We start from the raw sequence: 40,575 nt of genomic DNA on the forward strand, positions 1-40,575 counted from the left end.
GTCTCCCGCATCCCACAAAGCATGGAACTATGGTGGCCCACCACCGACGGCGCCGTAGAAGCCGCCTACTGGTACGAGGAACTGCCGCCGCCCATCAACGTCGCGATCCGGTACCGGGGTCTGGTCTGTTTCGGCGAGACCGACTGGGATCAAGGCTCCAGCGAGGACGAACCGTATGTCATCATGACGACCGTATCGGCCACGGGCGCGACCAACACAGTCCGGAGCCGGATCTACGAGGACGTGGACGCCGGAGAATCTTGCCCAGACGAGGTGGAGATCTATCGAGGTCCGGCCCATGGCGTTAACCTCGGCGTCGTCTTGATGGAGCACGACGAAGGCGACCCCAACAAGTACCGCGACGTCGTCGAAAGTGGCGTACGAACAGCAGCCGGCGGCATCGCCGCAGGCGTCACCGCGGTCGGCGGGCCGCTGGCCGGAGCAGCCGTCACCGCGGTACTTCAGAAGTTCGCGCCGGACATCGCCAAGGCGGTCAACGACCTGCTCGACTTCGGCGACGACAAGATCGACGCCGACACGTTGGTCCTGGATACGGGGCGGCTGACAGATACGGCCAAGGCCGGTTGGCTGGACAGCCACGGCGTTTCCTACAAGATCGAGACCAAGCTCCTCAGCGGCGAAGGCGCCTCGTACAAGGCGCATTTCGACGTGGTCCAGGTCTGACCAGGCGCACGTGGCCTGCGGCCACCGCCAAGCCGCCGCGGAGTGCGACGGTCAGGCGGTGTTCGCCGAGAAGTCCCGGCGACAAGTCCAGGCCCGCAGCGCGGGCGCATGCGGGCCTGGACCGGCCGAGCGGTCAAGCAGGAGTTCGAACGCTGTGATCGGTCGCGGCTACACGCTCACTGCGACGAACGACCTCGACTGCTTCGGCGAAGTGACGGCCGACAAGCTCAGCGACCGCGGCTAGGACCCCGCCCTCTGCCGTCTCTCCGCCACGAAGGCACCACAGCCCAGCCGGAAAGTACGGCCTGACGTATGAAAGGAGGCCCAGGTGAGCAGGAATATCACCATGTGCCGACTGGAACTCGATCCCGCGGCGGACACCGAGCGTTTCGAGCACGCGGTGCTCGAAGAGGTGTTTCCAGTGGCGGGTGACCGTCCGAGGCACGCCGACTGGTTGTTCGCCCGCAGCCTGTACCGCACCTGGCCCAGGACGGGTGCGCCAGCCTACCTCTGCGCGGTCGACTCAATCATTTCGACAGGGGTCGAATTCCATGGCATGCGCGGCCCGCTGACCGCCCTGGGTGCCAGATTCGCCCGGCCCCCCCGCTCTTGGCCGCCTTACGTGAGCGTGCCCGACGACAAGACGGCGTCGGAGGAAGAACGCGGCGGGCACCATACCGGTCTGCTCACCGTACTGCTGCGGCTGCCATACGAGCGAGACCAGGAGGAGTTCGAGCGGGCCCTGACGGAGGCCATGACCGCCGCGGTCGAAACGGGAGCGACGCGGGTGAACACCATCAAGTCGGCTCGCTGGCTCCGCGACGACGACTCCTCGCTCGGGGCGGTCGAGTACCTCTGCAAAGCGACCGGCTTCATCATGGATGGCTTCTCGCCTGGTACGAGAGAGCCGCTGGAAAAGGCGGGTGGGGAGATCGTCGGCTCGGAGACCCACGAACGTATTGGGTGGCTGGACGGCGGCACCTTTCCACCGTGACCTTCGGGTACCCGTCTCCATTCGCAACCGCACGCGGATCAAAGGGAGTCCATATGGGGTTCGAACGAGCAGATCTTACGAGGGCCTCCTTCGATGGGGTCATCGGGGCGCGGCTTCTCGCCAATCGGCGCAATTGGCTCCTCGCCGTCCCCACAGCGAATCCGGCGATTGTGACGATGTTCGATCACACTATCGATCCACGACCCGGTGGACCGTACCTGCCCTGGTCGGGGGAGTTCGTCGGCAAGTACCTCATCTCTGCGGTTCAGGATCTACGCATGTCACGCGACCGGCAACTCGACCATACTGTCGAAGACGTCGTGCATGGCTTGATCGGACACCAGGGTGCCGACGGCTATCTGGGGCCGTTCGACGGAGATGCCCGGCTCTTCGGCGACAACTGGGATGTCTGGGGGCACTACCACTGTGTCCTCGGACTCTACGAGACATTCCGCTACAACCGCGACGCCCGTGCTCTCGAGGCGTGCCGAAAGGCCGCTGACCACCTGTCCTCAAGGCTCGGCGACCCCGGAGCGATCGCGAGAGTGCGCCATCCGACGATGAATCTCGCGTTCGCCCACGTCGCTGCGCTTTTGCACCAGGAGACCCGCGAGGCGCGCTATCTCGACCTCCTACGCCTGTTCGAGCAGGCATGGACGAGCGTGCCGGACGGGGGCGACTACGTGAGGAAGTTCCAGACACCGGGCAGCCTGTTCGCCGCGTTGGGGGCGGGGGCCCGCTGGGAGCGACTGCACAGCCTGCAAGCAGTGGGCGAGCTATATCGGATCACCGGTGAGGAGCGGTACCGCAGGGCCTTCATCAACGCCTGGGAGGGCATCCGTACGTTCGACCGGCACAGCACCGGTGGTTTCTCCGCGATAGAGCGGGCGACGGGAAACCCCTTCGATCCCCGTCCGATCGAGACGTGCGCCACCGTGGCCTGGATGGCGTTGACCGTCGACATGCTCCGTCTGACCGGCTCCTGCGATGCGGCCGACGAGTTGGAATTGTCGACCTGGAACGCGGCCCTGGGCGCGCAGAGCCCCGATGGGCGGTGGTGGACCTACAACACCCCGATGGGAGGCATCGATACCTCGGGCATGCCCGTGATGGCCTTGCCTCCTCCGCTCCGCAGGGCACCCGCGTTCGAGGGAGCACGCAGGCCTACCCCCTACGACCTGGGCTTCCAGGATCGGCCAGGTGCCTCGTTCCTGAGCTGCTGCTCCGCCAACGGTCCCCGAGGGCTGGGCATGCTCTCCGAGTGGGCCGTGATGGCTTCCCCGGACGGCATCGTGGTGAACTTCTACGGTCCGTCGCGCTTCTGGCTCACGACGCCGGCGGGGAACGAGATCACCATCGAGCAGCGCACCAGCTATCCCGTAGACGGCAGAGTCGAGCTGATCGTGACACTGTCCCGAGACGAAGCCTTCGCCATACGGCTGCGGGTCCCGTCCTGGTCGACCAGGACCACGATCTCCGTCAACGGAGCCTCCCGCGGCGAGATCGCCGCAGGCCGCCACCACACCATCGAGCGGACCTGGCACTCGGGTGACACGATCTCGTTGACGTTGGACCTGCACACCAGAGCCTTGATCGGCGCGGCCCCACCGCCCGGTTGCGACCCGGGCAGCGGCAACGGAGCCCGAGGGCGTGTCGCGCTGTATCGAGGACCGATCCTGCTCGCCTACGACGAACGCCACGACCGCTTCGACATCCACACACTCCCGCCGATGACCGCCTCGGCACAGATCACCCTCGACCAGTCCGTCCCTGCCCCACAGGACAGACGTGTAGTGCGCGTGCACGCCCGGACCGATGTCGGTGAGGTAAGCCTGGGCGACTTCGCGAGCGCCGGCATGCCGGTCACTCCTGCCGTAGGGGCAAGCGACGTCGAAGGCAAGGTGTTCCAGTTCAGCCGAGGTGACGGTTCGGTCATCGCCCAGCGGATCCGGCTGCTCGCCGACGGCACCATTCAGGGACACGCGCACCCGAACGAAGCGCGCTGGGGCCGAGAGGACGGCACACTGGCATTCTTCGCCGCTGATGGGCGAACCTCGACCCACTTCGCGTGGGACGCCCGGGAGAACGGGCGCATCGTGCTGCGGGGCGGCTTCAGGTTCGACGAGCGCATCGTCCACGAACTGCGCGAAGTCGATCTGAGCGTGGAAGGGAAGTGGTTTCAGTTGGCCCGAGCGAACGGGTCGATTGTCACCAGCCTCCTCCGGCTGCGTGCAGGAGGCACCCTTGAGGGGCATTCACACCCTAACGAGAGCTCGTGGGCACAAGAGGGCGGCACGCTCGTCTTCCGTGACGGGGACGGCCGGGTGACGACTCGTTTCACCGACACCCGTTCACAGTTCGGTCGAGTCGACCACTCGGGAGCGTTCCTGCCCGACCCCGGAATCACGCATCTGCTACGGCAACTCGACCGTGAAGTCACCGGCAAAGTGTGGCAGTTCCGTCGGCCGAACTCCTTCCCGATCAGCGTCCTGCTGCATCCCGACGGCAGCATCGAATCCGACCACCCGAACGAGACCTTCTGGGCTACGGAAGGGGACCAGCTCGTGTTCTTCGATCCGGCTCGCATGCCTACGACCAGATTCGCCCTGGGGAAGGATCCGGATGGGCGCATGACCTGGACCGGCAAGTTCCTGCCGAACCCGGACATCACTCATCAGCTGGTGGAGTGGAACATCGATCTGACCTGGGGCAATAGCAGCCGATACATCTCCTGGCTGCCAAGCGGGGCATGAGCAGGAAGATCGAGAGGCCGTATGTCCTCACGATCGTCGCCATGCCGGCGTCTGTCGCAGGGCTCAACATCGGATGCCGCCCCCAGATCGCCCAAGCCGGGCGACGAACAGTGGCGAAGGTCCCGGAGCGGAGAGGACTTTCCGCAGGGGCTTCGGCCCCATCTGCCGGGCTGTTCGGCCCTGCACTCCCGCGACGTCCGTGCGTAGCGTCCCAGGTAGAGACTGAAGGAAGGATGGGACGCCATGAAGACGACCGTTCGCGACGTGATGACCGGCGAGGTCGCCACGGTGACCCGCGACACCTCGTTCCACGACGCCGTGGCCAAGCTCGTCGAGACGGGCGTCAGCGGCCTGCCGGTGGTCGACGCCGACGGCCGGGTGTCCGGCGTGATCTCCGAGACCGACCTGCTGTGCAAGGAGGAGTACCGGGAGCGCTACTTCGGTGAGTACTACAGCCCGCCGATTCGTGCCCGGCTGCGCCACCGGCTGGGCAGCCAGCGCGACTCCGCGGGCAAGGCGGAGGCCGAGACGGTCAACGACCTGATGACCGCTCCGGCGATCGTCACCACCCCGGACTCCCCGGTCGTGCTCGCCGCCCGCCTGATGGACCGGCACGGCGTCAAACGGCTGCCGGTCGTGGACGCCGACGGCCTGCTGGTCGGAATCGTCACCCGCCACGACCTGATCAAGGTGTTCCTCCAGGACGACTCCGAGATCACCCTCCTGCTCGCCCAGGAGGCCACGCTCACCCAGGTCATGGACCGGAAGGTCACTGTGACCGATGGCGTCGTCACCATCGAGGGGCGGACGGAAGTGCGCAGCCAGGCCAACGCCGCGGTCCGCGCGGCCGAGCGCCTGGACGGGGTGGTCGCGGTCCACTCCAGGGTGACCTGGTCGCAGGACGACACCTTTCCGGTCACCGCCTGGGGCGGCGCCTGACCCCCTGGCCCAGCGCTCACAGACAGGGAGGCCGCCATGGAGCGCGCCGTGCTCGATTCGCTGGACCCGCTGATCGCCGGCCTGATGGAGCGCGGATACACCGTGGCCGGGCCGGTGGTCCGTGACGGAGTGATCCGCTTCGCGCCGATCTCCTCCGCGGAGGATCTGCCGCATGGCTGGGCCGACGCGCAGGAGCCCGGGCGGTACCGGGCGCACGGCGCCGGAAACGACCTGATGTTCGGCTACGCGGCGAGCCCCGACTCGGCCAAGTCATATACCCATCCCCCGCGCGCCACGTTGCTGCGGATGCGCGGGGAGAGCGTCGAGGAGGTCGAACCCGACGCGCGGCCCGTGGCCCTGCTCGGGATACGGCCGTGCGACCTGGCGGCGCTCGCCGTACAGGACCGGGTCTTCACCCACTCGGCCTACCGGGCGAGGCGCGAGGCGCTGTTCCTGGTCGCCGTGAACTGCGCCGTGCCGGGCGGCACCTGCTTCTGCGCCTCCATGGGCACCGGGCCGAAGGCCACCGGCGGGTTCGACCTGGCGCTGACCGAGCTGACCGGGCCGCACCGCTTCCTCGCCCAGGCGGGCGGCCCGCGCGGTGAGGAACTGCTGTCGTCGCTCCCGCACCGCCCGGCGACCGCCGGCGACCAGGACGCCGCTGACGATATCTCGCGCGTGGCCGCGGAGCACATGGGCCGCCGCGTCGAACTGGACGGCCTGCGTGAGCGCCTGGTGGAACAGCGCGAGTCGCCGATCTGGAACGAGATCGGATCTCGCTGCCTGACCTGCGCCAACTGCACAATGGTCTGCCCGACCTGCTTTTGCACCACGGTCGAGGACACCGTGAACCTCACCGACGGCACGGCCGAGCGCAGCGAACGCTGGGACTCCTGCTTCGCGCTGGAGTTCACCGAGCTGGGCGGTACGCCGGTGCGCGGTTCGGCCGGAAGCCGGTACCGGCAGTGGCTCACCCACAAGTTCTCCTCCTGGGTCGAACAGTTCGGCGGCTTCGGGTGTGTGGGCTGCGGCCGGTGCGTCACCTGGTGCCCGGCGGGAATCGACATCACCGAAGAGCTGGAGCGGCTGCGATGACCGCCATGACGATGCCTCCCCCCGGGCCTCAACCGGCACCTGCCACGATGCTCCCCGTTCCCTATCGGGTGCGTTCGCGCCGCCCGGAGCGGGCCGGCTCGGTGACGCTCATCCTGGAGCCTGCCGAAGGGCGGTGCCCGCCGTTCCTTCCCGGTCAGTTCACGATGATCTACGTGCCGGGCGTCGGTGAGATCCCGATCTCGATCAGCGGGCGCGCCCGCCACGGAGGATATGTGCAGACCATCCGCGCGGTGGGGGCGGTCAGCCGGGCTTTGTGCCGAGTCAGGCCGGGCGACGTGGTGGGCGTGCGCGGGCCGTACGGCACACACTGGGACCTGTCCCGCGCGCACGGCCTCGACGTCGTCGTGGCCGCGGGCGGCCTGGGCCTGGCCCCCCTGCGACCGGTGATCCGCGAGCTGGCCGCGCACGCCGCACGCTACGGCCGGATCAGCCTGATCGTCGGCGCCCGCACCCCGGACACCTTGATCTACCCGCGCGAGCTGGACCGCTGGGCCGCACGGGTCGATGTCCGGGTCACCGTGGACCATCCCGACCGGCTCTGGAACGGACACGTCGGCCTGATCACCGGTCTGATCGACCGGATCGAGTTCGACCCGGCCCGCACGTACGCGTTCGTCTGCGGCCCCGAGATCATGATGCGCGCGACCGCCGCCGAGCTGGTACAGCGCGGAGTCTCATCCGCCCGCGTGGCGCTGTCGCTGGAGCGGAACATGAAGTGCGGCATCGGCCGCTGCGGGCACTGCCAGCTCGGCCCGCTGTTCACCTGCCTGGACGGACCGGTCCTGACCTTCGACCGGGCGGCGCCCCTGCTGGAGGTGAAGGAACTGTGAAACGACGGCCCAAGATAGCGGTGTGGAAGTTCGCCTCCTGCGATGGCTGCCAGCTCACCCTGCTGGATTGTGAGGACGAGCTGCTGTCCGTCGCCGCCCGCGTGGACATCGCCTACTTCCTGGAAGCCTCCAGCGCACGCGGGCGCGGGCCCTATGACCTGTCCCTCGTGGAGGGTTCGATCACCACGCCGGACGATGTCGAACGGATCCGGCACGTCCGCCGCGTGTCCAAGCACCTGGTGGCGATCGGCGCCTGCGCCGCGGCCGGAGGCATCCAGGCCCTGCGCGACCTGGCCGACGTACGCGAGTTCGCCTCGGTCGTCTACGCCCGCCCCGACTACATCTCCACGTTGGAGCGCTCGACGCCGATCTCCGCGCACGTACCGGTGGACTTCGAACTGCGCGGCTGCCCGATCGACAAGAACCAATTACTGGAGGTGATCGGCTCCTTCATTGCCGGGCGACGCCCGGCGATCCCTGCCCACAGCGTATGTGTGGACTGCAAGGCCCGCGGCAACACCTGCGTCCTGGTCGCGCACGGCACACCGTGCCTGGGCCCGATCACGCAGGCCGGCTGCGGCGCGCTGTGCCCGCTGTGGAACCGCGGCTGCTTCGGCTGCTTCGGGCCGAAGGAGACGCCCAACCCGGCAGCGCTCACCCCGTGCCCTGAGCAGAAGATCCTCCGCCTCTTCGGGAGCCACCGTGACGCATAAGACCATCAGAGTGGGCGGCCTGACCCGCGTCGAAGGCGAAGGCGCGCTGCTGGTTCGTACCCGCTCAGGAAGGATCACCGACCTGCGGCTCAACATCTACGAGCCGCCGCGCTTCTTCGAGGCGCTGCTGCGCGGCCGGGACTTCACCGAGCCGCCGGACATCACCGCGCGGGTCTGCGGCATCTGCCCCGTGGCGTACCAGATGAGCGCCTGCCAGGCGTTGGAGGCGGCCTGCGGCGTGACCGTGGACGGGCCGCTGCGCGACCTGCGGCTGCTGCTCTACTACGGCGAGTGGATCGAGTCCCACGCCCTGCACGTCTACCTGCTGCACGCCCCCGACTTCCTCGGATACCCCAGCGGTGTCGCCATGGCCGCCGACCATCGCGCCGTCGTCGAGCGCGGCCTCGCGCTGAAGAAGGCCGGCAACGAACTGGTCGCCGCGATCGGCGGGCGGGCCATCCACCCGGTCAACGTACGGCTGGGCGGCTTTCATCGGGTGCCCACCCGCGCCGAACTGCGCCCGGTCGCCGAACGCCTGGAAGATGCCCTCGACGCCGCCGTGGCCACCGTGGAGTGGGTGGCCGGTTTCGACTTCCCCGACGTCGAGCACGACTACCGGTTCTTCGCGTTGCGCCATCCGGCCGAGTACGCGATTCTGTCCGGCGACCCGGCGAGCAGCGACGGCATCGCCTTCGGCGTCGCCGACTGGCCGCTGCACGTGGTCGAGGAGCAGGTGCCGTACTCCACCGCGCTGCACGCGCGCCTGGACGGCGAGGGCGGATACCTGACCGGGCCGATGGCCCGCTACGCGCTCAATTCGGCCCGGCTCTCGCCGCTCGCTCGTACCGCCGCCGCGGACGCGGGACTCGAAACGCCGTGCCGCAACCCGTTCCGCAGCATCGTGGTGCGGGCCGTGGAGATCGTCCACGCCTGTGAGGAGTCTCTGCGCATCCTGCGGAACTACACAGAACCGGACAGCCCTCGCGTTGCGGTGGAGCCTCGCGCCTCGGTCGGCCATGGGGCGTCGGAGGCTCCGCGCGGCACGCTCTATCACCGCTACCGGATCGACGGCGACGGCCTTATCGCCGAGACGGACATCGTCCCGCCCACCGCGCAGAACCAGGCCCGCATCGAGGCGGACCTGCGCGCTCTCATCGAGCCGCGGCTGAACATGCCCACCCGTGAGCTGACCGCTTTGTGCGAACGCGCCGTCCGCAACCACGACCCCTGCATCTCCTGCTCGGCCCACTTCCTGGACCTGGACATCCACCATGACTAGTCACGTGCTGATCGGCGTCGGCAACGAGTACCGGGGCGACGACGGGGCCGGGCTCGCGGTGGCGCGGCTGCTCGGCGGTGTCCAGAACGGCGGCGACCCGGCCGAGCTGATCGAGGTGTGGACCGGGATCGAACTGGCGATCGTGGTGGACGCCGCCCGTTCAGGGGCGGCACCCGGTACCGTGCTCCGTCATACCGGGCTGGAAGGCCTGCCCGCGACCACGGCCAGCACCCACAGCCTGAGCCTGCGCGACGCCGCTGACCTCGGCCGCGCCCTCGGGCGGCTGCCCGGCCGGCTGGTCCTCTACACCATCGAGGGCGCGGACTTCGGCTTCGGCAGCACGCTCAGCCCCGCCGTCGCCACCGCGGTCGTGACTCTGGCGACGGCACTGCACCCGTGGACATCCGGACGCACATCGCAACCGCCGGCCATCGGAGACGATCCGGCGACGCACACGGAGGTGAGCACGTCATGACGACACCGCAAGGCGGACGCGTGATCATGGCTTCCGGCCCGCTCGACGCGGAGATCGCCGTGCTGAGACGCCGGATCGCCGTGCTCGAGGAGCAGGTCCGCGCGCTCATCGAAGCCGATCGGGTGCTCCGTCAGCGCCCCGGAACCGTGGAGGCGGACAACGCGGCGACCCCCGTTGCCTGAGCGTCCCGAGAACCTGGATCCGGCGGGGCCTGACGTCCCTGGCCGCGCTCTCTGCCCGGCCATGGCGTCGGAGGCGACAAAGCGGGAAGACTACAGGAAGGGACGCGACATGCCTGCCATCGATCTGAGCGTGTTCACCGCCGTGGTCTTCGATACCGACGGCGTGGTCACCGACACCGCACGCGTGCACGCCGCGGCGTGGAAGCGCGTGTTCGACGACTTCTTGGACGGGCTGCCGCCGTCCGAGCGGACCCGGCCGTTCGACGAGCATGAGGACTACCTGCGCTATGTGGACGGGCGGCCCCGCATGGACGGGGTCCGGATCTTCCTGGCCTCGCGCGGTATCGTCCTTCCCGAAGGCGGCCCAGGCGACGAACCGGGAGCGTTTACGGTCCACACCCTGGGAACGGTCAAGGACCGCCTTTTCGCCGAGCGGCTGGAGACGCACGGCGTCGCGACCTTCCCGTCCACGGCAGCGCTGCTGGCGGAGTTACGCCACAGCGGTGGCCGTACCGCGGCGGTGTCGGCGAGCCGGCACTGCCGTGCGGTGATCGCCTCGGCGGGCTGGACCCACCTGTTCGACGTGATCGTGGACGGCAATGACGCCGCACGGCTCGGTCTCGCGGGCAAGCCCGACCCTGCGCTGTTCCGCGAGGCCGCTGCCCTGCTGGACGTGCCACCTCCTCGCTGCGCCCTGGTCGAGGATGCGCTGCCGGGTATCGAAGCGGGCAGGCGTGGCGGGTTCGGCTTGGTCGTGGGGGTCGACAGAGTGGGCCAGGCCGAGGCTCTGGCGGCAGCGGGCGCGGACGTGGTGGTCACCGATCTGGCGGAACTGCGCGTCCAAGGCGTGGCAGGCGCCCGATGAACTCGCCAGACCCATGGACACTCGTCTACGACGGGTTCGAAGCCGCGTCGGAAGGATCGCGCGAAGCGCTGTGCACGCTGGGCAACGGCGTGTTCGCCACCCGCGGGGCGACGCCCGAGGAAACCGGCGCACGTACGCCGGGAACGTACGCGGCGGGCTGTTACGACCGGCTGACCTCGATGGTCGCCGGGCGGGCGGTCACCAACGAGGACATCGTCAATCTGCCCGACTGGCTGCCGCTGACGTTCGCCACCCCCGGCGCGCCGTGGTTCCGTCCTCAAGATGTGGAACTGCTGGAGTACCGCCAGGAGCTGGACATGCGGCACGGCGTACTGCACCGCTTCCTGCGCTACCGCGACACGGCCGGCCGTACCACCTCGGTACGGCAGCGCCGCCTGGTGTCCATGGCCGATCCGCACCTGGCTGCGCTTTCGACCACGTTCACCGCCGAGGATTGGGCCGGGACGCTGCGGGTGCGCTCCGCGCTGGAGGGCCGGGTCGCCAACCGCGGTGTGGAGCGGTACCGCGCCCTGCGCGGCGACCACCTCATCGGCCACGCCGCGGATGGTACGCCCGGCACCACCTGGCTGAGCGCCCGGACACGCCAGTCAGGCATCCTGATCACCATCGCCGCCCGGCTGTACATCGATCAGGACACCGTGGGCCGGGTCGAGTCCGGCGATGGCTGGATCGCCGAAGAACATGACCTTGACCTGCGGACCGGCATGCCGGTGACCGTCACCAAGACGGTCGCGCTTACCACCTCACGCGATCCCCGTCCCACCTGCCCCCGAGAGCTACTGAGCGACGCCCCCGGCTTCTGTGAGCTGCAGGACCGGCACCGCGCCGCCTGGAACGGACTATGGGAACGCGCTCGCCTGGACGTGGACGGGCCGCAGGTGTCGCAGATCGTTCACCTGCATGTCTTCCACCTTCTGCAGACCCTCTCCCCGCACACCGCCGGCCTGGATGTGGGCGTCCCGGCGAGGGGGCTCCATGGCGAGGCATATCGGGGGCACGTCTTCTGGGACGAGCTTTTCGTGCTGCCCTGGCTGGACCTGCGGTTCCCCGAGATCTCCCAGGCCGTGATCCGCTACCGGTGGCGACGGCTCCCGCAGGCCAGAGCCGCCGCACGCGAGGCCGGGTACGCCGGGGCGATGTTCCCCTGGCAGAGCGGCAGCGACGGCCGCGAGGAGAGTCAAACCCTCCACCTCAATCCCGCCTCCGGACACTGGCTGCCCGACCACTCGTCTCTGCAGCGGCACGTCGGCCTGGCGATCACCCACAACGTCTGGCACCACTACACGGCCACCGGGGACACGGCGTTCCTGGCCGAGTGCGGCGCTGAGCTGCTCGTGGAGATCGCCCGATGCTTCGCGTCGCTGGCCGTTCTCGACCCCGCGTCGGGCCGGTACGAGATTCACGGGGTGATGGGTCCTGATGAGTATCACGACGCCTATCCCGGTGCGCCGGCTCCCGGCCTGTCGAACAACGCCTACACCAACGTCATGACGGCGTGGCTGATGCCCCGGGCGTGCGAGGCGGTGCGGGTAACGGCCTGGCCGGGGGTGAGCGAAGCGGAGCTGGCGCGCTGGGACGACATCTCGCGGCGTATCAGGGTCGACTTCCACCAGGGGGTGATCAGCCAGTTCTCCGGCTACGCCGACCTGGAGGAGCTGGACTGGCGGCGTTATGCCGGGATTCGCCGCCTGGATCGGGCGCTGGAGGCCGACGGTGATGACCCCAACCGCTACAAGGCGTCCAAGCAGGCCGACGTGCTGATGCTGTGCTACCTGCTCAGCGCCGAGGAGCTGACCGCCGTGCTGACCCGGCTGGGGTACCCGCCGAAGGCGGACCTCATCCCCCGCACCGTCGCCTACTACCTGGAGCGCACCTGCCACGGCTCAACGCTCAGCGCAGTGGTGCACGCGTGGGTCCTGGCACGCACCGACCGTGCCGCCTCCTGGCTGTTCTTCGCCGAGGCGCTCACCGCCGACGTGGAGGACGTGCAGGACGGTACGACGCGCGAAGGCATCCATCTCGGTGCGATGGCGGGCACGCTGGACCTCGTCCAGCGCTGCTTCCTCGGCCTGCGGGTCACGCATGAAGGCATCCTTCTGGACCCTCTGGTGCCAGAACGGCTCGGACAGATCTCGTTCCCCGTCCGGGTCAGAGGGGCGGCCCTGTCCATCGACGCCGATCCGGACAGGGTGACCGTCACCCGCAACCACGACGGACCCGATCTGATCGAGGTCACCCTCCGTACCGAGCGCATCCGCCTCATGCGCGGTGCATCCCACACCTTCGACACCGAACAGGAGAAGAGCTGATGAGAGCCACCCCCGCCTCCGGCGACCTCGGCCGCCGCACCCGCCCATCTACCAGTTCCGTTCAGCAGATGCGCGGAAGTTGCTCACCGACGAGCATGTCGACGATCCGAGCCGAGCCGAGCGGCGTCTTCATGAGAACGCGTCCGGGGTGCTCGGCGGTGACCGTGCCGATCCGGCGGGCCTGCTGTCCCTCCGGGAGGGTACGCATGGCGGCCAGCACGTCGCCGGCGACGTCAGGAGCGGCGAAGGCGACCAGGCAGCCTTCGTTGGCCACGTGCAACGGGTCCAGGCCCAGCATCTCGCAGGCGGCGGCGACCGGCCCCGGCACCGGGATCGCGATCTCGTCGATCTCCACTCCCACCTGAGCGGCAGCGGCGAGTTCGTTGAGGGCACCGGCCAGACCACCACGGGTCGGGTCGCGCAGCACGTGCACGCCGGAGCCACCCGCGAGAATCATGGCGGCCACCAGGCGGTGCAGTGACCTGCTGTCGGTGGCGATCTCCGTCTCGAAACCCAGGCCCTCACGCGTGCTCAGGATCGTGATTCCGTGCAGGCCGATGGGGCCGGACAGCAGCACGGCGTCGCCGGGCTCGCCGTTCGCGCCGCAACAGTCGGCCTGTGGCAGGCGCAGGCCGAACCCGGTCGTGGTGATGTAGAGCCCGTCCGCCGCGCCACGGCCGACCACCTTTGTGTCGCCCGTGACCACACGCACGCCGGCCTCAGCCGCCGCTTTGGCGACGGAGGCGGTCAATCGCCGCAGTTCGTCGATCGGCAGGCCCTCCTCGATGATGTAGGCCAGGCTCAGCGCCACCGGACGCGCGCCCATCATTGCGACGTCGTTGACCGTGCCGTGCACGGCCAGCGAGCCGATGTCGCCGCCGGGGAAGAAGCGCGGGGTCACCACGAACGAGTCCGTACTGACCACCACCTCCTCGCGGCCCATGGCGACCACCGCGGCGTCGTCGTCGGTCGCCGTGCCGAGGATGGGCCCGAGGTCGGCCAGCAGTTCCGCCATCAGCCGGCCGCCGGAACCGTGTCCCAGCAGTACATGGGTGGTCTCGGTGAGCGGGGCCGGACAGGTCGCGGCCAGCGGATCGACGACGGAGGTCATGACTGTCTCCCTGCGTTGTGGAAGGCCGCACAGGTGCCCTCGGCCGATACCATCGGAGCCCCGAGCGGATGACGTGGAGTGCAGAGCGTGCCGTAGGCGGCACAGTCGGTGGGCAGCCGCGTGCCGCAGAGGATCTCTCCCGCGATGCAGGCGGGAGGTTCGATCGCGGTCACGTTTTCGACCTGGAACCGCAAGGCGGCGTCGAAGAAGGTGTACTCGGGGGCGAGCACCAGCCCACTGCCCGGAATCGGGCCGATACCCCGCCAGGTGCGATCACCGACGCGGAAGGCCCGGCGAAGCGCCTGCTGCGCCGCGCTGTTGCCGGTTCGGCGGACGGCGCGGGCGTACTGGTTCTCCACCTCGAAACGGCCGTCCTCAAGCTGGCGGATCGCCATCAGGATGCCTTCCAGCAGGTCCAACGGCTCGAATCCGGTCACCACGATCGGCACCCGGTACTTGGCCGCCAGCGGCTCGTACTCGGTCCAGCCCATGATCGCGCAGACGTGCCCGGCGGCCAGGAACGCCTGTACCTCGTTGCGCTCGGACGAAAGGACGGCGGTCATCGCGGGTGGGACCAGGACGTGGCTGACCAGCATGCTGAAGTTGGCCAGGCCCAGTTCGGCGGCGTGCACCACGGCCATCGCGTTGGCGGGCGCCGTCGTCTCAAAGCCCACCGCGAAGAACACCACCTGCCGGTCGGGGTATCGCCGGGCCAGGCGCACGGCGTCCAGGGGCGAGTAGACGACCCGCACGTCCGCGCCACGCGCCTTGAGCGCGAGCAGGTCGGTGTCCGAGCCCGGCACGCGCAGCATGTCGCCGAAGGACGTGAAGATGACTTCGGGGCGGGCGGCGATGGCCAGCGCCTGGTCGATCGTCTCCAGCGGGGTCACGCAGACCGGGCAGCCAGGGCCGTGGATCATTCGTACGCCGTCCGGGAGCAACTCGTCGATGCCCTGCCGGACGATGGTGTGCGTCTGGCCGCCGCACACCTCCATGATCGTCCATGACCGGGAGGTGAGCGCGTGGATCTCCTTCAGCAGGGCCCTGGCCAGCGAAGGATCACGGTACTCATCCAGATATCTCATCAAGTCCTCCCGGTATGGCCTGAATCACGGCGAGCGTGCGCGCGGCCTCCCGTTCGTCCACCACGGAGATGGCGAACCCGACATGGACGATCACATAGTCACCCAGGCCCGCGTCAGGGGCGTAGGCCAGGCAGATCTCCCTGCGCACTCCGCCGAAGTCGGCCACGCCCATCGGCGGCGTGCCGCCGAGCAGTTCGACGAGCTTGCCTGGAATGCCGAGACACATGACGATCACCCTCTCGCCGTCAACAGCGCCGCGCCGATCGCCGCCTGCCCGTAACTGATGCCGCCGTCGTTCACCGGCACGCGTTCACCGATACGGGCGTCGAAACCGGCGGCTTCGAGCCGCGCGAGAGCACCGGTGGCCAGCAACCGGTTCTGGAACACCCCTCCGGACAGGCACACGGTGCTCACCCCGGTCTCTGTGGCGGCGCGCTCGCACAGCAGCACGGTGACGGCGACTATCGTCGCGTGGAACGCGGCGGCGATCCGGCCGGGCGGTTCTCCGTCGGCGCGGGCGGCCAGCAGGTCCCGCAAGGTCGCCATGCCGTCGTAGACCCACAGGCCGTCACGCTGATCGATGCGCCAGGCCAGCGGGGCGGTGCCGATGTGCGCGGCGGCGTTCGCCTCCAGCAGCATCGCGGCCTCACCCTCGAAGGTGTTCTCGCCGCACAGGCCGAGCAGCGCGGCGGCGGCGTCGAACAGCCGTCCCGCGCTGGAGGCGAACGGGCTGTTCACCCCTCTGGCGATCATGCGCCGGATCAGACCGGCCTCCGCGTCGGGGAGGAGTCCGGCGGCGAGGGGGCCAGGCGTAGATGAGTTCGATCCCTCTCCGCCGTAGAGGTACCCGAGCGCCATGCGAGCGGGCCGCCGTACGGCCGCCGCCCCACCGGGCATCGGAGCATGGGAGAAACGCGCGAGCCGCCGGTAGCCGGTGTAGGTCGCCAGCAGCAGTTCGCCGCCCCAGAAGGTGCCGTCGTCCCCGAGCCCCAGACCGTCGTAGGCGACGCCGAGGAAGGGTTCGGTGAGACCGTGCTCGGCGGCCACGGCGGCGACGTGCGCGTGGTGGTGCTGGACCGCGAGGCGGCGTTCGGCCGGCCACCGTCGCGCGTACGCGCTGGACAGGTACCCGGGGTGGAGATCACAGATCACATGGGCGGGCCGGATGCCGTGAACATCGCTCAGCCGAGTGCGGGCCGTCTCGAAGGACTCCATGGTCGCGGCGTCCTCCAGGTCGCCGGTGTGCGGGCCGATCACGGCCCGGTCGCCGACGCCGAGCGCGAAGGTGTGCTTGAGCTGCGCCCCCATCGCGAGCACGGGGACGGGAGCGGGTACCGGCAGGCGCAGTGCGGTGGGAGCGTACCCGCGCGCCCGGCGGACGACGACGGCCCGTGAGCCCAGGGAGCGCACGACCGAGTCGTCGTAGCGGTTCAGGATGGGCCGGTCGTGGCTCAGGACGCCATCGGCGGCGAGCAGCCGCTTCGCCGTCTCGTCATCTATGATCATCGGCTCGCCGGCCAGGTTCGCGCTGGTCACCACCAAGGGACGATCGAGCGTCTCCAGCAGCAGGTGGTGCAACGGCGTGTACGGCAGGAAGAGGCCGATGTCGGCCATGCCGTCGCAGACTCCGGGCAGCGTGTGGTCGCGGCGGGGCGCCAGCAGGATCGGGGCCGCACGCGAGGTGAGCACGTCCTCGTCGGCGGGGCTCAGCTCGGCGAGCGCGCGAGCGGCCGTGAGCTGCGGCACCATGATCGCGAGCGGCTTGCCGTACCTGCCCTTCATCCGGCGGACTCGCCGTACGGCCATCTCGTCGGCGGCGTCGCAGACGAGCTGGTAGCCGCCGATCCCCTTGACGGCGATCACGCCACCACCGGCGATGATCGCAGCGGCGGCGCGCAGGGCGATGTCCCCCTCGCTCTCCTCGAGACGCAGCCGGGGGCCGCAGTCCGGGCACGCGATCGGTTCGGCGTGGAACCGCCGGTCAGCCGGGTCGGCGTACTCCGCGGCGCACGCGTCGCACATCGCGAACCGGCGCATGGTGGTGCGGATCCGGTCATAGGGCAGGGCACGCACGATGGTCGCGCGCGGCCCGCACGCGGAGCAGTTGGTGAAGGCGTACCGATAGCGGCGGTTCGTCGCGTCGAACAGCTCGCCCAGACAATCATCACAGGTGGCCAGGTCGGGCGGGATCTCGCGGGAACCGGTGGCGGACGGCACGCTGGCATTGACCACGAAGTCCTCGAAATCGGCCCCCGGGCGACGAGAGGTCACCTCCACCGCCTCCACGGCGGCGGGTTCCGGGACACGGGTGCCGAGCGCGTCCACGAAACGGGACAACACATCGGCCGCGCCACATGCGGTGATCAGCACGTGCCCGCCGGCGTTGCGGACCTCGCCGCGCATGCCCAGCCCCGTCGCCAGCCGGTGGACGAAGGGCCGGAAACCGACGCCCTGCACGACTCCTCGTACCTCGATCCGCCAGGTCTCGGCGTTCGCCGTGAGGATCTCCGTCATGACTCCACCTTTCCGCCGCGCCCCCCACGGGGTCAGTGCCGGAGGTCTGCGTGCGCGAGGACCAAGGTCCTTGTCAGGCCCATCGAGGGTCTGCACGCTGCGGTCAGCGCGTACGGCGGCGGCGCTCGCGCCGTTGCCCAGGTACGACACGATCAAATCGACCTGTTCCTGATCGTGGTCAAGAAGCACCGCCCGCGCCCGGCGCTCGCGGGTGGAGGCGTTGATCAGTGCGTACTTGGTGGAGGAGGAGCCGGTGTTCAGCACCAGGGCGGCGCCTTGCTCCGTCACTTCGCCGCTGCGACGCGGGCCGCGATCTCCGCACCCCAGCGGCGCGCCCGCTCCGGCTCCCCCTCGGCGAGCGGCCCGGCGGTCCCGGTCACGTAGAAGCTCACCGATGGCGTGGTGGTCATGAGGCCGAGCTTGCGAAGACGCCGGTGGGCGCCGTTGGCGGCCGAGCCGGGCAGGCCGGGCACGTGTACCCGGGTGTCGAACGCCGCTGCGGGCGTACCGGCGGGCACATGAACGGCGGCGAGCCATTCGCGCAGCCCGATGCCATGAGACACCAGCGGTAACCGCTCCTTGGCCGCCTGTTCAGCGGCCGATCTGCGGGTGGAGGCCCGGGTGAGGCCGAAGGCGTGGGTGGGGCCACCGACCACCAGCAGATCGACCGCCTCGTCGACCACGGCGGGCGCTGAGCCGACCTCCACGATCTCCACCTGTCCCGCCGTCGCCAGCCCTTGGGCGACGGCGCGGGCGATCCGCTGGGTGTTGCCGAACATCGATTCGTAGACGACCAGTGCGTACATGGTCGCTCTCCCATCATGCGGGACGACGCCCATCCCGGCCGGGATGGGCGTCGCCGTGGCCGGTCTGCTACTTGAGGTAGGTGTTGGCCTTGACCAGTGCGGTCTGTCCCCACCACTTGCCGAGGCCGAGAGTGTCGCCGGCGTTGGCCAGCGCGAGCCCGGCCAGGACGACGGTGTAGATGATGTGATCGTCGATGACGGGGTTGTTGGCCAGCGGGAGTTCCGCGGCCCACATCAGGACCAGCATGAGCCCGCCCGCCACCGCGGCGATCCGGATACCCGCGCCGAGGGTGAGCGCCGCGCCGATGCCGAGCAGGCCGAGCATGAAGATCCAGTCGACCCACGCCTGGCCGGCCAGGCTGGAGAAGAACCCGCCGAGCGCGTTCTCACCGGTGCCCTTCAGGAAGCCGGTGGTGGGGCTACCGCCGTTGATCCATGCCTTGGCGGCGGGGGTGGCGAAGCCGAAGCCGAAGAGCTTGTCCACGAACGCCCAGAGGAAGATCCAGCCGAGGCCGATACGGGTGATGGCCCAGATGTAGTCCACCGCGTGGGAAGCGGCGGGGGCGACGTCATTGACCGGCTGCTTGGGGGGGTGGGTGGTGGCCATGACGGGCCCCTTTCCGCGTGACGCGACCCTGTCGTCGCAGTGGCTATTTCGCTTGCTTCTCGCATCCCAATGTCGTCGCTTCCGGAAAAGACGGGCAGAGGCGTACGGCTTGCCGTGCGGGCTCCGAAGTCCCCCACTGCCCGGGACCTTTGGCATTTGACGCGAAGCGGCCGACGAGATCGGTCTACCGACGGTCACCACGGGACGCATCCCTCTGCTTCCTACATCCGCAGGTGGAATGGCGTGCGCTGCCCGGCCGGTGCGTACGAAGGTCCCACCGCACGCGTCCGAAGGTCCCGTACAGAAAGGTGCCTAGGGCACGCCGGTTGATGACGTTTCGCACTGCCTCGCGGGGCCGTCCCGGCCGAGACTGATGGTCGGAGAGCGTCCAGGGGCTCACCGAGAGGCGGTGATCATCAGTCCCCGGCCCGCTGGACGGCACGGTGAATCCCACGGTCCCGCTCAGTAGCGGAAAGGGATGATCATGGTGTCCGCACCCCGTTCCCTCCTCGCCCTGGCGGTGGTCGGCGTGACCGCACTGCAGGTCGTACCTACCGCGGCGCTGGCCAAGCAGACGCCGCCCACCCCGCCGACAGCCGTTTCGCAGCAGACCCACCCCTGGCGGCCGACGCGCCTGGTCGACGTCCGCGCCGCGCACCGGCCCGGACTCGACCGGATCGTCTTCGAATTCCGCGGCCCCCTGCCGACCGAGCTCAGCGCCCGCTACGTCGGGAAACTGATCGCCGACGGCTCGGGGCGGCCGGTTTCGCTGGTCGGCAACGCATTCCTTCAGGTCCGCCTCTCGCCCGCCCAGGGCATCCGCACCCACCAGGACGCCAAGCAGACCTACGCCCTTCCCGGTGTCATCCAGCTCGCCAGGATCGGCGACTTCGAAGGCGTCGTCACCTACGGCGTCGGGCTGGCCCGGCGGACGCCGTACCGGATGTACACGCTCACTCATCCCAACCGGGTGGTGATCGACATCGGCACGCAGTATCGGACTGTGAACGTCCGCGACTACTTCCTCAACATGCCCCGCTACCGGATGGGGCAACGGCCTTACACCACGGCCGTTCAGCGGCCCGCCATCCCGCCCGCCACAGCCTACGGAGCACTGCAGCGACTGTTCGCGGGCCCCACCAAGGCCGAACGCACCGCCGGCCTACGGCTGGTCACCTCACAGGCCACCGGTTTCAGCAAGCTGACCGTGCGCCACGGCGTGGCACGGGTCTACCTCACCGGTGACTGCGACAGCCGCGGGTCCACTTACACCGTCGCCGACCAGATCTTCCCCACGCTCAAGCAGTTCCGCTCCATCCGCTGGGTGAAGATCTACGATGCCGACGGACGCACCGAACGTCCCACCGGCCGAACCGACTCCATCCCGCCGAGCCTGGAGCCATGAGGAACTCACCACCACGGCAGCCTGACAGGCTGCCATGAGAGTCGATGACGACCGTCACAGCCTCCGGCCCGACGGGTCTTCGGTCCTAACGGCCCGGTGACAACGCCCTCCCGCCGGAGGCTGCAACGACTGCCGCATCAGGCGGTCCGCTCGGCGAAAATAGACCAGCGCAGGCCAAGGCCGTGGCACAGGCATGGCGGGACTAAGGTCCCCTCAGGGGTGGTCTCAGGACCAGAACTGACAGGACCTACGCATCTACTCCCGCCGGTCGTGGCGAAGGACACTGAATGCACGACTGAGCATGGACGTCCCGCGAGTCCGGGCGAGCGCGTGCCGTGCTGACCGTCGCAGGAGGGTAACCATGAAAGCAGCGGTCGGAGACCGGCTGATCGTCGAGCACCCCACGCTGGGCGGCTCGCGCAGAGTCGGCGTGATCACCGAGGTGCGGAACGACGACGGTTCACCGCCGTACACCGTCCATTGGCTGGACCAGGAACACACGACCTTGGTCTTCCCCGGCCCGGACGCCCACGTCGAACACGCCGAGCAGACAGCAACCCACGGTTGACAGGATCCGCTGCGCCAGGTCAGCAGCTGATCACCGTGGGTAAGGAAGGGCGCCCGGGCGATCCAGCAGCTGCCGGCGTCCCCCGATGCGTTCGTGTGGCTGAGGCTCCATCAGGCTCAGCTCCACGGCCTGGTGCCCACCGGCCGTGACGATCCCTTGTGCTGGACCCTGCGCCGACCGTTCCGGCAGCTCTGGTCGGGGTGCTAAGCTGCTGTTCGTTCGGTGTTGGATTGATGTGAGAGGGAGGTGAGGTTTGATGACCGCGGTGAAGACCGCTGCCATGCGCAGCGCCCGGACCAACCTCACGTCCCGGGTCCCGGTCTGACCAACTTCCGCCCCCAGCCTTGAGCCATCGGGCTCGCCAGGTGGGGGTGATGCCCACGTCTCGTCGGGGCCCCTTCTCCGCAAGGGTCTCTCACGTTGCCACACACGTACACCGATCCATCCGGCCTGTCCCGGTATGGGTGGACCGGCGCACTCGACCAAACCTTCACTGAACATTACGAAGCGGGCCTAGTACCGGCCCGGATCTCCCGGGTCGATCGCGGCCTGTGCACGGCGATCACCACGTCGGGCCCGATGCGGGCCACGTTCGCCGCGCCGCATGCGCCCGACCCGCTCCTGACGCCCTGCACCGGCGACTGGGGCGCGCTGCGGCCGGGCGCCGAGCCTCACCTGGTGGCGCTGCTGCCGCGGCACAGCGCGATCGTGCGCTCGTCGGCGTCCAGGTCCTCCCGCGGACAGGTGCTCGCCGCCAACCTCGACACGGTCGTCATCGCCCTGTCCCTGGCCACGGTGTGGACGGCGGCGGGATCGTGGCTGCGCGAAGAGCGCGACAACCAGAAGAAGGCCATCACCAGTCACCTGCGCGCCACCTACAGGTTCCGGGACCGGCAGCCATGACCGGCCGCGTCCCACCGACCTCCCCGACCGCTCATCGTCCTCCACAAGCCCGCACCACCATGCCCGAAAGCCCGCACGACCCGATCAGCGACCCCACACTGGCGGCGCTCTTCACGCGGCACGACGACCTGGCACGTCAAGGCCCGCGCGTGCTGGACATCGGCTGCGGCCCGGGCCGCTCCTCGCTGGTGCTGGCCCAGGCCGGCGCCGAGGTCACCGCGGTCGACCTGCATCAGCCGTACCTCGACGAACTGGCACGAACCGCCGCCGACCGCGGCCTCGCCGTCCACACCATACGAGCGTCGATGGCGGATCTGCCCTTCCCGGACGAGAGCTTCGACCTGATCTGGGCCGAAGGATCCGCGTACTTCATCGGCTTCGACACCGCGCTGCGCTCCTGGCGGCGCCTGCTCGCCCCAGGCGGCCGGCTGGTCGTCACCGAATGCGAATGGAGCACCGGCTCCCCATCCGCCGAAGCCCGCGCGTTCTGGGATCAGACGTATCCGCTGCGCACACGAGAGCACAACATCGCCACGGCGCACGCCGTAGGGTACGCCGTCGCCGCGCTGCACACACTCCCCGACCGCGACTGGTTCGAGGAGTACTACACGCCGCTGTCGCAGCGCGCCCACGCGGCCGACCTGGCCTTACCCGGGATGCGCGAGGCGGTCGCGGCCACTCTGCAAGAGATCACCATGCGCCGCGAGCACGGCGCGGACTACCAGTACACCGGCTATGTCCTGCATCCGCAGAAGGACAAGGAGACGAACCCGATCATGACCTCTGCCCTCACCACCCGTCCCGAGAGCGCCGACGACGTCGCCATCATCCGCGACATCAACCTCGCCGCCTTCCCCACCCCGCACGAGGCCGACCTCATCGAGGCGCTACGGGCCGACCCGCAGGCATGGCTGCCCGGCCTGTCCTGGCTGGCCGAGGCCCCCGGCGGCGAGCTCGCCGGATACGCGCTGATCACCCGCTGCCACGTCGGCGACTCACCCGCCCTCACCTTGGGTCCGTGCGCCGTCAAGCCCGAACATCAGCGGCAGGGCTCCGGTTCCGCCGCCATCCGCGCCGCTCTGCAAGCCGCCCGCGAGCAGGGCGAGAACCTGGTGCTCGTGCTCGGCCACGCCGAGTACTACCCGCGATTCGGCTTCACCCCGGCCTCCGGGTACGGCATCCGCCCGCCCTTCGACGTCGAGGACAAGTACATGATGGCGCTTGCCTTCAACCCTGAGCGGCCCGTCCCGAGTGGCGTCATCCGCTACCCGGCGGCGTTCGGCGTCTGATCTCCCGCTTTTGAATGTGGCGAACGGCTCTCAGCGTGGCTGGGGGCCGTTCGACCGTCACGAAGGTTGGCGGTCTTGCGGCCGAGCATCCGTGGTGCGAGACGTGTGACCGGCCTACTTCTGGCGAGCAGCGACACGATCAGGATCCGGGTGGCGTCGGACAGGGACTTGAGCCAGGTCCCAAGCTCGCGCCGCGTGGGACGATCTCACCCTGGGAGAACAGCGCGCGATCTGCCGCCGTCTGATCACCGTCAAGGTGCAGCCGGTAGTACGCGGGCGACCGTGAGGCCATCGCCGCCCTGGTCATGGAACGATGGGGCTTGGCCTGCGTCCCCCAGCTCAACGAAGCCCCCATCGGCCCGGACCCGAGCCACCGCGTGTTCTGCACCGCCGCCGACCGCGAGACCGCGACGCTGCTCGGCATTCGCTCCGGACACCGCGTCCTGCGCCGACACAGCCTGTGGGCACACACCAGCGCCGGTCTGGCGATCAAGGTCAACTCCTACATCAACGCCGGCCTCATCCCCGAATGGGCCGACCAGGCATGGCGCTACACCAGCCGGCCCGAAGCGCTCATCACCGCCATCGGCACCGGCCGCGACGCCGTCGCCACCGAAACCCTCACCAGCCCGTACTCCCGCCTAGACCGCCTAGACCGCCTAGACCGCCTCAAGAACCTGCCACTCCGTCGCCGAGGCCACATCGCGCCCAGCCGGAACCGTCTTGAACACCTTCACATACGCCTGAGCCCCGTTGTAGAAGGTCACGATCACGCTGCGTTCCTTCACCTCAACCCGCTCAACCTCATCTGACCCGGCATTCACGATCACCGCACCCACATGCGCCAGCACATCAGCGACGCGCACGCCGCCACCGCCCACCGGCACCCCGGCCAGCGGAACCGGCTCCAGAAGAGCCCCCCGCTGAACCTCAGCCGCCTCACTGTCCTTGTTCCCGCCCCGGGGAGCACCACCGATGGTGCGCAACAACACGCTGCCACCCGTCACCAGATCGAGGCGCACACCCGCCTCCGGGAGCGAAGGCACACCGAAGACCGATACGTCTTTGACGGCCTCGCCACCCGTGTTGCTCAGCCACTCCATCAGCAATCCCCGAAACCGTGCGATCCGCACCGCGTGACCCCTCTCCACCTCGCCCGATGACCGGCCCGAACACCCTACTGTCCACCCCCGCACACCGCCCCCGCTTCGCCAAGGCAAAAAGCCCCCAGCAACCGCCGGGGGCTCAGCCGCTTTCTACCAGCCCGGCGTGTCCTCCTCGATCGGCCGACCCGACCCCGCACAGCGCGCACGAGACCCCGGCGGCTGATGCGGCGGCGCAGGCGTCCCCGGCGCACCCGTCACCCGTAACCCACACTCAGGACACTTCCCGTAATCGGCCATGAACTCTCCCATCTACTCGATTCCCGAGCCAGGCCCGACGCCCAGCTCAAGCACCAACCAGCCCCGCGCGCCCACCAAGTCAAGGCCCTCCCGCACGCGCCGAGGGGGACGGCAGAGCGCCCTTTGGGTGCCTCCGGCAGCTCCGCCGGCCCCGCTCCCCTCGATCACATGGACGCGGGACCATTCATCTCCTGAGGTGATCGACCTCGTTGCCTGAGCACGCCCGACCGTCATCGCCTGCTCACCTCACCGAAGGACATCGCTACATCGGCCCACACCACCCGCCGACCACCCGGCAGCAGTTCGGCATCCCAGGCCGGCGACATCTGTTTCACCAGCCCACCAGCTCACTGGCCACCGGCAGCACGTCATCCACGCTGGCACCCGAGCCCCCGAACGCCTCCAAGACCTGGGCGATCCAATGTCGCGCCACCGGCACCGACTTCCGCGTCCCGGGCATCGACAACATCAGCGGCACCACCGCCGCCACCGCGCGGCCCTACGGATCGAAGCCGACGATCTGCACGCCCAGATCGCCGAGCCGGCACGGCGGCTGAGCGCCGCCGAGCAGATGCCGTCCCGGCTGCGCGTCACCCGCGAGACGATCTTGGAGATGACCGGCGAGCCGGGCGAGACCACCTCTGCCGCGCCCACGCTCTCGCCCGTCTACCAGCGGCTCCTGGCGATCGTGGAGCAAGCGCCGGATGGGCTGCGGGTCAAGGACATCTGCCGGATGCTGAACACCGGCGGCGTTCGCCTCCAGCAGCATCGCGGCCTCACCCTCGAAGGTGTTCTCGCCGCACAGGCCGAGCAGCGCGGCGGCGGCGTCGAACAGCCGTCCCGCGCTGGAGGCGAACGGGCTGTTCACCCCTCTGGCGATCATGCGCCGGATCAGGCCGGCCGTGGCTTGCGACGAGTTACCGTCGAGCGACCGATGGCCACCATGACTGTAAAACGTCGAAAAATGGCCGAAAAAGAGGTGAATGCAGGTGCGACGCACTGGCATCCTTGAAAGCTGTATGCGTACCGCCGCCATAGGGGCGCGCATTTTGCCGGTTGAGGTGTACGGATTCAAGAGCGAATCGCGAGGACCTGCCTAATCGTTGCATCCTTTCGCGTTCAGATTCATGCGGGTTGATTCCTATTCAAAAAGGAGACAGGGGGAGTCATTGCTTCATGCTGGTGGGCCTCGCATATCTTCGGAGCTGGGCCAATATCTGCGGAGGCTTCGACTGCACGCCGGTTTGACACAGGAGGAATTGTCGGAACGATCTGGTGTAAGCGTGCGGACCATCGGCAACATCGAGTGTGACCGCATCGCCCAGCCCCGGACAACGTCGATAAGGGCACTCGCCGAAGCACTCGGTCTCTCCTCGGGGCGACTGATCCAGGGCGGCGCCGTCGTGACGCGCACCGCATCGCCACCTATTCCCGATCCATGGAGAGTGACGCCGCCGTTTCACATACCTTACGACGCCCTCGATTTCACCGGCCGCCAGGCGGCCATCGCCGATGTCCGATCGATCTATCGAGATCGTGCCTCTGCGAACAGGGGCGATGCATCGCCTCTCGTGGTCACCGGGGCGGCCGGCTCGGGCAAGACCTCATTCGCCACCCATGTAGCGCATCGAATGCGTTCCGATCACCCCGATGGCTCCGTCCTTCTCCCACTCCGAGGGCCGGGCGAGGGGCCGCTGGACTCCACCGAAGCGCTCGCACGCCTTGTTCTGCTGCTTGGCGGCCCACGTCTCCCCGACAGATTCGAGGCGCAGTTGGACTGGTACCGGAGCACGACGGTCAACCGGCGGATGATGATCATCTTTGATGACGCCCAGGATGAGAACCAAATACTTCCGCTGCTGCCGGACCTGCGCAGCTGCACGGTGATTGTCACCGGTCGCCGGAGATTGGCAGGGTTGGCCGGTTCGAAGCGCCTGGAGTTGGAGCCGTTCAGCGGTGAGGAGTCGCTCGAGCTCCTGCGGCGCATCCTCGGCGCCGATCGGGTCGGCGCCGAGCCCGTTCCGGCCTACGAGCTCACCACGTTGTGTCATGGGCTGCCGTTGGCGCTGCGGCTCGTCGGCACCAAACTGGCCTCCCGGCCGCACTGGAAACTCGCCGATATGGTCGCGCGTCTGTCGGATGAGGCCAGGGTGCTCGATGAGATCAGCTATAAGAACAGGGAGCTCCGTCGCCTGCTGGCCGGTGCGATCCGAAGAGTGGATCCGATCGCTCAGCGGATTCTCCGGCGGCTCGGCCGTTCGCGAGAATCACGATGGACCGCCGGGCGTGCCGCAGCCATACTCGGCATGACCTTGGACGAGACGATGGAGCTCCTGGAATGCCTGGTCGAGGAACGGCTGCTGGTCGCGGCACCCCCCTCGCACAGAGGGGAGATCGTCTACGAATTTCCGAATCTCCTGGGGGTGTACGCACGCGAACTCGCCGAGACCCCCTTTCTTTAGGGTAGCGGCATCGCCTGCGATTCTAATTGCGTCTCCGCCTCGCAATGGCATAACCAGCCATGATCGATCCGGTCAGCACCGACATCGCGAGGTTGAAGAGCAGCGTGAGTGAGAAGCTCTGCCGAGCGGCTCCCGCAATGGTGCGTCGTACCACTTTTTCCACCTCCGCCCCGCCCGCACAGTCCACATGCGTACCATTCATCAGGGCGTCCTGGTTCTTGCGGACGCATGATTCGAGATCGGCGGTCAGTTCCTGGATCTCGGACGCCGGAATACCGCTGACGACGAGTCTTTGCCTGAGGTCGGCGACGTCGCTCCTGTGCGTTGCCTCAATCTGTTGGTGCACGATCCCCGTGAATATGATGATCGCTATTGCCACGCCCACCTGCTGGGCGATCAGCTGAAGCGTAGTGAAAACGCCGGAGGCGGTCGCGGAAATGTCATTGCGGACATTACGCAGCAACATTTCATAGAGCGGCGTGGTGACCAGTGCCTGCCCGATTCCGAGCAGCGCGGTTGCCGGAACCAGAGCGAGCACCGTGACGTCCTGGCCGGTGGCGGCGATCGTCAAAGCCACGCCAATGATGCCCACGATCATGATCGCCGCCCCCAAGACGATCACCCATTCCCCCATGCGCTCTTTGAGGGGCTTGACGAAGTAGGAAGTGATCAGGAACAGCGAGCTGAACGGCAACAGGGAAAGGCCGGATTCAAATGGCGAGAAACCGCACACCGATTGCAGATAGAGCGTGATGAGAAGAAAGTAGCCGGGCGGTCCGAGGAAGAAGACCATGATGACGATGACACCGGTGACGAAGTTGCGGTCCCGGAACAGTTCGGGAGGAAGCACTGGGGCATGGCCTCTTCTGGTGGCCTGGCGTTCGACCTTGACCAGAAGGATTCCGAGGAGGGCAGCGAGCCCGAGCATCGCGAGCACCCAGGGAGGCCAGTTGAGCTGCCTTCCGTACGTGAGCGGGAACAACACTGTCGCCACGAGCATCGCCAGCGTGAAGACGCCGGCGATGTCCAGCCGCCGACCGGAAGGGGCATGCGATTCGACCAGCCAGCGGCGACCCAGCAGGAAGGCGGCGGCCGCGAGGGGGATGCTGATGAGAAAGATGGATCGCCATCCCATACCCGCGACGTCGGCCGCGAGCAGCAGGCCGCCGAAGACCATGCCGCTGCCCCATGACAGGCCCATCACCACGCCGAAGACCGAGAATGCACGTTCGCGACCGGGACCGGTGAACATCGCGTGCAGGGAGCCGATGCCCTGGGGCATGATGAGCCCGGCGGCCAGGCCTTGGAGAACGCGTGCGGCCACAAGCACCTGGGCCGACCACGCCAGACCGCACAGCAGCGACGCCACCGAGATGCCGACGATCCCGATGAGGAACAGTCGTCGGCGGCCGAAACTATCGCCCAACCGGCCCCCGGTGATGACCGTGAGGCCGACCGCGCCGCCATAGCTGATCGCCACGAGCTGGATCTCGGACAGCGTCGCCGAGAGGTCGCGCTGGATGTGCGGCAACGCCACGTTCACGATGAAGAAGTCCACTTGAACGATGAACATGCCGAGTAGCAGCGCGACGAACCCGAGCCACTGCGGCTTGCCTGGCCGTTCCTCGGAATCAGTTGCTCCGGCTACGTCGGCGGAGGCGTTACGAGCCACTGTCGATCCCTGGAGTCGTGGGGAGTTCGGGCAGGGTGGCGATCGCCTGCCGCAGCGCCGGCCTGCTCACGACGTCCATGTGATCTCCCGTGATCTCGACCACCGCGAAATCCCCAGTCGTCAATCCCCGCCAGGCGTTTTCCTGTGCCTTGCGACGGTCGTTGGCGCGTTCGGACACGGTGAAGAGCGTGATCGCAGCGGTGATCGGCTCGGGGACGTAGCGCCAACCCAGCGCGAGGTGGTCTCTGAAGGTCTCGTAAGCGGTGCGAAGTTCGTGCGCGTGCCGTCCTTCGATCCAGCCTGCGTCGACGGCGTGCGCGATCAGGGCGCTCCAGCGGGACTCATGAGGAGCGGCCGGCGAATCGGCCTCGACCTCAGGCGTCCGCTCGAATCCGCGCCTGAGTTGCCAGGCGAATTCGCGCAGTGCCCTTGCCTCGTTCTCCGGCCCCTCCGGCCGGGTCAGCACCTCGGAGTCCAGAAGGATGAGTGGCATGACCGTCCGTCCTCGTGCCTCGAGCTGCCTCGCCATCTCGAAGGCGATGAGGCCGCCGAACGACCAGCCGAGCAGCTGGACCGGACCCGAAGGCCACGCTGCCTGGACGAGTTCGACGTACTTCTCCGCTGTCGACTCGACGGAGGCGTCCGCGGACTGCGGTCCTGTCTCTCCTTGCAGACCCAGCACGGGCTGGTCCGGCCCGCAGATCTCGCGAAGCGGTGCGTAGGCGAGCACACTGCCATCCGAGGGATGAACACAGAACAGCGGAGGCAGATGGCCGTCTGGCTGAATCCTGACCAGGTTCGCGGACTGACGGTCGGTTCGCAGGAGCGCCGCCATCTCCCGGACGCTCGGAGCGCGGAACAATGCCGGCAGCCCGATGACATGTCCCGTCTTCTCGCGGACCAGCGAGGCCAGCCGGATCGCGCTCAACGAGTGCCCCCCGTACTCGAAGAACGAGCCGGTTACGGGCACGTCCGTCTGGAGGATCCGGCGCCAAAGTTCGAGCAGCGCCACTTCCAGTTCGTCCAATGGCTCCGCCGCCACGGATGGGAGCGTGCCGGCCAAGGTCTCCAGCGCACGGCGGTCCACCTTGCCATTGGACGTGTACGGCACCGCTTTCAGGTGGGTGAATCCGGCCGGCAGCATGTAGGAAGGAAGGTCACGGGCCAGTTCGCGCTGTAGTTCCTTCCGGCCGAGCGAGGAGTCGCCGGTGAAGAACGCGTGCAGTCTCCGGTCGTGCTCGGCGCCGAGGGCGAGCACCACCGCGTCATTGACCTCATCGATCCGTTGCAGCGCCGCCTCGATCTCGCCGAGCTCGATGCGGAATCCTCTGATCTTCACTTGGTGGTCGTTGCGCCCCAAGAACTCGATCGCGCCGTCGGCGCGGTGCCGTACCCGGTCTCCCGTCCGGAACATTCGGGCCGTGGTGGTGCCGGCGAAGGGGTCCGGGACGAATCGCTCCGCAGTCAGCTCCGGCCTGTTGAGATAGCCACGCGCGACCTGCTGGCCCCCCAGGTAGAGCTCGCCCTCGACGCCGATCGGCGCGGGTCGCCGGTGCGCGTCCAAGATGTACGCGGTGGTGCCGGCAATCGGGCGGCCGATCGCCGGTGGACGGAGCCCGTCGCCGGACGGGCGGACCGTCTCCACCGTGGACAGGACCGTGTTCTCGGTCGGTCCGTACCCGTTGACGAGTTGAAAAGGCAGACGAAGGGGCGATGGGTGCAGCCGGTCACCGGCGACGACCACCGTGCGTAGTGCAAGATCGTCGAGCCGGGGCTCGACGAGCATCGCCTCCCAGAGAGGCGTCACCACGAAACTGACCGTGACCCGGCTGGTGGCGAGCCACCGCCACATCTTCGCGGGGTCGACGATCGCCCCTGCGGGGGCGATCACCAGCGTGGCGCCGACGGCCAGAGTGGGCCAGACATCCATGACGCACACGTCGAACGCGGCGTTGGCCGTATGGCCGCAGCGGTCCGCAGCGGTCAACCTGTATTCCTCGGCATACCAAGCGACGAAGTTCTCCAGGCTGTGATGTTCGATCATCACCCCCTTGGGGTGGCCGGTCGACCCTGAGGTGTAGATGACGTAGGCAAGCTCGTCGCCGGTGGGCTCCCGCAGGCGAATGGGCTCACTGTCCTCAGATGGTGTACCGATGTCCAGCGGCGTGACAGTCTCGGGGATCAGCAGCAGGAGATCCGCCGTGGTCAGCACCCAGCGGGCACCGGAGTCCGTCAGCATGTAGTCGATCCGTGACTGCGGTGTCTCAGGATCGATCGGCAGGTACGCTCCTCCGGCCTTCATGATTCCCAGCGCCGCCACGACGAAGGCAGGCTCCCGGCCGCACAGGACAGCCACGATCTCGCCGCGACGCAGTCCTTCGGCCGTCAGCCTGGCGGCCACGTTGTCGGAGGCGGAGTTCAGCTCGGCGTAGGTGAGGGCCGCTCTATCGCCTTCCACGGCGACAGCGTCCGGTTGCCGCTTCGCATGATTCCGGATCGCCGTGATCGGTGACTCGCTCGCGATCCGATGGATGTCCGTAGTGTTCCACTGCCTGACCACCTGGTCGTGCTCGGTCGTGCTGAGCAGTTCGATGCGGTCGATGGGCACGTCCGGATCGTCGGCGATCTGGTGGAGGAGCTTGGTGTAGTGCCCAACCATTCGCGTCACCTGTTCGGCATCGAACAGGTGGGTGTCGTACTCCCACCAACCGTCCAGGCCGTTCTCGCCGGGTACGCAGGTCACGGTCAGGTCGAACTTGGCGGTGCCGCCATCGATCAGCAGTCCCGAGGCCTGGACACCGCGCAGGTCGAGCTCGCTTGCGAGGGGCGGCTCGAAGGTGAACATGATTTGCACCAGCGGTGTGTAACTCGCGTCGCGCCCGGCTCCGGAAATCCGTACCAGATCTTCGAACGGCACGTCATGATGCTCGAACGCTCCCACGCACGTGTCCCGAACTCGGCCGGTCAACTGGCGGAACGTGAGGGGTTCGGCCGGGACTTCGGTGACCAGAGGCAATGTCCCGGTGAGCATGCCGACCACGTCCTTGTTCGCCGGATTCTGCCGGTTGGCGAAGGCCGTGCCCACCACGAGCTTGTCCACCTTCGCGGCCTCCGTGTAGCGCATGAGGAGGGCTTTGAACGCCGCCAGCAGAGTGATGTAGAGCGTGGATCCCTGGCTCTGGGCGACTTCTTTGATTCGGGCCAGAACCGGCGGGGGCAAGGTCATGCGGACGCGCCGGCCGTGGTGCCCCTTGACCGACGGCCGGTTCTTGTCACTGGGCAGAGCGAGGAGGGCGGGCACGTCGGAGAGCGTTCGGCGCCAGTATTCCTCGTCGCGTACCTGGACATGTTCGTCGATGGTGTCGATGTACTGCACGCCGTTAGGGAGCGGCATTTCCCGCCCCTCAAGGGCGGCGCCGTACAACTGAGATAGATCACGCAGAATGACGGTGAGCGAAGCTCCGTCGATGACGGCGTGGTGTGCCAGCACCGCCAGCACGTGGCGCCCCGGGCCCAGATCGACCAGCAGCATGCGGAACAGCGGGCCGTTCTCAAGATCCAGCGGGCCGGCCGCATACGACTCGACCACCGCCTGGATCTCGGCCTCGCTCGAGTCCGGCGAAAGCGTCATCCGCTCCAGGGGAGCGTGACCCACCTCGCCGACCATCTGGCGCACCTCGCCATGGGCCTCGTGGAAGGTCGTCCGCAACGCTTCGTGACCTGCGACCAGATGCCATAGCGCGCTGCGCAACGCGAGTTCGTCCACATCCCCGGTCAGATGCCACGCCTTGCAGATGTTGTACAGCGGGCTGGAGCCGGCGAGCCGTTGATGCAGATAGACATTGCGCTGATGAGAGCCCAGTTCCGCCGAGCGGACCGACTGCCGGATCGCGGGGAGGTCGGCGTAACCGTAATCGCGTGCCAGCACCGTGGTCAGCGGGGAGAGTGTCGCCGTGTCGAAATGGGTGCGCCATGAGTTCGCGGTGCTCGGCTCCATCTTGTCGAAGCGGGCGAACTTGAAGTCACCCGCCATCCGGGACTCCGGATGAAGGCCATCGGCCATACGCGCGGTCACATCGGCGTACGGATCCAGCATCGCCTCGTGGAACGGCACATCAAGGAAGTCCGCGATTGCGCGCAGCACCGTCACCGGCTCTTCTAGCAGGTCCTCGAAACGCACGGTCATCTGCCGGTCGCCTGGTACGCCGTGCAGAAACTCCCGCACGTTCTGGTTGCTGACCAGCCAGATGAGCTCAGCCAGTTCCCTGACCGAGTACGAGTGTTCGTGCCGGAAGACCTGATCCAGCCTGGCCTCGACATACGACAGCGCCATCGCGCCTGGATGGCGGATCAGATGGACGTAACGTGGTGCTTCGAACATCTCCTCCATGCGCGTCAGAGCCGCGTAGTCCATGGCGTACGTACTGGTCTTGTCGACCAGAAGACGCGGACCGATCTGCTCTTGCAGCACTCGGTAGGTGTCGGCGACGAGATGTTCCTGGCTGAGCCGTTCCACAAGTGTCTCGGCCTCGTCGAGCCCACCGGCGGAGACCTGGCGCAGCGCCCGCAGCAGCCCCTCCCGCGCATAGCCGTTCCTGCCGCTCAGCGCCAGGTCGCGGGCTCGCATGGTGTCGAATCCGAGCAGTTCCAGCTCCGGTGGCACGAAGAGCTCTGGATGGCCCGCCAACATCACCCGCAGCAGCGTGGAGCCTGATCGCGGAGCGGACAGGACGAAGGCGGCCTTTGACAGCTTGTCCGGTGGGGCGGCGGGCGGCCGACCTGTGACGAGTCGGCGAAAGGCCCGGAGCATGGACACGTCAACCGAGCGGTTCTCCTGGGTCGTCACCGGCCGGCCGGGGCCGTCGTGGGCGAGGGCAGCAGCCAGTCGCGGATATTCGGCGGTGAGGTAAGAGGAGAAGCCCGACAAGGTCGGGTGGTCGAATATGGCTGCCACGTAGACGATGTCTCCGGTCAACCGCTCCAACGCGTTCATCAGTGAGCCGGCTTGGAGTGACGTGCCGCCGAGCGCGAAGAAATCGTCGTCTGCGCCGATGTGAGCAACACCGAGCGTCTCCCTCCACAGCCTCTCCAGGCCGGGCGGTGTCTGTTCCGTGGTCGTGGTGGGTGCCGTTGGTTTGTCCGGGTCCAGAGCCGTCTGGCCGGCCTCATCACCGGGGGCCATGGGCTCCGCCGCGGCCAGGGCCGCCCGATCGACCTTGCCGTTGGGGAGAAGCGGCAGTTCGTCCAGAAAGACGAACTGCGTCGGCACCATATAGGGAGGCAGTCGCTCACCGAGGAACCGGCGCAGCTCACCGAGAGAGCCGCCTACGACGTAGGCCACCAGGCGGTGCAGCCCGTGGTCGGTCGCGTGGGTCGCCACGACGGCGCGGCTTACCTCCGGATGCTCCGCCAGTGTCCTCTCGACCTCGTGAAGCTCCACCCGGTATCCGTTGATCTTGACTTGATGGTCTCGCCGCCCGAGGATGTCAAGTGCGCCGTCATCCCGGAACCTGGCCAGGTCCCCGGTACGGTAGACGCGCCCGCCCTCCTGGAATGGGTCGAGACGGAAGCGCTCGTCGGTGAGATCCAGGCGGCCCAGATATCCACGCGCGACTCCGGCGCCGCCGAGCCACAACTCTCCTGGGGAGCCCACCGGAACCGGCTCCATTCGGTCGTCCAGAACGTAGGCGCGAGTATTGGCGATCGGCCTGCCCACGCTGGGGGCCTGCCAGTCGGTTCCCGTCAGCCGCGCGGCCGTGGACCAGACGGTCGTCTCGGTGGGACCGTACACATTCCACAATTGCCGGACCTGGCCGACGAGGCGCCGAGCCAGCGTGGGGGGCATTGCCTCGCCGCCGCACAGCGCCGTGATGGGCGGTAACCAGCGGCCGGTGTCGAGCAGCATGATCCAACTGGCGGGCGTGGCCTGCATCACGGTCGCGCCAGACCGCTCCAGCGCCTCCAACAGCCGGTGACCATCATTGGTCTCGCCGACATCGGCGATGGCGACCTTGCCTCCGATAACGAGCGGGCCCAGGAGTTCCAGCATCGCGATGTCGAAGGAGACGGATGTCACCGCGAGCACGCTGTCCTCGGCGGTCAACTCCAGTAGATCTCGCATGCCCAGCAAGAGGTTGGTGAGATTGCGGTGCTCGATCTGCACGCCTTTCGGCCGGCCGGTGGAGCCGGAGGTGTAGATCACATAAGCGAGGTCGTCGGCGTTGGCGCCGGTGACGACCTCGTCCGCCTTCTCCCGTTCCACCAGGAGCCGGACGGCCTCCAGGACCACGACGCGACGGTCCTGGAAGGCCGCCGACTCGGCGCCCGTCTGGTCGGACAGCACCAAACCGGCCCGGCTGTCATCGAGCATCTGGCCGATTCTGGCCTCGGGATAGCGTGGGTCCAGCGGAACATAGGCCGCACCCGCCTTGAGCACCGCGAGCATCGACACGATCAGGTCCGCCGTCCGTCCCAGGTGCAGGCCGACCAGGTCACCTGGGCCGATCTCCAAGCGCCGCAGAAACCGGGCCAGCCGGTTGGCACGCTGATCGAGTTCCAGGTAGGACAGCACCTCGGTCCGATCCACAACGGCCACGGAATACGGAGTACGCGCGGCTTGTGCCGCCACCAGGTCGGAGACCAGTTGGTGGCTGGGATAGGGCCGGGCGGTCTGATTCCAGTCGTGAAGCACCTTCGCGCGCTGCTCGTCAGCGAGGAGACAGAGCCGGTCGATCCCGATGTCAGGGCTCCGTAGGGCATCGTGAACCAGCGTCGGCAGTACCTCGTCGAGCATGCGACCATCAACAGCGTCAGTGATCAGCCGGACGCCATCCGCCTCGTCGACCGTCTCGAATCTGATCGGGCTGTCACTCCGCGCGTCGCCGCCCCGCGAACGCTGGCCGAGCAGTCCTCGCATGGAAACCCTGTGGTCGAGGTCGTAGCCATGTCTGTGCTCGATTCCCTCGTTGACCAGCAGAAGTTCGACCTGGGCCGCCCCCGTCAACCGATATGACAAGACCGCGAGCGCGGCGCCCAAGGCACATGCCGGAGGGCAGCCGGTATGACGGCTGAGCTCGTTCAGGGTGGCCACCGCAGGCCCTGGAATGTGGATATCCGTCGACGAAGGGCTGGTAGTCATCAAAGCCCCGTCCGTTATCGGCTCTTGGGCGCCGCCGGCAGCCGCCCGGCGCTCAGGACGTTGGAAGCCCGCCATGCCTCGTCCGTGTGAATGACGACCGAGTCGTCGGCCGCAACCGAAAGGGATTCTCTGAGAGGGCTGTACGTCTCCGTGGTCCAGAGCGGTTTGCCATCGAAGATCAGTTCCTGGGTCCAGAGCACGCCCGTGAGCCGGCCAGGAACCGTCATGGACAAGGTGGTCTCGGCCGGGAAGCCGACGAACGCGGGCGCGGAGTAGTCGATCTCGGTGTAGTGCGTCGGCTCGGTCAGCAGCCGTAGGTCCTTACGCGGGAAGCGCACGGAGCCCATGCGCGTAGGTGGCCGCCAGTCGCGTGAGGCCGTGTCGATCGGCCGGCTGCGCTTCACGGCCAGTTCCTGGATCGTACGGTCGATCAACGGCTGGAAGTCCAGGTCATAGCATTCCTTGAGCAGCTTGGCGCTCTGCCGAAGGTCTGAGAATTCGGTCTGCATGTCCCAGTCGGTTCGCTCACAACCGGTTACACTGTACCGGATGAATCCGGGAACGATCACGCTATTATCGAAGCAGAACCGGTCGCGCAAGGAGAACACCATCCGGGAACGCGCCTCGTCTTCGAGTGGATGGTTTGTATAAATAAAGGCGAGTAGGACATCGAAGGGACGTCCTCCTGTCAGTTCCGGCAATTCAGGCTCCATGAGATCCGCCTCGATGAACCTGACCCGGTCGTCCATACCATTGTGCTTGGCCAGTATGCGCGCCGTGTCGAGATGCTGGCGGTCCACCCCCACGACCTGCTCGGCACCCGCGTTGAGCGCCAGGAAGGACAGCACGCCGCTACCGGTACCCGCGTCCAGCACGTGAGCGCCCCGCCCTACCGCCTTTTCGATGGCCCTGCGCAAATTGTGCCCGCGATCGAGGCTGAGAAGGAGTCGGAGGTGCAGGTCCGTGGTGAAGGAAAAGTCGGCGAGTCCAGCCATAATTGCCCCCGGCGATGAATAGAGAAACGGTTCAACGATGCAGTCCTGAATCTCAGGCGGCTTTCATTCAAGCACGGAGTGAAGGGGACCTACAGGAAATCCATCGGCAACTCACCGGCAAGTTGCGCTACCACCGGCAGCAGCGGCAATGTGATCACACATCGCCATTAACAGTGAACCTTTTCAACATCAAGTTCCCTGGTCAGAGGCGATGTCCTGGCCACCGCTCACGCGTGACCAGGCGCTCCGCGCATACGCCGGCCCTGGTCCGAGATCGGTGATGCACTGAACCTCTTCATCCTGCTCTGTGGGGAGTGTGAGGTGCCCCTGATCTTCCGGACACGGTGCCAAGTAGGGTGCTGACTGGTTCGGAAGGAAGGGTTCGTGGCGGGAAAGAATTCTTCAGAGGAGTTCGAGGACGAGGTCGTCAAGGCCGTCTTGGACGAGCGGTCGCAGGCGGCCAAGGATTTCGGCGTGTCGCGGGAGACCGCGCGGAACTGGGTGACCAAGGAGAAGCGCCGCCGGTCGGGGAACACCGAGCCGGGCCGGGATGCCGCGGAGCGTGCGAGGGTACGCGAGATGGAACGTCGGATCGCGGAACTTGAGCAGGAGAACGCCTTCCTGAAAAAATGCGCGGCCTTCTTTGCGAGGGAGCGGTAGCGGGCGAGAAGTTCTCGCTGATCCACGCGGAGGAGGCCAACTTCGGCCTGCCCATGATGTGCCGTCTTCTCGGGGTTTCGAGATCGGGATATTACGAATGGCGGGATCGGCCGATGTCGGCCGGAAAGCGGCGTCGTGAGGACCTCAAACCGTTGGTCGAGGAAGTGTTCGCCGACTCGGGGCGGACGTACGGTTACCGGCGGGTACATGCGGCGCTGGGGCGGATGGGGATCGAGGTCGATGACGAGCCGGTGCGGGCGTTGATGCGGGACCTGGGCCTGACGCCGGTGCAGGTCAAGCGGCGACGTGGGCTGACCGTCGCGGACCAGGCGGCCGGTCCCCTCCCGGACCTGGTGGGCCGCGACTTCACCCCTGAGGTGCCAGCGGCCAAGCTGGTCGGCGACATCACCGAGATCAAGACGGAAACAGGGCCGCCCTATCTGGCCACTGTCATTGATTGCTTTTCGAAGGCGCTGATCGGGTGGGCATTGGATGTGCGATACCCGGCCGCTTTGGTGTGCGCAGCCCTCGACATGGCCGCGATGAGGGTCGATATTCCCGTTGGAGCGATTTTTCACTCGGACAGGGGTGGTCAACACACGTCTCACGATTACGCCGCCACGCTGAACCGGCATGGCTTGAGACAGTCGGTCGGACGAACGGGGATATGTTTCGACAACGCCATGGCGGAGTCGTTCTTCGGCAAGCTGAAGACGGAGTTAGTTCATCATCGTAGGTTCACGAGCGTGACGGAAGCACGTACCTGCTGTGATCAAATATAATCGTCGGCGCCTGCGTTCCATGTTGGGATATCGGCCACCGCTGGAAGTTCTAGAGGAATGGTTCTGCAGGCGAGTCGCCGCATGATATAGTTCATTTACTTCGGTGTCCGGAAAACACGGGGCATTTCATCATGCGGCTGGTCAAAAGGTCGCATCCGGGGCCGGGCGTCGGTGAAGCGTGCGATCAGCGGCCCGACGATGGCTAGCGCGAACACGTAGGCCGTCACCAGTGGCGCCATGACGGGAAGCTGCGCGCCGGCCAGGCCGACGATGACGATGGAGAACTCTCCGCGGGCGATCAGCGCGGCGCCCGCCCGCGCCCGGCCGCGGCGGCCCACCCCGTCGCGAGGCCGCGTATCGGCCGGTGAACATCTTGGTCAGCGCGGTCACCGTGGCCAGCGCCAGCGCGGCCGGCAACACCGGCAGCAGTGTGGCGGGAGCCACCGACAGGCCGATCGCGATGAAGAAGACCGCGGCGAACAGATCACGCAGCGGCGCGATGACCGCACGCGCGCGATCGGCGGTCTGGCCGGTCAAAGTGAGGCCGACCAGGAAGGCGCCCACCGCCGCCGAGGCGTGGACGTACTCGGCCAGCGCCGCCACGATCATCGTCAGCCCGAGCATGCGCAACATGAGCTGCTCGTTGTCCGGGTGCGCCACGATCCGGCCCAGGTGATGCCCCCAGCGGGCGGCGACGGCGAAGGCGGTCAGCACCGCGCCGACCGCGACCAGCGCCCCCACGATGGCCTGCCACCAGGCGCCGCCGGAGGCCAGCACGGCCAGCACCGGCAGGTAGGCCGCCATCGCGAAGTCCTCCAGCACCAGCACCGACAGCACCGACGGCGTCTCCCGGTTGCCCAGCCGCCGCAGGTCGCTCAGCAGCCGGGCGATGATCCCCGAGGAGGAGATGTAGGTGACACCGGCCAGCGCCAGCACGCCGACGCCGTCGAGGCCGAGCAGCCAGCCCGCCGCAGCGCCGGGAACGGCGTTGACCAGCAGATCGACACCTGCCGATGGCAGATGATGACGCATGCTCGCGGTGAACTCGGCAAGGGAGAACTCCAGGCCCAGCGCCAGGAGCAGCAGCACGATCCCGATGGAGGCCCCGATCTGCACGAACTGACCGGCAGCCGGGATCGGCAGCACGCCGCCCTCGCCGAGCGCCAGGCCAGCCAGTAGGTAGAGCGGGATCGGGGACAGGGCCACCCGCCGCGCCAGGGACCCCACGACGCTGAGGACGGCCAGGATGAGCCCCAGCTCCAGCAGCAACGCGACCGAGACGTGCACGCTTTCAGCCCCGCAGGATCCGCCTGACGCCGTCGATGCCCTCCCGGGTGCCCACCACCACCAGCACGTCGGCGTCACGCAACACCTGCTCGGGACCGGGGGAGGCGACCACGTCGGCGCCGCGCACGATCGCCACCACCGAGGCGCCGGTACGGGTGCGCGCCCGCGTGTGCCCCAGCGGGCGATCCGCATACGGCGAGCCCGGAGCCACCTTCACCGGCTCAGAACTCAGCCCAGGAACCTCCCGGGTCAGGTCGGCGAAGCGTTCGGCGATCCGCGGCGCGCCCAGGATCTGGGCCAGCGCCTCGGCCTCCTCCTCATTCAGCCGGAACAGCGGCCTGCCCTCGTCCCGATCGTCGGCGAGATAGCCGACCACCTCGAACTCGCCCGTACGCCGCGCCACCACCCCGATCCGCTCTCCCGCCTGCGTGGTGAACTCATACCGCAGGCCGACCCCCGGCAACAGCACCTCGTTCACATCCATGCGCCCATCATCCCGGCAGATGGGAACTCTCCATGGAACGACATCGTCCGGCAACCGTGTCATGAGAACGAGCACACCCGCGCCCGACCGGACCCGCCGCATGTACGGCGAAAGATCAACAGCGGGCGCAAGCATGACCTTCGTCTCCGTTTGCGGCCAGCCGGCGCGAGCTTGTCACCTCAAGTGTGTAAAGATCCTTCCCGGGTGATGAAGAACCTCTTTACCTGATCCGGCCTGGATAGGC

32 protein-coding genes and 2 pseudogenes are annotated in these 40,575 nt (G+C 67.8%); 20 read left to right on the plus strand and 14 right to left on the minus strand.

What is annotated here, in order from left to right; genetic code table 11:
* From P3X83_RS21695 to P3X83_RS21750, 12 genes and pseudogenes are all read left to right on the plus strand, one after another.
* Window positions 1–684 (plus strand): annotated as a pseudogene (locus P3X83_RS21695) (hypothetical protein); the annotation flags it as partial.
* Between the two features lie 328 nt (window positions 685–1,012).
* Window positions 1,013–1,678, plus strand: a complete 666-nt coding sequence (locus P3X83_RS21700) for a hypothetical protein (protein ID WP_277306990.1) — start codon at window positions 1,013–1,015, stop codon at window positions 1,676–1,678.
* 53 nt (window positions 1,679–1,731) lie between these two features.
* A complete protein-coding gene (locus tag P3X83_RS21705; RefSeq protein WP_277306991.1) occupies window positions 1,732–4,431 on the plus strand; it encodes a beta-L-arabinofuranosidase domain-containing protein in 2,700 nt (899 codons plus the stop codon).
* Window positions 4,432–4,674: 243 nt separating this feature from the next.
* The gene (locus P3X83_RS21710; RefSeq protein WP_277306992.1) at window positions 4,675–5,370 is read left to right on the plus strand and encodes a CBS domain-containing protein; all 696 of its coding nucleotides are present in this window, start codon (window positions 4,675–4,677) and stop codon (window positions 5,368–5,370) included.
* Window positions 5,371–5,406: 36 nt separating this feature from the next.
* On the plus strand, window positions 5,407–6,465 hold the full coding sequence (locus tag P3X83_RS21715; RefSeq protein WP_277306993.1) for a 4Fe-4S dicluster domain-containing protein: 1,059 nt from the start codon (window positions 5,407–5,409) through the stop codon (window positions 6,463–6,465).
* Between the two features lie 47 nt (window positions 6,466–6,512).
* Entirely contained in the window at window positions 6,513–7,316 is an 804-nt protein-coding gene (locus P3X83_RS21720) for an FAD/NAD(P)-binding protein (RefSeq protein WP_277306994.1), read from the plus strand.
* Complete coding sequence (locus P3X83_RS21725; RefSeq protein WP_277306995.1) at window positions 7,313–8,029, plus strand: oxidoreductase; 717 nt, start codon at window positions 7,313–7,315, stop codon at window positions 8,027–8,029. Before P3X83_RS21720 ends, P3X83_RS21725 begins: the two co-directional genes overlap by 4 nt.
* Entirely contained in the window at window positions 8,019–9,308 is a 1,290-nt protein-coding gene (locus P3X83_RS21730; RefSeq protein WP_277306996.1) for a nickel-dependent hydrogenase large subunit, read from the plus strand. Before P3X83_RS21725 ends, P3X83_RS21730 begins: the two co-directional genes overlap by 11 nt.
* Complete coding sequence (locus P3X83_RS21735) at window positions 9,301–9,783, plus strand: hydrogenase maturation protease (protein WP_277306997.1); 483 nt, start codon at window positions 9,301–9,303, stop codon at window positions 9,781–9,783. The genes P3X83_RS21730 and P3X83_RS21735 overlap by 8 nt, the downstream gene beginning before the upstream one ends.
* Entirely contained in the window at window positions 9,780–9,965 is a 186-nt protein-coding gene (locus tag P3X83_RS21740) for a hypothetical protein (RefSeq protein WP_277306998.1), read from the plus strand. The genes P3X83_RS21735 and P3X83_RS21740 overlap by 4 nt, the downstream gene beginning before the upstream one ends.
* 109 nt (window positions 9,966–10,074) lie before the next feature.
* The gene (locus tag P3X83_RS21745) at window positions 10,075–10,830 is read left to right on the plus strand and encodes an HAD-IA family hydrolase (RefSeq protein ID WP_277306999.1); all 756 of its coding nucleotides are present in this window, start codon (window positions 10,075–10,077) and stop codon (window positions 10,828–10,830) included.
* Window positions 10,827–13,160, plus strand: a complete 2,334-nt coding sequence (locus P3X83_RS21750) for a glycosyl hydrolase family 65 protein (RefSeq protein WP_277307000.1) — start codon at window positions 10,827–10,829, stop codon at window positions 13,158–13,160. Before P3X83_RS21745 ends, P3X83_RS21750 begins: the two co-directional genes overlap by 4 nt.
* 61 nt (window positions 13,161–13,221) lie before the next feature.
* Here P3X83_RS21750 and hypE read toward each other — a convergent pair whose 3' ends face one another.
* The 6 genes from hypE to P3X83_RS21780 form a co-directional block, all read right to left on the minus strand.
* Complete coding sequence (hypE, locus tag P3X83_RS21755) at window positions 13,222–14,271, minus strand: hydrogenase expression/formation protein HypE (RefSeq protein ID WP_277307001.1); 1,050 nt, start codon at window positions 14,269–14,271, stop codon at window positions 13,222–13,224.
* A complete protein-coding gene (gene hypD / locus P3X83_RS21760) occupies window positions 14,268–15,356 on the minus strand; it encodes a hydrogenase formation protein HypD (protein ID WP_277307002.1) in 1,089 nt (362 codons plus the stop codon). The genes hypE and hypD overlap by 4 nt, the downstream gene beginning before the upstream one ends.
* Window positions 15,340–15,582, minus strand: a complete 243-nt coding sequence (locus P3X83_RS21765) for a HypC/HybG/HupF family hydrogenase formation chaperone (protein ID WP_277307020.1) — start codon at window positions 15,580–15,582, stop codon at window positions 15,340–15,342. The genes hypD and P3X83_RS21765 overlap by 17 nt, the downstream gene beginning before the upstream one ends.
* A gap of 5 nt (window positions 15,583–15,587) precedes the next feature.
* Complete coding sequence (gene hypF / locus P3X83_RS21770; protein ID WP_277307003.1) at window positions 15,588–18,158, minus strand: carbamoyltransferase HypF; 2,571 nt, start codon at window positions 18,156–18,158, stop codon at window positions 15,588–15,590.
* A complete protein-coding gene (locus tag P3X83_RS21775; protein ID WP_277307004.1) occupies window positions 18,155–18,676 on the minus strand; it encodes a flavodoxin domain-containing protein in 522 nt (173 codons plus the stop codon). The genes hypF and P3X83_RS21775 overlap by 4 nt, the downstream gene beginning before the upstream one ends.
* Window positions 18,677–18,743: 67 nt before the next feature.
* Window positions 18,744–19,283 (minus strand): hypothetical protein, encoded by a 540-nt coding sequence (locus tag P3X83_RS21780; protein ID WP_277307005.1) that lies wholly within the window; start codon window positions 19,281–19,283, stop codon window positions 18,744–18,746.
* A 487-nt stretch (window positions 19,284–19,770) separates the two neighbouring features.
* On the opposite strand from P3X83_RS21780, the gene P3X83_RS21785 reads away from it, so the two are divergent.
* The 5 genes and pseudogenes from P3X83_RS21785 (at window position 19,771) to P3X83_RS21805 (ending at window position 23,448) form a co-directional block, all read left to right on the plus strand.
* Entirely contained in the window at window positions 19,771–20,688 is a 918-nt protein-coding gene (locus tag P3X83_RS21785; protein WP_277307006.1) for a GerMN domain-containing protein, read from the plus strand.
* 361 nt (window positions 20,689–21,049) lie between these two features.
* Entirely contained in the window at window positions 21,050–21,256 is a 207-nt protein-coding gene (locus P3X83_RS21790; RefSeq protein ID WP_277307007.1) for a DUF1918 domain-containing protein, read from the plus strand.
* 579 nt (window positions 21,257–21,835) lie between these two features.
* The gene (locus P3X83_RS21795; RefSeq protein WP_277307008.1) at window positions 21,836–22,159 is read left to right on the plus strand and encodes a hypothetical protein; all 324 of its coding nucleotides are present in this window, start codon (window positions 21,836–21,838) and stop codon (window positions 22,157–22,159) included.
* Between the two features lie 59 nt (window positions 22,160–22,218).
* Window positions 22,219–22,626, plus strand: a pseudogene (locus tag P3X83_RS21800) (class I SAM-dependent methyltransferase); the annotation flags it as partial.
* A 309-nt stretch (window positions 22,627–22,935) separates the two neighbouring features.
* Complete coding sequence (locus tag P3X83_RS21805) at window positions 22,936–23,448, plus strand: N-acetyltransferase (RefSeq protein ID WP_277307021.1); 513 nt, start codon at window positions 22,936–22,938, stop codon at window positions 23,446–23,448.
* 659 nt (window positions 23,449–24,107) lie between these two features.
* Here P3X83_RS21805 and P3X83_RS21810 read toward each other — a convergent pair.
* From P3X83_RS21810 to P3X83_RS21820, 3 genes are all read right to left on the minus strand, one after another.
* Complete coding sequence (locus tag P3X83_RS21810) at window positions 24,108–24,581, minus strand: hypothetical protein (protein ID WP_277307009.1); 474 nt, start codon at window positions 24,579–24,581, stop codon at window positions 24,108–24,110.
* 601 nt (window positions 24,582–25,182) lie between these two features.
* Window positions 25,183–25,311, minus strand: a complete 129-nt coding sequence (locus P3X83_RS21815) for a hypothetical protein (protein WP_277307010.1) — start codon at window positions 25,309–25,311, stop codon at window positions 25,183–25,185.
* A gap of 39 nt (window positions 25,312–25,350) precedes the next feature.
* Window positions 25,351–25,851, minus strand: a complete 501-nt coding sequence (locus P3X83_RS21820) for a hypothetical protein (protein ID WP_277307011.1) — start codon at window positions 25,849–25,851, stop codon at window positions 25,351–25,353.
* 127 nt (window positions 25,852–25,978) lie between these two features.
* Between P3X83_RS21820 and P3X83_RS21825 the strand changes: the two genes are divergently transcribed.
* On the plus strand, window positions 25,979–27,313 hold the full coding sequence (locus tag P3X83_RS21825; protein ID WP_277307012.1) for a helix-turn-helix domain-containing protein: 1,335 nt from the start codon (window positions 25,979–25,981) through the stop codon (window positions 27,311–27,313).
* Between the two features lie 22 nt (window positions 27,314–27,335).
* On the opposite strand, the gene P3X83_RS21830 is transcribed toward P3X83_RS21825, so the two are convergent.
* The 3 genes from P3X83_RS21830 to P3X83_RS21840 form a co-directional block, all read right to left on the minus strand.
* On the minus strand, window positions 27,336–28,985 hold the full coding sequence (locus P3X83_RS21830; protein ID WP_277307013.1) for an MFS transporter: 1,650 nt from the start codon (window positions 28,983–28,985) through the stop codon (window positions 27,336–27,338).
* Window positions 28,975–36,075 carry a non-ribosomal peptide synthetase gene (locus tag P3X83_RS21835; RefSeq protein WP_277307014.1) on the minus strand — a complete coding sequence of 2,367 codons (7,101 nt, stop codon included), beginning with the start codon at window positions 36,073–36,075 and terminating at the stop codon, window positions 28,975–28,977. Before P3X83_RS21835 ends, P3X83_RS21830 begins: the two co-directional genes overlap by 11 nt.
* Window positions 36,076–36,137: 62 nt before the next feature.
* Window positions 36,138–37,118, minus strand: coding sequence for a 50S ribosomal protein L11 methyltransferase (locus P3X83_RS21840; RefSeq protein ID WP_277307015.1), 981 nt, complete (start codon window positions 37,116–37,118; stop codon window positions 36,138–36,140).
* A 384-nt stretch (window positions 37,119–37,502) separates the two neighbouring features.
* Here P3X83_RS21840 and P3X83_RS21845 point away from each other — a divergent pair, with 384 nt between their 5' ends.
* Both P3X83_RS21845 and P3X83_RS21850 read left to right on the plus strand, forming a co-directional pair.
* On the plus strand, window positions 37,503–37,778 hold the full coding sequence (locus P3X83_RS21845) for a hypothetical protein (RefSeq protein ID WP_277307016.1): 276 nt from the start codon (window positions 37,503–37,505) through the stop codon (window positions 37,776–37,778).
* A complete protein-coding gene (locus P3X83_RS21850; RefSeq protein WP_277307017.1) occupies window positions 37,748–38,560 on the plus strand; it encodes an IS3 family transposase in 813 nt (270 codons plus the stop codon). The genes P3X83_RS21845 and P3X83_RS21850 overlap by 31 nt, the downstream gene beginning before the upstream one ends.
* Window positions 38,561–38,701: 141 nt before the next feature.
* On the opposite strand, the gene P3X83_RS21855 is transcribed toward P3X83_RS21850, so the two are convergent.
* Window positions 38,702–39,847 carry a cation:proton antiporter gene (locus P3X83_RS21855; RefSeq protein WP_277307018.1) on the minus strand — a complete coding sequence of 382 codons (1,146 nt, stop codon included), beginning with the start codon at window positions 39,845–39,847 and terminating at the stop codon, window positions 38,702–38,704.
* Window positions 39,848–39,851: 4 nt separating this feature from the next.
* A complete protein-coding gene (locus tag P3X83_RS21860; RefSeq protein ID WP_277307019.1) occupies window positions 39,852–40,331 on the minus strand; it encodes a cation:proton antiporter regulatory subunit in 480 nt (159 codons plus the stop codon).
* Window positions 40,332–40,575: the final 244 nt, after the last annotated feature.

Origin of the sequence: Spongiactinospora sp. TRM90649, from assembly GCF_029382225.1 — a bacterium.
GTDB lineage: Bacteria > Actinomycetota > Actinomycetes > Streptosporangiales > Streptosporangiaceae > Spongiactinospora.

What these genes read in the sequence shown, in the direction of transcription:
- P3X83_RS21790 (WP_277307007.1), top strand. Translation starts at nt 21,050, where the DNA reads ATGAAAGCAGCGGTCGGAGACCGGCTGATCGTCGAGCACCCCACGCTG.
- P3X83_RS21840 (WP_277307015.1), bottom strand. Translation starts at nt 37,118, where the DNA reads ATGGCTGGACTCGCCGACTTTTCCTTCACCACGGACCTGCACCTCCGA.
- P3X83_RS21750 (WP_277307000.1), top strand. Translation starts at nt 10,827, where the DNA reads ATGAACTCGCCAGACCCATGGACACTCGTCTACGACGGGTTCGAAGCC.
- P3X83_RS21715 (WP_277306993.1), top strand. Translation starts at nt 5,407, where the DNA reads ATGGAGCGCGCCGTGCTCGATTCGCTGGACCCGCTGATCGCCGGCCTG.
- hypE (WP_277307001.1), bottom strand. Translation starts at nt 14,271, where the DNA reads ATGACCTCCGTCGTCGATCCGCTGGCCGCGACCTGTCCGGCCCCGCTC.
- P3X83_RS21815 (WP_277307010.1), bottom strand. Translation starts at nt 25,311, where the DNA reads ATGCCCGGGACGCGGAAGTCGGTGCCGGTGGCGCGACATTGGATCGCC.
- P3X83_RS21720 (WP_277306994.1), top strand. Translation starts at nt 6,513, where the DNA reads ATGCTCCCCGTTCCCTATCGGGTGCGTTCGCGCCGCCCGGAGCGGGCC.
- P3X83_RS21850 (WP_277307017.1), top strand. Translation starts at nt 37,748, where the DNA reads ATGCGCGGCCTTCTTTGCGAGGGAGCGGTAGCGGGCGAGAAGTTCTCG.
- P3X83_RS21825 (WP_277307012.1), top strand. Translation starts at nt 25,979, where the DNA reads ATGCGGGTTGATTCCTATTCAAAAAGGAGACAGGGGGAGTCATTGCTT.
- P3X83_RS21795 (WP_277307008.1), top strand. Translation starts at nt 21,836, where the DNA reads ATGCGGGCCACGTTCGCCGCGCCGCATGCGCCCGACCCGCTCCTGACG.
- P3X83_RS21860 (WP_277307019.1), bottom strand. Translation starts at nt 40,331, where the DNA reads ATGGATGTGAACGAGGTGCTGTTGCCGGGGGTCGGCCTGCGGTATGAG.
- P3X83_RS21740 (WP_277306998.1), top strand. Translation starts at nt 9,780, where the DNA reads ATGACGACACCGCAAGGCGGACGCGTGATCATGGCTTCCGGCCCGCTC.
- hypD (WP_277307002.1), bottom strand. Translation starts at nt 15,356, where the DNA reads ATGAGATATCTGGATGAGTACCGTGATCCTTCGCTGGCCAGGGCCCTG.
- P3X83_RS21765 (WP_277307020.1), bottom strand. Translation starts at nt 15,582, where the DNA reads ATGTGTCTCGGCATTCCAGGCAAGCTCGTCGAACTGCTCGGCGGCACG.
- P3X83_RS21745 (WP_277306999.1), top strand. Translation starts at nt 10,075, where the DNA reads ATGCCTGCCATCGATCTGAGCGTGTTCACCGCCGTGGTCTTCGATACC.
- P3X83_RS21805 (WP_277307021.1), top strand. Translation starts at nt 22,936, where the DNA reads ATGACCTCTGCCCTCACCACCCGTCCCGAGAGCGCCGACGACGTCGCC.
- P3X83_RS21775 (WP_277307004.1), bottom strand. Translation starts at nt 18,676, where the DNA reads ATGTACGCACTGGTCGTCTACGAATCGATGTTCGGCAACACCCAGCGG.
- P3X83_RS21705 (WP_277306991.1), top strand. Translation starts at nt 1,732, where the DNA reads ATGGGGTTCGAACGAGCAGATCTTACGAGGGCCTCCTTCGATGGGGTC.
- P3X83_RS21735 (WP_277306997.1), top strand. Translation starts at nt 9,301, where the DNA reads ATGACTAGTCACGTGCTGATCGGCGTCGGCAACGAGTACCGGGGCGAC.
- P3X83_RS21710 (WP_277306992.1), top strand. Translation starts at nt 4,675, where the DNA reads ATGAAGACGACCGTTCGCGACGTGATGACCGGCGAGGTCGCCACGGTG.
- P3X83_RS21780 (WP_277307005.1), bottom strand. Translation starts at nt 19,283, where the DNA reads ATGGCCACCACCCACCCCCCCAAGCAGCCGGTCAATGACGTCGCCCCC.